At 64.1% G+C, this 56,388-nt stretch carries 53 protein-coding genes and 2 pseudogenes; 17 read left to right on the top strand and 38 right to left on the bottom strand.

Translation table 11 applies throughout. The features are described 5' to 3' along the window. Window positions 1-43: 43 nt before the first annotated feature. From GWE18_RS23420 to paoA, 9 genes are all read right to left on the bottom strand, one after another. Window positions 44-655, bottom strand: coding sequence for a hypothetical protein (locus GWE18_RS23420; protein WP_275188155.1), 612 nt, complete (start codon window positions 653-655; stop codon window positions 44-46). A 132-nt stretch (window positions 656-787) separates the two neighbouring features. After that, complete coding sequence (locus GWE18_RS23415; RefSeq protein WP_057850145.1) at window positions 788-1,375, bottom strand: GNAT family protein; 588 nt, start codon at window positions 1,373-1,375, stop codon at window positions 788-790. Between the two features lie 209 nt (window positions 1,376-1,584). Further along, entirely contained in the window at window positions 1,585-2,874 is a 1,290-nt protein-coding gene (locus GWE18_RS23410) for a pitrilysin family protein (protein ID WP_275188060.1), read from the bottom strand. Then, entirely contained in the window at window positions 2,871-4,289 is a 1,419-nt protein-coding gene (gene thrC, locus GWE18_RS23405) for a threonine synthase (RefSeq protein WP_275188059.1), read from the bottom strand. The genes GWE18_RS23410 and thrC overlap by 4 nt, the downstream gene beginning before the upstream one ends. 243 nt (window positions 4,290-4,532) lie before the next feature. Next, complete coding sequence (locus tag GWE18_RS23400) at window positions 4,533-5,804, bottom strand: lipoprotein-releasing ABC transporter permease subunit (protein WP_275188058.1); 1,272 nt, start codon at window positions 5,802-5,804, stop codon at window positions 4,533-4,535. 152 nt (window positions 5,805-5,956) lie between these two features. Continuing rightward, window positions 5,957-6,352 carry a cupin domain-containing protein gene (locus tag GWE18_RS23395; protein WP_275188154.1) on the bottom strand — a complete coding sequence of 132 codons (396 nt, stop codon included), beginning with the start codon at window positions 6,350-6,352 and terminating at the stop codon, window positions 5,957-5,959. A 161-nt stretch (window positions 6,353-6,513) separates the two neighbouring features. Next, window positions 6,514-8,718 (bottom strand): aldehyde oxidoreductase molybdenum-binding subunit PaoC, encoded by a 2,205-nt coding sequence (gene paoC, locus GWE18_RS23390; RefSeq protein WP_275188057.1) that lies wholly within the window; start codon window positions 8,716-8,718, stop codon window positions 6,514-6,516. 4 nt (window positions 8,719-8,722) lie between these two features. After that, entirely contained in the window at window positions 8,723-9,673 is a 951-nt protein-coding gene (locus GWE18_RS23385; protein WP_275188056.1) for a xanthine dehydrogenase family protein subunit M, read from the bottom strand. Beyond that, window positions 9,670-10,326 (bottom strand): aldehyde dehydrogenase iron-sulfur subunit PaoA, encoded by a 657-nt coding sequence (gene paoA / locus GWE18_RS23380; RefSeq protein WP_275188153.1) that lies wholly within the window; start codon window positions 10,324-10,326, stop codon window positions 9,670-9,672. Before paoA ends, GWE18_RS23385 begins: the two co-directional genes overlap by 4 nt. Before the next feature lie 224 nt (window positions 10,327-10,550). Between paoA and GWE18_RS23375 the strand changes: the two are divergent. Continuing rightward, window positions 10,551-11,444 (top strand): annotated as a pseudogene (locus GWE18_RS23375) (LysR family transcriptional regulator). Between the two features lie 209 nt (window positions 11,445-11,653). Here the strand turns inward: GWE18_RS23375 and GWE18_RS23370 are convergent. The 3 genes from GWE18_RS23370 to GWE18_RS23360 all read right to left on the bottom strand — a co-directional run bounded on the left by GWE18_RS23370 (window position 11,654) and on the right by GWE18_RS23360 (window position 13,060). Further along, window positions 11,654-11,866 (bottom strand): hypothetical protein, encoded by a 213-nt coding sequence (locus GWE18_RS23370; protein ID WP_275188055.1) that lies wholly within the window; start codon window positions 11,864-11,866, stop codon window positions 11,654-11,656. After that, window positions 11,859-12,305: a hypothetical protein gene (locus GWE18_RS23365; RefSeq protein ID WP_275188054.1), complete on the bottom strand. Its 447-nt coding sequence runs from the start codon at window positions 12,303-12,305 to the stop codon at window positions 11,859-11,861. Before GWE18_RS23365 ends, GWE18_RS23370 begins: the two co-directional genes overlap by 8 nt. A 110-nt stretch (window positions 12,306-12,415) precedes the next feature. After that, window positions 12,416-13,060, bottom strand: coding sequence for a response regulator transcription factor (locus GWE18_RS23360; protein WP_275188053.1), 645 nt, complete (start codon window positions 13,058-13,060; stop codon window positions 12,416-12,418). 82 nt (window positions 13,061-13,142) lie between these two features. Here GWE18_RS23360 and GWE18_RS23355 point away from each other — a divergent pair, with 82 nt between their 5' ends. Further along, the gene (locus GWE18_RS23355) at window positions 13,143-14,495 is read left to right on the top strand and encodes a histidine kinase (protein WP_275188052.1); all 1,353 of its coding nucleotides are present in this window, start codon (window positions 13,143-13,145) and stop codon (window positions 14,493-14,495) included. A gap of 12 nt (window positions 14,496-14,507) precedes the next feature. Here GWE18_RS23355 and GWE18_RS23350 read toward each other — a convergent pair whose 3' ends face one another. The 9 genes from GWE18_RS23350 to coxB all read right to left on the bottom strand — a co-directional run bounded on the left by GWE18_RS23350 (window position 14,508) and on the right by coxB (window position 21,839). After that, window positions 14,508-14,885 carry a nuclear transport factor 2 family protein gene (locus tag GWE18_RS23350; protein ID WP_275188051.1) on the bottom strand — a complete coding sequence of 126 codons (378 nt, stop codon included), beginning with the start codon at window positions 14,883-14,885 and terminating at the stop codon, window positions 14,508-14,510. Window positions 14,886-15,064: 179 nt separating this feature from the next. After that, the gene (locus GWE18_RS23345) at window positions 15,065-15,832 is read right to left on the bottom strand and encodes an SURF1 family cytochrome oxidase biogenesis protein (RefSeq protein WP_275188050.1); all 768 of its coding nucleotides are present in this window, start codon (window positions 15,830-15,832) and stop codon (window positions 15,065-15,067) included. Continuing rightward, the gene (locus GWE18_RS23340) at window positions 15,829-16,218 is read right to left on the bottom strand and encodes a DUF983 domain-containing protein (protein WP_275188049.1); all 390 of its coding nucleotides are present in this window, start codon (window positions 16,216-16,218) and stop codon (window positions 15,829-15,831) included. The genes GWE18_RS23345 and GWE18_RS23340 overlap by 4 nt, the downstream gene beginning before the upstream one ends. 198 nt (window positions 16,219-16,416) lie before the next feature. Further along, window positions 16,417-17,307 (bottom strand): cytochrome c oxidase subunit 3, encoded by an 891-nt coding sequence (locus GWE18_RS23335; protein WP_275188048.1) that lies wholly within the window; start codon window positions 17,305-17,307, stop codon window positions 16,417-16,419. Window positions 17,308-17,426: 119 nt separating this feature from the next. Next, window positions 17,427-18,053 carry a cytochrome c oxidase assembly protein gene (locus GWE18_RS23330; protein ID WP_275188047.1) on the bottom strand — a complete coding sequence of 209 codons (627 nt, stop codon included), beginning with the start codon at window positions 18,051-18,053 and terminating at the stop codon, window positions 17,427-17,429. Between the two features lie 53 nt (window positions 18,054-18,106). Further along, entirely contained in the window at window positions 18,107-18,271 is a 165-nt protein-coding gene (locus tag GWE18_RS23325; RefSeq protein WP_057849328.1) for a hypothetical protein, read from the bottom strand. An 18-nt stretch (window positions 18,272-18,289) separates the two neighbouring features. Continuing rightward, window positions 18,290-19,231, bottom strand: a complete 942-nt coding sequence (locus GWE18_RS23320) for a heme o synthase (RefSeq protein ID WP_275188046.1) — start codon at window positions 19,229-19,231, stop codon at window positions 18,290-18,292. Window positions 19,232-19,294: 63 nt separating this feature from the next. After that, the gene (gene ctaD, locus GWE18_RS23315) at window positions 19,295-20,926 is read right to left on the bottom strand and encodes a cytochrome c oxidase subunit I (protein WP_275188045.1); all 1,632 of its coding nucleotides are present in this window, start codon (window positions 20,924-20,926) and stop codon (window positions 19,295-19,297) included. 76 nt (window positions 20,927-21,002) lie between these two features. Continuing rightward, on the bottom strand, window positions 21,003-21,839 hold the full coding sequence (gene coxB, locus GWE18_RS23310; RefSeq protein WP_275188044.1) for a cytochrome c oxidase subunit II: 837 nt from the start codon (window positions 21,837-21,839) through the stop codon (window positions 21,003-21,005). A 536-nt stretch (window positions 21,840-22,375) separates the two neighbouring features. On the opposite strand from coxB, the gene GWE18_RS23305 reads away from it, so the two are divergent. Continuing rightward, window positions 22,376-22,927 carry an invasion associated locus B family protein gene (locus GWE18_RS23305; protein WP_275188152.1) on the top strand — a complete coding sequence of 184 codons (552 nt, stop codon included), beginning with the start codon at window positions 22,376-22,378 and terminating at the stop codon, window positions 22,925-22,927. A gap of 32 nt (window positions 22,928-22,959) precedes the next feature. Here the strand turns inward: GWE18_RS23305 and GWE18_RS23300 are convergent, their stop codons facing one another. The 3 genes from GWE18_RS23300 to GWE18_RS23290 all read right to left on the bottom strand — a co-directional run bounded on the left by GWE18_RS23300 (window position 22,960) and on the right by GWE18_RS23290 (window position 24,623). After that, window positions 22,960-23,574, bottom strand: a complete 615-nt coding sequence (locus tag GWE18_RS23300; protein ID WP_275188043.1) for a TlpA disulfide reductase family protein — start codon at window positions 23,572-23,574, stop codon at window positions 22,960-22,962. Window positions 23,575-23,688: 114 nt separating this feature from the next. Continuing rightward, window positions 23,689-24,192 (bottom strand): DsrE family protein, encoded by a 504-nt coding sequence (locus GWE18_RS23295; protein WP_275188042.1) that lies wholly within the window; start codon window positions 24,190-24,192, stop codon window positions 23,689-23,691. Window positions 24,193-24,200: 8 nt separating this feature from the next. Further along, window positions 24,201-24,623 carry a DoxX family protein gene (locus GWE18_RS23290; RefSeq protein WP_275188041.1) on the bottom strand — a complete coding sequence of 141 codons (423 nt, stop codon included), beginning with the start codon at window positions 24,621-24,623 and terminating at the stop codon, window positions 24,201-24,203. Window positions 24,624-24,758: 135 nt separating this feature from the next. On the opposite strand from GWE18_RS23290, the gene GWE18_RS23285 reads away from it, so the two are divergent. Next, window positions 24,759-25,157 (top strand): helix-turn-helix domain-containing protein, encoded by a 399-nt coding sequence (locus tag GWE18_RS23285; RefSeq protein ID WP_275188040.1) that lies wholly within the window; start codon window positions 24,759-24,761, stop codon window positions 25,155-25,157. A gap of 11 nt (window positions 25,158-25,168) precedes the next feature. Here GWE18_RS23285 and GWE18_RS23280 read toward each other — a convergent pair whose 3' ends face one another. Further along, the gene (locus GWE18_RS23280; RefSeq protein WP_275188039.1) at window positions 25,169-25,663 is read right to left on the bottom strand and encodes a GNAT family N-acetyltransferase; all 495 of its coding nucleotides are present in this window, start codon (window positions 25,661-25,663) and stop codon (window positions 25,169-25,171) included. 88 nt (window positions 25,664-25,751) lie between these two features. On the opposite strand from GWE18_RS23280, the gene tldD reads away from it, so the two are divergent. The 4 genes from tldD to GWE18_RS23260 all read left to right on the top strand — a co-directional run bounded on the left by tldD (window position 25,752) and on the right by GWE18_RS23260 (window position 29,095). After that, complete coding sequence (tldD, locus tag GWE18_RS23275) at window positions 25,752-27,176, top strand: metalloprotease TldD (protein ID WP_275188038.1); 1,425 nt, start codon at window positions 25,752-25,754, stop codon at window positions 27,174-27,176. 17 nt (window positions 27,177-27,193) lie between these two features. Then, entirely contained in the window at window positions 27,194-27,964 is a 771-nt protein-coding gene (gene lepB, locus GWE18_RS23270; RefSeq protein ID WP_275188151.1) for a signal peptidase I, read from the top strand. Between the two features lie 117 nt (window positions 27,965-28,081). Further along, the gene (locus GWE18_RS23265) at window positions 28,082-28,423 is read left to right on the top strand and encodes an MmcQ/YjbR family DNA-binding protein (protein WP_275188037.1); all 342 of its coding nucleotides are present in this window, start codon (window positions 28,082-28,084) and stop codon (window positions 28,421-28,423) included. Between the two features lie 96 nt (window positions 28,424-28,519). Then, window positions 28,520-29,095 carry a nucleotidyltransferase family protein gene (locus GWE18_RS23260; RefSeq protein ID WP_275188036.1) on the top strand — a complete coding sequence of 192 codons (576 nt, stop codon included), beginning with the start codon at window positions 28,520-28,522 and terminating at the stop codon, window positions 29,093-29,095. Between the two features lie 142 nt (window positions 29,096-29,237). Here GWE18_RS23260 and GWE18_RS23255 read toward each other — a convergent pair whose 3' ends face one another. From GWE18_RS23255 to GWE18_RS23245, 3 genes are all read right to left on the bottom strand, one after another. Further along, on the bottom strand, window positions 29,238-29,798 hold the full coding sequence (locus GWE18_RS23255) for a PAN domain-containing protein (RefSeq protein WP_057849346.1): 561 nt from the start codon (window positions 29,796-29,798) through the stop codon (window positions 29,238-29,240). Between the two features lie 234 nt (window positions 29,799-30,032). After that, window positions 30,033-31,403 carry a glutamate--cysteine ligase gene (locus GWE18_RS23250; RefSeq protein WP_275188035.1) on the bottom strand — a complete coding sequence of 457 codons (1,371 nt, stop codon included), beginning with the start codon at window positions 31,401-31,403 and terminating at the stop codon, window positions 30,033-30,035. Window positions 31,404-31,499: 96 nt separating this feature from the next. Continuing rightward, complete coding sequence (locus GWE18_RS23245) at window positions 31,500-31,988, bottom strand: MarR family winged helix-turn-helix transcriptional regulator (RefSeq protein WP_275188034.1); 489 nt, start codon at window positions 31,986-31,988, stop codon at window positions 31,500-31,502. A gap of 122 nt (window positions 31,989-32,110) precedes the next feature. Between GWE18_RS23245 and gstA the strand changes: the two genes are divergently transcribed. Beyond that, on the top strand, window positions 32,111-32,725 hold the full coding sequence (gstA, locus tag GWE18_RS23240) for a glutathione transferase GstA (RefSeq protein ID WP_275188033.1): 615 nt from the start codon (window positions 32,111-32,113) through the stop codon (window positions 32,723-32,725). 218 nt (window positions 32,726-32,943) lie between these two features. Here the strand turns inward: gstA and GWE18_RS23235 are convergent, their stop codons facing one another. From GWE18_RS23235 to GWE18_RS23220, 4 genes are all read right to left on the bottom strand, one after another. Then, entirely contained in the window at window positions 32,944-35,157 is a 2,214-nt protein-coding gene (locus tag GWE18_RS23235; RefSeq protein WP_275188032.1) for a 3-hydroxyacyl-CoA dehydrogenase NAD-binding domain-containing protein, read from the bottom strand. A gap of 148 nt (window positions 35,158-35,305) precedes the next feature. Beyond that, on the bottom strand, window positions 35,306-36,514 hold the full coding sequence (locus tag GWE18_RS23230) for an acetyl-CoA C-acetyltransferase (protein ID WP_275188031.1): 1,209 nt from the start codon (window positions 36,512-36,514) through the stop codon (window positions 35,306-35,308). A 64-nt stretch (window positions 36,515-36,578) separates the two neighbouring features. Further along, window positions 36,579-38,369, bottom strand: coding sequence for an acyl-CoA dehydrogenase C-terminal domain-containing protein (locus GWE18_RS23225; RefSeq protein ID WP_275188030.1), 1,791 nt, complete (start codon window positions 38,367-38,369; stop codon window positions 36,579-36,581). Between the two features lie 185 nt (window positions 38,370-38,554). Beyond that, window positions 38,555-38,941, bottom strand: coding sequence for a nuclear transport factor 2 family protein (locus GWE18_RS23220; RefSeq protein WP_275188029.1), 387 nt, complete (start codon window positions 38,939-38,941; stop codon window positions 38,555-38,557). A 128-nt stretch (window positions 38,942-39,069) separates the two neighbouring features. On the opposite strand from GWE18_RS23220, the gene GWE18_RS23215 reads away from it, so the two are divergent. From GWE18_RS23215 to GWE18_RS23195, 5 genes are all read left to right on the top strand, one after another. Then, on the top strand, window positions 39,070-39,666 hold the full coding sequence (locus GWE18_RS23215) for a PadR family transcriptional regulator (protein WP_275188028.1): 597 nt from the start codon (window positions 39,070-39,072) through the stop codon (window positions 39,664-39,666). A gap of 203 nt (window positions 39,667-39,869) precedes the next feature. Continuing rightward, the gene (locus GWE18_RS23210; RefSeq protein ID WP_275188027.1) at window positions 39,870-43,229 is read left to right on the top strand and encodes a hypothetical protein; all 3,360 of its coding nucleotides are present in this window, start codon (window positions 39,870-39,872) and stop codon (window positions 43,227-43,229) included. Between the two features lie 117 nt (window positions 43,230-43,346). Further along, window positions 43,347-44,150 carry a hypothetical protein gene (locus GWE18_RS23205; RefSeq protein WP_275188026.1) on the top strand — a complete coding sequence of 268 codons (804 nt, stop codon included), beginning with the start codon at window positions 43,347-43,349 and terminating at the stop codon, window positions 44,148-44,150. 285 nt (window positions 44,151-44,435) lie between these two features. After that, a complete protein-coding gene (locus GWE18_RS23200) occupies window positions 44,436-45,362 on the top strand; it encodes a sulfite exporter TauE/SafE family protein (RefSeq protein ID WP_275188025.1) in 927 nt (308 codons plus the stop codon). A gap of 17 nt (window positions 45,363-45,379) precedes the next feature. After that, complete coding sequence (locus tag GWE18_RS23195; protein ID WP_275188150.1) at window positions 45,380-46,141, top strand: TIGR02186 family protein; 762 nt, start codon at window positions 45,380-45,382, stop codon at window positions 46,139-46,141. 100 nt (window positions 46,142-46,241) lie between these two features. Here the strand turns inward: GWE18_RS23195 and GWE18_RS23190 are convergent, their stop codons facing one another. Beyond that, a complete protein-coding gene (locus GWE18_RS23190; RefSeq protein ID WP_275188024.1) occupies window positions 46,242-47,024 on the bottom strand; it encodes an MBL fold metallo-hydrolase in 783 nt (260 codons plus the stop codon). Window positions 47,025-47,039: 15 nt separating this feature from the next. Next, on the bottom strand, window positions 47,040-47,960 hold the full coding sequence (locus tag GWE18_RS23185; RefSeq protein ID WP_275188023.1) for a DMT family transporter: 921 nt from the start codon (window positions 47,958-47,960) through the stop codon (window positions 47,040-47,042). A gap of 96 nt (window positions 47,961-48,056) precedes the next feature. Between GWE18_RS23185 and GWE18_RS23180 the strand changes: the two genes are divergently transcribed. Further along, window positions 48,057-48,920: a LysR family transcriptional regulator gene (locus GWE18_RS23180; protein ID WP_275188022.1), complete on the top strand. Its 864-nt coding sequence runs from the start codon at window positions 48,057-48,059 to the stop codon at window positions 48,918-48,920. A 180-nt stretch (window positions 48,921-49,100) separates the two neighbouring features. On the opposite strand, the gene pdeM is transcribed toward GWE18_RS23180, so the two are convergent. The 4 genes from pdeM to GWE18_RS23160 form a co-directional block, all read right to left on the bottom strand. Beyond that, entirely contained in the window at window positions 49,101-49,772 is a 672-nt protein-coding gene (gene pdeM, locus GWE18_RS23175; RefSeq protein ID WP_275188021.1) for a ligase-associated DNA damage response endonuclease PdeM, read from the bottom strand. Between the two features lie 42 nt (window positions 49,773-49,814). After that, window positions 49,815-52,388 carry a ligase-associated DNA damage response DEXH box helicase gene (locus GWE18_RS23170; protein ID WP_275188020.1) on the bottom strand — a complete coding sequence of 858 codons (2,574 nt, stop codon included), beginning with the start codon at window positions 52,386-52,388 and terminating at the stop codon, window positions 49,815-49,817. A gap of 156 nt (window positions 52,389-52,544) precedes the next feature. Continuing rightward, a complete protein-coding gene (locus tag GWE18_RS23165; RefSeq protein WP_275188019.1) occupies window positions 52,545-53,774 on the bottom strand; it encodes an ABC transporter substrate-binding protein in 1,230 nt (409 codons plus the stop codon). A 105-nt stretch (window positions 53,775-53,879) separates the two neighbouring features. Beyond that, window positions 53,880-54,806 (bottom strand): methyltransferase domain-containing protein, encoded by a 927-nt coding sequence (locus tag GWE18_RS23160; protein WP_275188018.1) that lies wholly within the window; start codon window positions 54,804-54,806, stop codon window positions 53,880-53,882. A 173-nt stretch (window positions 54,807-54,979) separates the two neighbouring features. Between GWE18_RS23160 and GWE18_RS23155 the strand changes: the two genes are divergently transcribed. After that, the gene (locus GWE18_RS23155) at window positions 54,980-56,017 is read left to right on the top strand and encodes a ligase-associated DNA damage response exonuclease (RefSeq protein ID WP_275188149.1); all 1,038 of its coding nucleotides are present in this window, start codon (window positions 54,980-54,982) and stop codon (window positions 56,015-56,017) included. Continuing rightward, a pseudogene (locus GWE18_RS23150) lies at window positions 56,014-56,388 on the top strand (ATP-dependent DNA ligase); the annotation flags it as partial. The gene GWE18_RS23155 and the pseudogene GWE18_RS23150, both read left to right, overlap by 4 nt.

Below are 56,388 nucleotides of genomic sequence, written 5' to 3'. Positions count from 1 at the left end.
GCCGGCGCGAGACGATCGCGCCGGCTTTTTTGTTGCTTCTTCTTTATTGCTTTTTCTTGCGCGGCGCCGGGCGTTCGGGTTTCAGGGCCTGCGGGTCGAAACCGATATAGAAGATGTAGCTGTCGCCGACGGCGCCGGGGGGCGCCGGGTAGGTGAGATCTTCGGCCACCAGCGTGAACGGCTCGCTGCCGGTTTCGGTCATGTTGACGGTGGTCTGGTAGGCCTTGGTGGCGATGGTCTTTTCGGAAACGCCGCCCTGCACCACCGCGACCCGAATCGGGACCTGCACCGAGGGCGGCGCGCCGGCGGGACCCGCAATGACGCGGCCCTGAATGCCGATCCGCGCGGTGATCACCCCGCCATTGACGCTGCATTCGCGGGCCATCTTGGTGATCGTCGCCTGAAAGCGCAGGTCGTTGCCGACCGGCTGCTTGCCGGGCGGGGCCACCGCATAGGTCGCCGCGCCGGCCCGGACCGTGACCGGCGGGCAGGTCAGGTCGCCGGTGTCCTGGGCTTCCGGCGCCCCGGGCGCGGCCGCGGCCGGCTCCTCCGACTTGCCGCCGAACAGGCTCTTGAAACGATCGGTCAGTGATTGCGCCGATGCCGGTGCCGCCGTCAGGCAGGCCAGCCCGCCTGCGACCGCCGCCGCAACCATCACCTTGGCCAAACGATTGTCACCCATGCGACGTCCCAAAATCCCCTCGTCTCACGTCATTGTTCCCGGCGGCGTTATAGCAGCCCAATGGCGGCGAACCCAAGGCACCCAAAAGGCTTAGAAATCAATGGTTCAGCCGCGGAAATCCTCATGCAGCAGGCCGAACAGCAAATGGTCCTGCCAGACGCCGTTGATGCAGAGATAGCGCCGCGCCAGCCCCTCGCGGGTGAAGCCGCATTTCTCCAGCACCCGGATCGACGGTGAATTGGAGGGAATGCAGGCGGCCTCGATACGGTGCAGATTGAGCTCGCCGAACAGCGTCGGCAGCAGCACCCGCAACGCTGATGTCATGTAGCCGCGATGGGCGTAGGGCTCGCCGACCCAATAGCCGATGGTGCCGGCCTGCACGATGCCGCGGCGGACATTGGCCAGCGTGATGCCGCCGATCATGGCGCCGTCGGATTCCCGGAAAATGATGAACGGATAGGAGCGGTCGGCGGCGATATCCTCGGCGTAGCGGCGCAGCCTTCGGCGGAAGCCGGCGCGGGTCAGATCGTCAGATGGCCAGATCGGCTCCCATGGCGTGAGGTAGGCGCGGCTTTGTTCGCGCAACTGCGCCCATTGCACGAAGTCCGACATCTGGGGAGCGCGCAGCAACAGGCCGTGGCCGCGCGGTACGAGCGCGGCTTGTCCGCTGGTTGGCAAACGAAACAGGGCCATGCCCTTTACTCCCCGCCCTAACCACCTCTCCCTCGCCCCGCTCTTGCGGGGAGTGGGTCGGGGTGAGGGGCTGCTTCCGCGCATTCGATTTCGCGGAGAGTCCCCTCACCCGGCACTTCGCCGTAGCCGAGGCTGTCGCCTCGGCGTTTGCTTGGTACGGCCGCCGAAGGCGGCCTATGCTCTCCCCGCACGCGGGGAGAGGTGAAACGCTAATGTAGCAGCGTCTTCGCCTTCGACCTGGTCAATCCTTCCGCAAAAGACACCGCTGTGTCCAGACCTCTGCCGCTGCCAAGTGCGACAACCGCCGGCCGGCTGCGGGACAAAAGCGCGTGCGCGGCGTTGCGGGTCGATTCGATGCTGACCGCATCGATCCTGGTAACCAGCTCTTCCACCGTCAGCGGCCGTCCATAAGCCAGCACGTGCCGCGCCAGTTGTTCGGCCCGTGACGAGCAGCTTTCCAGCGCCATCAAAAGCCCCGCCTTCATCTGCGCCTTGGCGCGGGCGATCTCGGCCTCGGTGAGGGTCTCCACGGCGTCGTTGATGACGTCGACGATGACTTCCATCATCTCTGGCGCGTCGCCGGGGTCGGTGCCGGTATAGAGCCCGAAAAAGCCGGTGTCGGTATAGGGCGCGTGGAAGGTGTAGATCGAGTAGCACAGGCCGCGCTTTTCGCGCACTTCCTGGAACAGCCGCGACGACATTCCGCCGCCGAGCGTGTTGGTGAATACCTGCAGCGAGAACAGCGACAAGTCGGTCTGCGGCACGCCTTCGAGCGCCAGCGTCAGATGCGCCTGTTCGAGGTCGCGGTGCACCACGCGCGAGCCGCCCTTGCCGAACATCGCCGGTTGCGGCTTCGGCGCGGGCGCCGCGTCGAAGTTGGCGAATTTTTGCGCCACATCCTCCACCACGCGCCTGTGATCGATGGCGCCGGCAGCGGCCACCACCATGTCGGGCCCGCGGTAATGCGTCGAGAGATAGCCGCGCAGCATGTCGCGATCGAAATTCTTCAGCGTCTTCGCGGTGCCCAGCAGCGAACGGCCCATCGGCTGGTCCGGAAAGCAGAGTTCGTTGAGGTGCTCGAACACGACGTCGTCAGGCGTATCCTGCGCCGCGCCGATTTCCTGCACGATGACGCTCTTCTCGCGCTCAAGTTCATCCGGCACGAATGACGGATTGGCGAGGATGTCGGAGAGCACGTCGAGCGCGAGCGGCACGTCGGCCTTCATCACCCGCGCATAATAGGCCGTCGTCTCGGTGGAGGTCCCGGCATTGAGGTCACCACCGACGGCCTCGATCTCTTCGACGATCTCGCGCGAGGAGCGCCTGGTCGTGCCCTTGAAGGCCATGTGTTCCAGAAGATGCGAGATGCCGTGCTCGTTCGGCTTTTCGTCACGGCCGCCGACCCCGGCCCAGACGCCGAGCGCTGCGGTTTCCAGATGTGGCATGATGTCGGTGACGACGGTCAGGCCGGACGGCAGCTTGGTCACTTCAACGCTCATCCGGCAACTCCCTGCTTCGCGGCACGGCTCACCGAGCGCACGAATCGCTCCACTTCGGCTGAATCGTTTTTCATCACCGTGATGTGTTCGGATTTGGTCATCAGGCCGTCGAGCCAGGCCGGCAGTTGCGGACGCACGCCGCAGGCGGCTTCCACCGCATCGGGGAACTTGGCCGGATGCGCGGTCGACAGCACGATGTTGGGAATCTTCGAATCCGATGTATCGCGATCCGCCACTGCCAGCGCCACCGCGGTGTGGGGATCGACGAGGTCGCCGGCCTCGCGCCACGCGGCGCGGATCGCGGCCGACGTCTCGGTCTCGTCGGCGCGGCCGGCATCGAACTCCTCGCGGATCGCGGCCAGCATGGCGTCCGGCAGCACGAAACGTCCGGACTGTTTGAGCGAGGCCATCAGCCGGCGAACGCTTTCGGCGTCGCGGCGGCTCGCCTCGAACAGCAGCCGCTCGAAATTCGAGGAGATCTGGATATCCATCGAGGGCGAAGCCGAGGCGTGAACCTCGCGCACCTCGTAGATGCCGGTCTTGAGCGTGCGCGGCAGGATGTCGTTGACGTTGGAGGCGATGCGCATCCGGCGGATCGGCAGGCCCATTTTCTTGGCGACATAGCCTGCGAAGATGTCGCCGAAATTGCCCGTCGGCACGGTAAAATCCACCGTGCGCGCGGGCGCGCCGAGCGCTGTGGCGGAGGTGAAATAATACACCACCTGCGCCACGATCCGCGCCCAGTTGATCGAGTTGACGCCGGACAGCGAGACCGCGTCGCGAAAGCCATGGTGGTTGAACATCGCCTTCAGGATCGCCTGGCAATCGTCGAAGGTGCCTTCGATCGCCAGCGCATGTACGTTGGACGCGCCGGTCGTCGTCATCATCCGCCGCTGCACGTCGGAGATGCGGCCGTTCGGGAACAGCACGATCAGATCGACATTGTCGAGGCCGGCGAAGGCATCGACCGCGGCGCCGCCGGTATCGCCTGACGTGGCGACCACGATGGTGGTGCGCTGATTGCGCTTGGCCAGCACGTGATCCATCAGCCGCGAGATCAACTGCATCGCGACGTCCTTGAACGCCAGCGTCGGGCCGTGGAACAGCTCCAGCAGGAATTGATTGGGCCCGATCTGGTCGAGCGGCACGACGGCGGGATGGCGGAACGTCGCGTAGGCCTCATTCGCCATGCGGCCGAGGTCGGCATCGGAAATCTCACCCGCCGCAAACGGCTTGATCACGTCGACCGCGACTTCCCAATAGGGCCGGCCGAAGAAAGAGGCGATGGTCGCCTGCGAGAGCTCCGGCCAGACCTCCGGCACGTAGAGGCCGCCGTCGCGGGCGAGCCCGGTCAGCATCACATCGCAGAAACCCAGGACGGGGGCTTCCCCCCGCGTCGAAATATAGCGCGTCAAACTACCCTCCAAAGGCGCCAGCCCTATGCCAAGCCTTTGATATCAATCGTGTATTAGATTTCGCCAAGCGCGAAGCGAGCGGCACCATAAAGCGTTTTTGGGCGAAGGGGAAATGGCTCGAGGTGAAAAAAGATTGGGGTAGGGCTAGGTCTCGCCAAGCAACTGCTGTCGTCCCTGCGAAGCGAACGCAGGGACGACGATGGACCGTCAGTCCAGAGCAATGCGGAGCCCGCACGCGGCCCGCTACCCATATCGAAGAGCCTCGACCGGATCGAGCCGCGCAGCGCGCCACGATGGATAGAGCGTCGCGAGGAATGACAGCGTCAACGCCATGATCACAACGGCGGCGGTCTCGCCAACATCGATCTCCGCCGGCAGCTTCGACAGAAAGTAGAGCTTTGGCGGAAACAATTCGGTGTTGGTGAGCCAGGACAGGAATTGCCTGATAGCTTCGATGTTCAGGCAAACCAGCATGCCGACGAGAAGCCCGGTCAGCGTGCCGACCACGCCGATCGCAGCACCTGCGATCAGGAACACCCGCATGATCGCTCCTCGCGAGGCGCCCACGGTGCGCAGAATGGCGATATCGCTGCCCTTGTCCTTCACGAGCATGATCAGGCCTGAAACGATATTCAGCGCGGCGACCAGCACGATCAAGGTCAGAATCAGAAACATGACATTGCGCTCGACCTGAAGCGCGGCGAAAAAGGCCGAGGTGCGCCGGCGCCAGTCGACAAGAAACACCGGCCGCCCGGCGGCGTCTGTTACCGGCCTTCGGAATTCGTCGACCCTGTCAGGGCTGGCTTCGATGAAAATCTCGATTGCGCTCACGTCATCGGCGCGATTGAAATAGGCCTGCGCCTCGGCAAGCGGCAGAAAAACCATCACGGAATCATATTCCGACATGTCGAGGCTGAACACCGCCGCGACCTTGTAAGGCTTGATACGAGGCGCCGCACTCTTCGACGTCACCGCTCCGCTGGGCGCGACCAGCGTGATGTTGTCGCCGGCACGCAGCGACAATTGATCGGCAAGCCTGCGTCCGATGGCGACCCCTTGTCCCTGCTCAAATGCATCCAGCGAACCCTGCTGGATGTTGCTGACGATCGAGGCGAGTTTGTTGAGATCATCGGGGCGAATGCCGCGAACGAGTACCCCTGAGGCATTGTGCGCCGATGATGCCAGCGCCGGACCATCCACCACGGGAGCGGCAAGCCGTATGCCGGGAACCTGACTGATGCGCTCAGTGACGTCCTTCCAGTCCGTCAGCGGCTGTTCGAGTGGCTGCACCAGAAGATGGCCGTTCATGCCGACGATCTTGTCGATCAATTCCTTGCGAAAGCCGTTCATGACGGCCATCACGATAATCAGCGTCGCAACGCCGAGCATGATGCCGAGGAACGAGAAACCGGCAATGACCGAAATGAACCCTTCCCTGCGGCGCGCCCGCAAGTAGCGCCCGGACACCAGCCATTCGAATGATGAAAAAGGCAGCGGGCGCGGGGGATTTTCCATGGCCCCAACCATAGCGCGTTTTTGGCAGGATTCGAATGCTCACTCTAAGGAAGGAGGATCATCCACCGCCATATTCCACCGGTTCTTGAGACTTACGGGTCCCGAGTTTGCACGTCTGCATAACTTCGCCTGCGAAGAACGACGGCGGGCCATCAAGCCCGGTATTGCTCGTCGCTGACCTTTTCCATCCAGTCGACGGTCTTGCCGTCGAGCCGTTCCTGGATGGCGATGTGCGTCATCGCCGTGGTCGGCATCGCGCCATGCCAGTGCTTTTCGCCCGGCGGAAACCAGACGACGTCGCCCGGGTGAATTTCCTCGACACGGCCGCCCCAGACCTGGACCCAGCCGCGACCGGATGTGACGATCAAGGTCTGGCCTAAGGGATGGGTGTGCCATGCGGTCCGCGCGCCGGGCTCGAACGTGACGCTCGCGCCGGCGACGCGCGCGGGGTCGGCCGCCTGGAAGAGCGGATCGACGCGCACGCTGCCGGTGAAATATTCGAGAGGCCCTTTGCCGGAGGGCTGTGAACCGCTTCGCCTGATTTCCATCGTTCCGTTCCTTGGCTTGGCCGGGACAGCCGGCGTTGTTCCTGCCGCCAACACCGCAAGACCGGTGGTGGCGAGCAGGCATCTTCGCGTGATCATGGTGCTTCCCCTGGAGACGCTTGCGTCGGGCCTGGAAGATTCGCGGCAGCGCCGCGATCCCGCGCTCACCCCACGTCCGGCATCTGCTCCAGCAGCTTGTCGAGCGTGATCGGATAATCGCGGACGCGCACGCCAGTCGCGTTGTAGACCGCGTTAGCAACCGCTGACGCCACGCCGCAGATGCCGAGCTCGGCGACGCCCTTGGCCTTCATTGGCGACGACATCGGATCGGTCTCGTCGAGGAAGAACATTTCCTGGCGCGGGATGTCGGCATGAACAGGCACTTCGTAAGCAGCGAGATCGTGGTTGACGAAAAAGCCTTTCCGCTTGTCGACCACGAGTTCCTCCATCAGCGCCGCGCCGACGCCCATGGTCATCGCGCCGATCACCTGGCTGCGCGCCGTCTTCGGATTGAGGATGCGGCCGGCGGCACATACCGCGAGCATGCGGCGCACGCGGATTTCAGCGGTCGCGGCATCGACGCCGACTTCGACGAAGTGCGCGCCGAAGGTCGATTGCTGGTACTTCTTGTCGAGATCGCCGAATTCAACTCCGTCTTCGGCCGTGAGCCCAGCATCGGCCGCGGCTTCCGCCAGCGGCACGCGGCGATTGCCCGCGCGCACCTCGCCATCGGCGAACTCGGCCTCCGCTGAATTGAAGCCGAGTTTCTGGGCCACCGCCTCGCGCAGCTTGACGCATGCCGCATAGACGCCTGCCGTGGAACTGTTGCCGCCAAACTGCCCGCCGGAGCCTGACGACACAGGGAAGGTCGAATCGCCGAGACGTACGACCACCTTCTCCAGCGGGACGCCCATCATTTCGGCCGCGGTCTGCGCGATGATAGTGTAGCTGCCGGTGCCGATGTCGGTCATGTCGGTCTCGACCGTTACGATACCGCTGCGGTCGAGCCGCACGCGCGCGGCCGACTTCACCACCAAATTGTTGCGGAATGCGGCGGCCGTACCGATGCCGATCATCCAGCGTCCGTCACGGACCCTGCCCGGCCGCGGATCACGCTTGCTCCAGCCGAACCGCTCGGCGCCTGTGCGGAAGCATTCCGTAAGTTGACGCTGCGAGAATGGCCGCGTCGGCCTTTCCGGATCGATCTGGGTATCGTTGAGGATACGGAACTCGATCGGATCGAGCCCGAGCTTCTCGGCCATTTCGTCGATGGCGATCTCCAGCGCCATCATGCCCGAAGCCTCGCCCGGCGCGCGCATCGCGTTGCCTTCGGCGAGGTCGAGCGCCGCGAGGCGGGTTGCGGTCATGCGGTTGGCGCCAGCATAAAGCAGCCGCGTCTGGCTGACCGCGCCTTCGGCCCTGCCGTCGGGCAAATTGCCGGACCACTCCTCATGGCCGATCGCCGTGATCTTGCCGTCCCTGCTAGCGCCGATGCGAATGCGCTGGATGGTCGCCGGACGATGCGTTGTATTGTTGAACATCAGCGGGCGCTGCAGCGCCACCTTCACCGGCCGCCCGACGACGCGCGCGCCAAGCGCCGCGAGCAGCGCATCTGAACGCAGGAATAGTTTGCCGCCGAAGCCGCCACCGACAAAGGACGAGACCAGGCGAACATTCTCCTTGGGAATATCGAGTGTCTTCGCTACGTCGCCTACTCCCCAAGCGATCATCTGGTTCGAGGTCCAAAGCGTGAGCTTGTCACCGTTCCATGCTGCAATCGAGGCATGCGGCTCCATCATCGCATGCGCCTGATCGGGCGTGGTATAGGTGGCATCGAGTCGCACCGGCGCTGCCGCGAATGCGCGGTCAAAATCACCAACCGCAGTATCGGCAGGACCGCCGAACGGAGCCCGGGGCTTACCCGTGTCCTTGACCGCTTCAAGATCAAACGCGCCCTCCGCCTTGACATAATCGACGTGGACGAGTTCCGCACCGGCGCGTGCTTGCTCAAAGCTATCGGCAACCACAAGCGCGATCGCCTGATGATAGTGTTCGATCTCGGGGCCGCCGAGCAGTTTGGCCGTGTTGCGATCGCCTTTGCCGAGCTTGCCGGCGTTTTCGGCCGTGATAATGGCGAGCACGCCGGGCGCAGCCTTGGCCTTGCCGAGGTCGATGCTGGCGATCCGTCCCTTGGCGATTGCCGAACCGACCACGTAGCCATAGGCCGGGTTCGAAACAACGTCGTGGCGTTCATAGGCATAGGGAGCCATGCCCGTTGTCTTGAGTGGGCCATCGATGCGGCTCAATGGCTTACCGATCACCTTGAGCTGGTCGATCGGATTGGTCGTAGCGGCGGTTTCGAACTTCATGATGTCAGCCCTTCGCTTCGGCCAGCACTGCGCCGAGCGTGCGCTCGACCAGCGGCAGCTTGAATGCGTTCTCACGCGTCGGCTTGGCGCCGGACAGCAGTTGCGCAGTGACCGCCCTGGCGCCGCGCGGCAACTGCGTCTCGGCCGATTCGATACGCCATGGCTTATGGGCGACACCGCCGAGTGCCACGCGGCCGGTGCCGTCGCGCTGCACGATGGCGGCGACCGAGACCAGCGCGAAGGCATAAGAGGCACGGTCACGCACCTTGCGATAGATGTGCGCGCCTCCGACGGGTTTTGGCAGCGTCACCGCCGTGATCAATTCGCCTGGCGAAAGTGCCGTCTCGACATCGGGCGTGTTGCCCGGCAGATGGTGAAAATCGGCAATCGGGATCGTTCGCGCGGGACCGTCGGGTCGCACGGTTTCCACCGTTGCGTCGAGCACGCGCATCGCCACCGCCATGTCGCTCGGATGGGTGGCAATGCAGGCTTCGCTTGCGCCCACCACGGCGTGCTGGCGGCTGAATCCGCCGATCGCCGCGCAGCCGCTGCCGGGCCGGCGTTTGTTGCAGGGCTGGTTGGTGTCGTAGAAATAGGGACAGCGGGTCCGCTGCAGCAAATTTCCTGCGGTCGTCGCCTTGTTGCGCAACTGACCCGAGGCGCCGGCCACCAGCGCACGCGACAGCACGCCATAGTCGCGCCGCACGCGCGGATCAGCGGCAAGATCGGTGTTACGCACCAGCGCACCGATGCGCAGTCCCCCCTCGGGCGTCGATTCGATCTTGTCGAGCGAAAGACCGTTGACGTCGATCAGATGCGCAGGCGTCTCGATCTCGAGCTTCATCAGGTCGAGCAGGTTGGTGCCGCCCGCAATGAATCGGGCGCCCTCGGTCCGCGCGGCGGTCGCCGCTGCCTCGGCGGGGCTGCGGGCGCGTTCATACGTGAATGATTTCATGCTGGCCTCCCGGCGACTTCTGATATCGCCTCGGCGATGTTGGAATAGGCGCCGCAACGGCAGATATTGCCGCTCATGCGCTCGCGGAGTTCGGCATTGGTCAGTTGGGGCGGCGCGTTCAGGTCGGCGCTGACGTGGCTCGGAATGCCGGCCTTGACCTCGTCGAGCACGGCAACCGCCGAGCAGATCTGCCCGGGCGTGCAATAGCCGCATTGATAGCCGTCATGCTTCACGAACGCGGCCTGCATCGGGTGCAGGTTGTCAGGCGTGCCCAGCCCCTCGATCGTCGTGATGCTGTCGCCCTCATGCATGACCGCCAGGGTCAGGCACGAATTGATCCGCCGCCCACCAACGATGACCGTGCAGGCGCCGCACTGGCCGTGATCGCATCCCTTTTTGGAGCCGGTGAGATGCAGGTGCTCGCGCAGCGCATCGAGCAGCGTCGTCCGCGTGTCGAGCGCAAGTTCGCGCATTCTGCCATTCACATTGAAAGAGACCTTGGACATCGAGATGCCCGGGGCGGTGGCGGTCTGCACCGGAATCGCCGGTGTTTGCGCATCGGCCGACCACGGCGCCGCGCCAAACGCCACGGAGGCGGCGGTTCCCAGCAACATTTTCCGGCGCGATAGTTCGAAGTCGCTCGGACCTTGCATGTCGTGTTCCCATTCTGCTGTCGTTCGGATGAGTTTCGGCGCGACCATGTCGTGGTCCGCATCAAGCATCCGTAACTGCGCCACGTTTCGGCTGTTCCTGCCCGGCGTTCACGTTTCAAAGAGCGAGGCGGGAGACCGTGATGACCGGTCTGCAGAGGCTAATAGCTGCCCGGCGCTTCGATTAGATGTTATAATCAGCTTGCACTTATGAAATGGATTCATGAATGGCGCGCCAGAACATCAACGATCTCCTCGCGTTCCTGGTGGTCGCGCGTGAAAGGAGCTTCACCCGGGCGGCGGCGCAGCTCGATGTTTCACAATCCGCGCTCAGCCATACGATCCGCGGACTGGAGGAGCGGCTCGGCCTGCGGCTATTGACGCGCACCACCCGGAGCGTTGCGCCGACGGAGGCCGGCGAGCGCCTGCTGCGAACGGTGGCGCCGAAGCTTGCGGAGATCGATGCCGAGCTTTCCGCGCTGACCGAACTGCGCGACAAGCCGGCCGGCACCATTCGCATCACCGCGGCCGAACATTCGGCCACGACGATCCTCTGACCCGCGCTGTCGAAACTGCTGCCGCGATATCCTGATATCAAGGTGGAGGTGAACATCGACTATGGCTTCACTGACATCGTCGCGGAGCGTTACGACGCCGGCGTTCGCCTCGGCGAGGAGGTCGCAAAGGACATGATCGCAGTGCGCATCGGACCTGACTTCCGCATGGTGGTCGTCGGCACGCCGTCCTATTTCGCCGTTCATCCGAAGCCCGCCAAGCCGCAGGACCTGACGGCCCATCGCTGCATCAATATCCGCCTGCCGACCTATGGCGGAATCTACGCCTGGGAATTCGAAAAGCGCGGACGCGCCTTGAGGGTCCGCGTCGAGGGTCAGTTGGTGTTCAACAACATTGCGCTGCGGATGAACGCGGTGCTGGCGGGGCTCGGCCTCGCCTATCTGCCGGAAGACCAGGTGCAGCCGCACGTTGCCGATGGGCGGCTGGTCCGCGTGCTCACCGACTGGTGCCCGCCCTTTTCAGGCTATCATCTCTATTATCCGAGCCGCCGCCAGGTTGCCCCCGCCTTTGCCGTGCTGGTCGACGCGCTGCGTTACCGGGGCTGAGGAGCGTCGCTGCGCAACCGCGCTGGACGAATGAAAAATAAAAGGGCCGCAGCAGTGCTGCAGCCCTCTCTCCTGGAAGGGTCCGTCACTGAGTTGTGCAGACCTTCATGATTTTCATGGCCGGTTTCAGACTCGATCCAACAGGCAACTCCTGAGGAAACCGATTGTTCCATTTTTTCCCGGCCCGTAGTCCCGATGCCAGCGCCGCCCTAATCCCGCGTGGATTCTTCCAAACTCTTGAGGTATTTGAGGCCCTCGACCGCCAGAAACTCGGCCTCGCTGTTGCCGGCCTCCCAGCGCTTCCGAATGAAGCGCTTCAACAGCGCACGCCGTGCGTCGTTCTCGTCGAGCCCCCTGTTGATCAAGAGGTAGACACTCCACGCCCGGGTGCAGGCGGTCTCCACGATATCCGGGTCAGCCATTCGGTTCTCCAGCAAATCGGCCACGAAGCATATTGCCGCTTTTTCCCAGCTTCTGCCCTGAGAACGCAAGCCCTGGTATTGCTCGAATATCACACTGAGGGTTTAGTTTTACCCCCGGGGAACAAACCCATTCCTCGGGAACTTGTGCCTCGTCGCGATCACGCGATGGGGAGAGAACCAGATGCGACGTTTCGTTCTGATTGCTGCTGCGCTGCTTGCTTCGCTGGCCATGACCGTATCCGCTTCCGCCCGGCTGGGCATTGCCCCGATGGCCGCGCCGGATGGCGGAGTGATAGAGGTCAAGCATGGGCGCGGGCGCGGTCATGGACGTTGGCACCGCGGACGCGGTCATCATTACGGATGGTACAGAGGCCGCGGTCACCACAAATGGCGTCACCATCGCCGCTGGTAAGGCTTTCGCTGCGTTCGCTTTCGTCATTCCCATTGCCCGGACGAGATGCGAATGGCAGCGATACGAACGGTCGCGCCATCGAGGCGCGGCCGCTTCGGGGATTTAAAGAGCGGTGAAAGAGTATGTTCGGCCTGCGGTCAGCCGAGCCCCATCTCGACCGCGATCCGGATCAGATCTGAATGGTTCTTGGCGCCGAGCTTCTGCTTGAGCAGCGAGGTGGTGTTGGCCACCGTCTTGTAGGAAATCTCCAGTGCGTCGGCGACTTCGACAATCTTGTCGCCGCGGCCCAATAGGCGCAGAATTTCCAATTCGCGCGCCGTCATTTGCGATGCCGGATTGGCCTTGATCGAAGCGCCCGAGAAGGTCACCGCCTCCGCCAGTTGCGGAGAAATGAAATTGTCTCCCGCGGCCACCTTGCGGACGGCCTTCACCAGCATCCTTGGATCGTCGCCCTTCGAGACATAACCCTGCGCCCCCATCTCGATGGCACGAACCACGAACGCCGGATCGTCATTCATGCTGAACATGATGATCCTGGCGTCCGGATCATCCTTGCGGATGCGCCGCATCAGTTCGAAGCCGGAAACATCGGGAAGCTTGATATCGATGACTGTGACGTCGGGCCGCTTTGCCACGTAGGCGCGGTGGCCGGACTTGGCATCGGTGGCCTCATCGATCTTCACGGTATTGTCCGACGCAAACAGCGACCGGCAACCCGACAGGACCACCGGGTGGTCGTCGACGATCAGGACCTTCGTTGCCGACTTGGCAGTATTTTGCATCATCCATCCCCTTGGGAATAAATAAGCGGTTGGCAATATTTGAAAAGAGAAATCTTGGGTTGCGGGGGCTATAATACTTATAATGTGGGAAAGGCTTTCTCTTCGAACGCGGTTATGGCTGCCGCTCGGCCTGATGTTCGTGGCCGCTCTGCTGGTCGGCGGCATTTCGCTCCGGATCTTTGCTCCGACGCAACTTATGGAAGAAGTCGAACCGGCCGCTCGCTCGGCAAAGGCGGTGGCGGCTGCGCTCAACGGAGCGCTTCGGACCTCTACCAATCCACAAGCAACGCTCGATGCATTCGTGCAATCGCTGGGAAGCTCCGAGGCAATCCGGTTTCGCCGCCTCGGCACCGACCTCGATGTCCATCCTCCCGAGGTGCAGACCCCCTTGGGAACGGTGCCTGACTGGTTCGTCCGCCTCATCGCCATCCCCGAATTCAAAGCCGCCTTCCCCGTGATGATCGAGGGAAAGCAGGTCGGCGACATTGTATTTGCGCCCGACATGTCCGCCGACATCTACGAGAAGTGGATCGGATTTCTGGCGATCATCTGCTCCGGAATCACCCTGATGCTGTTGACGGGGATCATTGCCCATTTCACCGCGCGCTCCGCGTTGCGACCGCTGCAAACGCTGGGCGACGGCCTGACCAGAATGCGAACGGGCGACTACGAGCAGCAGATTCTCCCCGCCGGTCCGCCCGAGATCCGCAAGAGCTCGCAGGAAGCCAACGAACTTGCCCGTACCCTCAATCGTCTCAGCCAGGACAACCGCAGCCTGCTGCGCCGGATCGTGTCGCTGCAGGACGACGAGCGGCAGGACATGGCGCGCGAGCTTCATGACGAGCTCGGGCCGCTGCTGTTCGGGATCCGCGCCAACACGGTGGCGCTGCTGGAATCCGTCCCGTCCGGCGAGGCGGAGCTGAAGAACGCCGCCGAGGGCATTCTGCAATCGGTCGAAACATTGCAGCAGGCGAACCGCCGCATCCTCGACCGGCTGCGGCCGCTCTACATCCAGGAGCTCGGCCTGGAGAAGAGTATCCAGACGCTGCTGCAGAACGTGAAGGTGCAGGCGCCTGACCTCAAAGTGACGTCGCAGATCGACGCTGATCTGAACGAGGTCGATGGCCTGCTGTCGCAGACGGTCTATCGCGTGATCCAGGAGGCGGTGACAAATGTGCTTCGCCACGCCAAAGCGAGCTCGATGCACGTTGCGACAGCAATCAACGACAGCGAAGTGACCGTGGAAGTATCCGACGACGGCGTCGGCTTTCCGGCGGATCGGGTGTTCGGCCGGGGATTGACGGGAATGCTGGAGCGCGTTCGGGCGCTGAGCGGGACGCTTGAACTGCTGCGCGAGGCAGGGCGCACTTGCGTTCGTTGCCGGCTGCCCGCGGGAGATTCCGCCTCAGATGCGCGAGGCGCACAACAGAGCTAACGGTCAGCCGGCCTAGTCCGCAACGTCGGCAACCTCCTGACGCAACGCCGGCCCCGTCGGCGCGCAGGCGGTCCGCTGGATCTTGGCGTCGCGTGAAAAGGTGAACACGATGCGGACCGGTTTGCCTTCGTGGCTCAGATAATCCAGCACGACGCCCTCGGCGGTCGGCGTGATTTCCTCCAGCCCGAATGCGGCGGGCGCGAGCGCATCGAGGCGCGGCCGCCAGTAGGATTCGAGCTCGGCGCGGCCTTCGCTGACCTTGACCCCACCGCAGCGACATTCGAGCGTCGCGTCGTCGGCGTGGAGGTCGAGCAATGCCGCCAGGTCGCGATTCCGGCACGCGTCCAGCCAGTCGATCACCAACGCTACCTGATCGAAATCTTCTGCCAAGCCCGCGATCCTATCCATGTCGCTATACCTTGTCCTGAGCGCTGACGCTGGTGAGGGAGTATGGCGATCATCGTGAATGGACACTGAACGGCCTATTGTCTGGAACGCACCGTGGAACTCAAACGATTGTGCGGAACAAAGGTTCCGACAAGCTAGTCCGGGTGAATACGGGGGGAACTTTAGCCGCGCCGCTGCCCGCGCCACCACACACCGAACGCGATGACGACCGCAAACGCCAGCGTGAACCAGGTGATGGCGTATTGCAGGTGATCGTCTTTGAGATGCACGGAAAGCGGGCCGGGTTTTGGAATGCCGCTCTCGGGCACGGGCGTTTCCAGATCGACATAGAACGGCGCGACGGCCTTGCCGCGCTCACCCCAGCCCAGCGCGCGCGCCATCGCAAGATGATCGCGGGTGAACCAGAGCCGTTTTGCCGCGCTCTCCGGTGGCGTCAGCGCAGCAGCGCTTTCGGGAAAACGAATGTAGCCGGTGAGTTGCACCGGGTCACCGGTGATGAGCGGTCTCGCGGCGCGATCCTGCTGGGCGCGGTCCTGCATCGTGTTCTGCACGAAGCCGGTATTGACGACGATGGTGCTGCCGTCGGCGAGTTGCGCCGGCAGGAAGGCCCAGGTGCCGGGGCCGGTGACGTCGTCGCGAACCGCGGAGCCTGCGCTGTAGACCATCGCGTCCGGCAGCGGCGCGTAGGTGGCGGTAAAGCTGACACGGCGGAATTCGTCTTTAGCCGGCGTCAGCGCCTCCCATTGCGATTGCGGCGGCAGCGCGCCGGGCGCAGCCGCAAGCCGTTCGTTCAGCCTGGCGATCAGGGCGTGCTTCTCGACCCGGCGCTGCAATTGCCAGATGCCAAGGCCGGCGAAGACCGCCACCATAACCAGCGTGAAAATAGCAAAGCCGGTGACCGCCCGCCGCCGCGACTGCAGGCTGGTCATTTCGGCTCGCGGTCGATCAGCCGGCCTGGCGCCGCCTTGTGATGGAACTGCAGCGCGATCAAAAGCGACTTCATCGAGCGCAGCGGCAGAAGCGTGGTCGCGAGGATCAGCGGCAGCCACAGCGCCGCATGCAGCCAGAACGGCGGCTGATACTTGATTTCGACGATCAGCGCGGCGGTGACGACGATGGCGCCCGCCAGCATGATGATGAAGATCGCAGGCCCGTCGCCGGCATCGATGAAGGCGTAGTCGAGCCCGCAAGCTTCGCAATTCGGACGCAGGTCGAGGAAGCCCGCATAGAGCTTGCCCTTGCCGCAACGCGGGCAGCGGCAGGCGATGCCGCGTATCGCGCTCTGGGTGAGGGTGGGTGATTGATCAGGCGTCATACTCGTTCCTTCCCCTCTCCCATTGTGGGAGAGGGTGGATCGAATGAGCGGAAGCTCATTCGAGACGGGTGAGGGGTCTCTATCCGCGGAGACAGACCCCTCATCCGGCGCTGCGCGCCACCTTCTCCCACAAGGGGAGAAGGAAGAAGAAAAAGGGGCGGTCCTTCCGACCGCCCCTTGTAGCACGTTAGCCTCGCATCAGTGCCCGGCCACGGGCCCCGCGCCGCGGAACCATACATAGATGCAGATGAACAGGAACAGCCACACCACGTCGACGAAGTGCCAGTACCAGGCAGCGAATTCGAAGCCGAGGTGCTGCTTCGGGGTGAAGTGGCCCGCATAGGCGCGGATCAGGCAGACCAGCAGGAACACGGTGCCGACCAGCACGTGGAAGCCGTGGAAGCCGGTCGCCATGAAAAAGGTCGCGCCGTAGATGTTGCCGGAGAAGCCGAAGGTGGCGTGGGCGTATTCATAGGCCTGCACGCCGGTGAAGGCGGCCCCGAGCAGCACGGTGAGGATCAGGCCGTACTTCAGGCCCTGACGGTCGTTCTCAAGCAGCGCGTGATGCGCCCAGGTGACTGTCGTGCCCGAGGTCAGCAGAATCAGCGTGTTGAGCAGCGGCAGATGCCAGGGATCGAAGGTCTCGATGCCCTTCGGCGGCCAGGTGCCCGGCACGGGGCAGGCGCCCATCGCCGTGCCCGGACCGCAGCCGAACACCGCGTCGCGGGTGGCATGAACCGCATCGGCGGGGAACAGCGCGGAATTGAAGAAGGCCCAGAACCAGGCGACGAAGAACATCACCTCGGAGGCGATGAACAGGATCATGCCGTAGCGGTGGCTGATCTGCACCACGCGGGTGTGGTCGCCCTTGTACTGGGCTTCACGGATTACGTCGCCCCACCAGCTCGCCATGGTGTAGAGCACGCCGATGGTGCCGATGCCGAAAACGACCGGTGCACCGGCGAACATCTTGTGCATCCAGGCGATCGCGCCCACTGCCATGATGAAGGCCGAGATCGAGCCGACCACCGGCCACGGACTCGGATCGACAAGGTGGTAGTCATGGTGCTTCGCGTGCGCCGTCGCCATTGCGGTCTCTCCGTTAGATGTGCCGTTCCCTTCGGCACATATTCGTCTCAAATTTCAATCCCGAAATCCCGTTAGATACGGTATCCGGCATTCACAGGTTTCTCGTCACAAGTTTCGCGTTACAGGTTTCCCTTGCGCTTGTCGCCTTCGCCGGCCGCGAGCGGCTTCGGCGCCGGATCGCGCACCGGATAGAAAGTGTAGGACAGCGTGATCGTTTTCAGGGCGTCGTTCTCGCTGTCCTTGGCAAGCTGCGGATCGACATAGAACACCACGGGCATCTCGCGCTTCTCGCCCGGGCCCATGGTCTGTTCGGTGAAGCAGAAGCAGTTGATCTTCTGGAAATAGGCGCCGACCGTCAGCGGCGCGACGTTGTAGGCCGCAACGCCCGTGGTAGCGCGCGCGGCCTGGTTGGTCACGGTATAGAACACGGTGACGACTTCGCCGATCCGAACCTCGATCTCGTTCTGCTCGGGCTCGAATTTCCAGGGCAGGCCGGGGCCAACATTGGCGTCGAACCGCACGGCTATCTTGCGCGCCAGCGGCGCGTCGGATGGTGCCGAGGTCGCAACCTGAGTGGTGCCGTTGAAACCGGTGGCGCGGCAGAACCAGTTGTAGAAGGGCACGGCGGCATAGGACGCGCCGACCATGAAGACCACGACGAAGCCGCAGATCGAGGCGACGACCGCATCGCGCGTCAGGGTACGGCGCGAAGCGGTCTTGCCGCTCCCCTCCACTCCCTCGCGCATTTGCGGATTGTTTTCCATCTCAGCTACATCAAAGATCAAATTACATTTCAAGATCACATGGGCCGGACGAGAACGCCCGGTCCCTTGACCATGGTGACCGCGAAGAACAGTACGACGAGGACGCCGAGCGCGAGCGCAATGGCGATCGAGCGGTGACGGCGGCTTCTTTTCTGCGCCTCGGTGAGGACGATTCCATCTGGCTTGCGATTGTCGTCCATTCGCGTCCCATGCGCCCCCTACCCGATCATCAAAGGCATGACAGCGCCGGCCACGACCTCGAGCAGGAGCGTCGCAAACAGCGCGAACAGATAAAGGATCGAGAAGGCAAACAGCCGGCGCGTCGCACGCAGCGCCTGCTTGCCCTCGCGGTAGCGGTAGACCTCGATGGCAAGCCACATCATGCCGGCGCCGAGCATCAGCGAAGTGAGGCCGTAGACCGCGTCGAAATAGCCGAGCGGCCAGGGCGCAGCCGCAATCGCGACCAGCACGCTCGTGTAAAGCAGGATCTGCAGCCGCGTCGCATCGGGCCCGGCGACGACGGGAAGCATCGGCACGCCGGCGCGGGCATAGTCGTCGCTGCGGAACAGCGCCAGCGCCCAGAAATGCGGCGGGGTCCAGAAGAAGATGATGAGGAAGAGGAGCACCGGCTCCATCGACAGCGAGCCGGTGGCCGCGGCCCACGCCACGACGGGCGGCAGCGCGCCCGCGGCGCCGCCGATCACGATGTTCTGCGCGGTCCAGCGCTTCAGCCACATGGTGTAGATCACCACGTAGAAGAAGATCGTGAACGCCAGAAGTCCGCCGGCCAGCCAGTTGACCAGGACCCCGAGCGTCATCACCGAGAAAAACGCCAGCGTCAGGCCGAACGCCATAGCCTCCGGCGGGGTGATGCGTCCGCGCGGGATCGGCCGGTTGGCGGTTCGCGTCATCTTGGCGTCGATGTCGCCTTCCAGGGCCATGTTCAGCGCGCCCGAGGCACCGGCGCCGACTGCAATGCAGAGGATAGAGGTGAAGGCGATGACCGGATGGACATGGACCGGCGCAATGAAGAAGCCGACGAGCGCGGTGAAGATCACCAGCGACATCACCCGCGGCTTCAGCAGCGCGATGTAGTCGCCGACCTCGGCCTCGGAAATCCGAGGGCCAAGCTCGACGGCGTGGTGATCGACAACCGACACGATGGACTCGTTTTCCCTAAAGAGTGCGACGCGCCTTTCTTCAAGAGCGCGCCGCGGTTTGCCTTACTGCACGCGCGGTAGCACTTCGAACTGGTGGAACGGCGGCGGCGACGTCAGCGTCCATTCCAGCGTGGTGGCGCCGGCGCCCCACGGATTGTTTTCGGCCGCCTGCTTGCGCATGAAGGCGTCGACCACGCCGTAGATGAAGATCAGCACGCCGAAGCCCGAAACGTACGAGCCGAGCGAGGACACCAGGTTCCAGCCGGCGAACGCATCCGGATAGTCGACATAACGGCGCGGCATGCCCGACAGGCCGAGGAAGTGCTGCGGGAAGAACACCAGGTTGACGCCGATGAATGTGAACCAGAAGTGCAGCTTGCCGATGGTTTCCGAATACATGTAGCCGGACATCTTCGGGAACCAGTAGTACCAGCCCGCGAAGATCGCGAACACCGCGCCCAGCGACAGCACGTAGTGGAAGTGCGCGACCACGTAGTAGGTATCCTGCAGCACGCGGTCGACGCCGGCGTTCGCCAGCACGACGCCGGTGACGCCGCCGACCGTGAACAGGAAGATGAAGCCGATCGCCCACAGCATCGGCGTGCGGAACTCGATCGAGCCGCCCCACATCGTGGCGATCCAGGAGAAGATCTTCACGCCGGTCGGCACCGCGATCACCATGGTGGCAGCGACGAAATAGGCCTGCGTCGCCGACGACATGCCGACCGTGTACATGTGGTGCGCCCACACCACGAAGCCGATGCCGCCGATCGCGACCATGGCGTAGGCCATGCCGAGATAGCCGAACACCGGCTTGCGCGAGAAGGTGGAAACGATCTGGCTGATCATGCCGAAGCCGGGCAGAATCAGGATGTACACTTCGGGGTGGCCGAAGAACCAGAACAGATGCTGGAACAGCACCGGATCGCCGCCGCCGTCGGCGGAAAAGAAGGTGGTGCCGAAATTACGGTCGGTGAGCAGCATGGTGATGGCGCCGGCCAGCACCGGCAGCGACAGCAAGAGCAGGAACACCGTCACCAGGATCGACCAGACGAACAGCGGCATCTTGTGCAGGGTCATGCCCGGCGCGCGCATGTTGAAGATCGTGGTGATGAAGTTGATGGCGCCCAAAATCGAGGAAGCGCCGGCCAGATGCAGCGACAGGATCGCGAAATCGACCGCCGGCCCGGGATGGCCCGAAGTCGACAGCGGCGCGTAGATGGTCCAGCCCGCACCGACGCCGTTCGCGCCCGGCTCACCCTCGACGAAGGTCGACATCAAAAGCAGCGCGAAGGAGGCCGGCAGCAGCCAGAACGAGATGTTGTTCATGCGCGGGAACGCCATGTCGGGCGCGCCGATCATCAGCGGCACGAACCAGTTGCCGAAGCCGCCGATCATCGCAGGCATCACCATGAAGAAGATCATGATCAGGCCGTGCGAGGTCACGAACACATTGTAGGTGTGGGATTCGTGAAAGAACTGGACGCCGGGATACATCAGCTCGATGCGGATCGCGATCGACATCGCCGCCCCGATGATGCCCGCGAAGATCGCGAAGATAAGGTACATCGTGCCGATGTCCTTATGGTTCGTCGAATAGACCCAGCGCCGCCATCCGGTCGGATTGGCATGCGCATGGTCATCATGTCCGTGTCCTTGGGCGTGATCGTGGTGTGTCGCAGCGGTCGTTGCCATTTTGAAATCCTGCCTTGCAGTCCCTTTTCGGACCTTTTCAGGTCCCGTCGCCCTTGTCCCTTAGCTTGGCCGCGCCTTACTGCGCGGCCTGACCACCAGCCGAAGCGAACGTGTTCGCCGGGTTGGTCGCATATTTCTTCTTCGCCGCCTCAACCCAGGCCGCGAATTCCTGCTCGTCCACCACCCGCACCGCGATCGGCATGAAGGCGTGGTCCTTGCCGCACAGTTCGGAACACTGGCCGTAATACATGCCGACCTTGGTCGCCTTGAACCAGGTCTCGTTGAGACGGCCGGGGATCGAGTCGATCTTGATGCCAAACGCCGGCACCGCGAACGCGTGAATCACGTCCGCGCCGGTGGTCTGGACGCGGATCACCTTGTTGACCGGCACCACCATCTCGTTGTCGACGCCGAGCAGGCGCGGCTGCTTGTCCTGCGCCATCAGCGAATCGAATTCGAACTTGCCGTTATCCGGATAGGCGTAGCTCCAGTACCACTGCTTGCCGGTGACCTTGACGGTCAGGTCGGCCTTGGGAATGTCGAGCTGCTGGAACAGCAGGCGGAACGACGGCACCGCGATGGCAACCAGGATCAGCACCGGAATCAGCGTCCAGGCCACCTCGATCAGCGTGTGGTGGGTGGTCCTGGAGGGGACCGGATTGGCCTTGGCGTTGAACTTCACCACCACGATGACCAGAAGCGCCAGCACGAACAGGGTGATCAGCGTGATGATCACCAGCAGCAAATTATGAAAGCTGATGATGTTTTCCATCACCGGCGTGGCGGCTTCCTGCAGCGTCATTTCCCACGGCTTGGGCTGCGCCCCCAAAGCCGCCCCGCCGGCCGCGAGCGCCATGCCCGCCACCGCCAACCCCAGCAACCGCCGGCCCATCTGGCCACTCGACATCTTCATGCCGCTCGCGCTCCTTTGAATAAGTCCCCAAAGCACTCCCGCCGAATAGCCGGGAATGCCGCACGATCCGCCCTCACAAACGGCCTACCGGAGGTACTTTTGGAAGTACACCTACAAAAGTACCTGCAACGGTATTGCTACAGTACCCTGGGCCAGATCGTTAGAACGCGTCGAAATCCAGCTTCTCAAACCATAATTCTCAGGCTCTCGCAATGCAGTAGTGGGGCGCAAAGCCATGCGTCACCTGCTATTCGCCGGAGGTCGGATTTTCCTGGCAAATCAGGCAAAACCCGCCGTTTTGCGAGGCTGCGCCGCTTGACAGCCCGATTGCCGGATGTAGGCACATTCACGGCGCTCCCGAGCGACCTGATTCGCGCGTGGCCCAGACGAAGGTCCTCGACGGCGTGGATTGGCTCTCGGTTGCCTTCAAGGCGCCGTCATTGCGTATCAGTCCGGGCAAGTCCAGTTACAATGTGCTGCCGGCGTGGCCGGAAGTGTCGCCGGCGCTGCCGGAAATCGTGAGAGGATCGACCCGGATGGGGCGTTCGAAACATCAGGTGGGGAAGCAGCAAAAGGGACTTGGCTTGGAACCGGCCCGCTGGCTCGGCGGCCTGCTCGCCGCGGCATTCCTGCTTGGCCTGACCCAGGCTGCAAGCGCGCAAGGAGCGGTGCGGTCGGTCCATGGCGACTGGCAGATCCGCTGCGACACCCCGCCGGGCGCGCAAGCCGAGCAATGCGCCCTGATCCAGAGCGTGGTCGCCGAGGACCGCTCCAACGCCGGCCTCACCGTGATCGTGCTGAAAACCGCCGACCAGAAGAGCAAGCTGATGCGGGTGGTGGCGCCCTTGGGCGTGCTGCTGCCCTCAGGCCTTGGCCTGAAGCTCGACAATCAGGACGTCGGCCGCGCCGGTTTTGTCCGCTGCCTGCCCAATGGCTGCGTGGCCGAGGTGGTGATGGACGAGAAGCTGCTCGGGCAGCTTCGGACGGCCAAAACGGCGACTTTTATCATCTTCGAGACCCCGGAAGAGGGTATCGGGTTTCCGCTCAGCCTGAACGGGATTGGCGAGGGGTACGACAAGCTGCCGTGAGCCACCGGAGCGGCCTCAAAGCCGGCTTCGCCTTAGCCACCCGCGCCGGCGCTGGCGTAGTAATCGAACAATCGGCCGGCCTCAGTGGACAGCCAATCCGCTTCACCGGTGATGTAGCCTTCGACTTGCCCGGTGACACCGAGCAGGAAGGAAATCGGCATGCCGTAAAGCGCGAACGGGGTGTCGATAGCGTCGCGTGCGCCGGCACGCGCCACTAGTCCGCCGGGATCGAAACCGATCGCGAGATGGCGAAGCTTCAGTTTCTTGACGAAGGGCGCGACGAGCGATCGATCGCGGTCGGTCGTGACGGCGACGACCGCGAGGTCGGCGCGGCCGCTTCCTGCGAGCCGATCCAGTATCGGCAATTCAGTGCGACAGGCCGGGCACCAGGTCGCCCAGAAATTGACGAGCACCACCTTGCCGCGGAAGGACGGCAATTCGAGCGCGCCTCCGCCAAGGCGAGGAATTGGCACCGCTGGGACCGGGCGCGCGCCGCGAACCTCCGTGAACTGATGCCTGGCGGTTGCGAATGGCGGCGGTCCGCCGGTCCCTGCGCGACCCGGCAACGCCGGCATCGCGAGCGAGGCCGCCGCCCCCATCATCCCCGCGACCAAGGTGCGGCGATTCGGACTGCGATACGACGTCATGTCTGGTGCTCCGCTGTGCAGGTCTGATCCCAGAGCTTCGGTTCTGATTGAATCAGAACCGAAGCTCCAGGTTTTTTTGACGCGTTTTCTACCGCAGATAAGAAAACGCCACGGTCACGATCGGATGTAGGACCAACCGGCTTCCTGCAATTCGATGATGCGTCCAGGTCCGCTCGGCACGAGTTCTACATCGTCGATCAGCGTGATCGGACGCCCCTCCTGGCGCTCCATGCCGAGCTTGGTCGCCTCGCAGACCACGAAACGGATGTTCGCATTGACCGTCCTGAGTACGCGCAGCATGTCCTTCACCGGTGAGGTATCGGCGCGGAGCATGTGAACGCCGGCGTTGTAGGCGATGACTTCGATCGTGAACGCTTCGTTCCGCTCCTGGTAGTATTTCGGAAGGTTGAGCGAGGTCGAGATCAACGCCCTCATCGTGGTGGGGTCATCGGTGTTGATCGGCAGCACCAGCCGATGCATCCGAACCGTAGCCGGCTTCGTCTGCGGCTTCGAGGCAGCCGGCTCCGATCCTGTCAGGAACAGGGTCACGGTCAGCGGCACCGCGAAGGCCAGGATCAACCCCACGGCAGTCGTCAATTTACGGCGAGAAGGGCGCATCGGCAGCTTCACGAAGTCTTGGCAGGCAAAGTCTTGGCAGGCGAAGTCTTGGCAAGTGATGAGATCTGGCCACGCTCGGCATAGGCGACCACAGCGTTCAGCGCCAGCAGCACAATGGCCGGCATCGCCGAACCGCCGATGATGAACAAATGGGTGATCACTGCGCCGACCATGATGCAGATCAGTAGCAGCGCGCCGAGCACCGTCTTGTGCGGTAACAGCAGCAGGATCGCGCCTATGATTTCCAGCCCGCCGGTGACATAGCGAAACCATTGCCCAAGCCCAATGTGCTGGAAATTCTCGACCAGCATGGGGACGCCATAGAGCTTCGCACCGCCGGCCGCCACAAAGACGAGCGCAAGTAATCCCCTGACGAACCACAGGGCAGCAGACGTCCAGTACGGTCTGGCAGGCGCAACAATCGTCGACATCGAGAACTCCCGGATTGGTGAAAGCGGCGGCGGACAGCAGCGCCGTCCGCCGGCAAGGAAACCCCAAGGGGGTGTCAAAACCAAAATTCGGGACTAAGATGAAATTGACAAGAAGGATGATTTTTCTGGTCTAGTATGAAAAAGCAGACTAATGGGCCCGCACCGTCCGAATGCCCGGCCGCGCCGCAGCTTCAGCGCGCGTTGCGCGTGCTTTCGGGCAAGTGGAAGGGCGAAATCCTCTGGCAGTTGGTCGACGGCAAGCGACGGTTCGGCGAATTGCGGCGCGCAATCCCCGACGTGACGCAGCATATGCTGACCACGCAGCTGCGCGATCTCGAAAACGAAGGCCTGGTGAAGCGCACGGTATTTCCGGAAGTGCCGCCGCGCGTCGAATACGAAATGACGCCCGCGGCGAGGGACTTGAAGCCCGTGTTCGACGAACTGTCCCGATGGGCCAATACCCATGGCAGGCTGGAGCCCGGTCCAAACGCTGCTGGCAAAGGAGCTGGCAAAGGATATGACAAGCTGCCGTAAGGCAGAGGCCCCTAAAACAGCATCCCCATGAGGACCAGGTTTTCGTAGCCGCCGTCGACGAGAATGCGGTTGCGCTGCAGCCCTTCGATTTCAAACCCGAATTTCCTGTAGAGCCTGATCGCGACCGCGTTGCTTTCCCGAACCGTCAGTTCGACCCGGCGCAGTCCAAAGTCGCGCGCCGCGTCGAGCGTCTGCCGCATCAAACGCCCGCCTATTCCCTTCCGCCGGAATTCCGGCAGAAGCGCGATGCCGAGAACGCCGACATGGGCGTAAATCGGCCTTGGGTTGGGCACAATATCGCACCAGCCAATCACCTGGTCGGCTGACACCGCGACCAGTTGCGGATAACCTTGCTTGATATTGTTGAGAACGAAGGCCCGCGTCGACTCAAGCGAGGGAGCTTCCAGAAACGCGAGATAGTGTCGCTCCCGCGCGACAAAATCGAGAGCTCGATGAAAGCTTTCGATATGATTTTGCGTTATCGGAACAATTTCAACGACAGTCATCGTCTCGGCAACGTGTTGATCCCGCCCCTCGCGGAATGACCTGGAAACCACTATCTTGAATGTGCCCCTCCGACAACGGACTGATTTGATGACCAATCTTGCCACAACCTCCCTGCTCGATCGCGCCAACCTCGACCGCGATGCCGTCCGACGCGAGATCGCGCGGGGGCTGGCGGGAGCCGACGACGGCGAACTGTTCCTGGAATATGGCCAGACCGAAGCGCTCGGTTTTGACAATGGCCGGCTGAAGCAGGCGACCTACGACACCTCGCAGGGGTTCGGCCTGCGCGCGGTGAAGGATGACGCGGTTGGTTACGCGCATTCGTCCGACGTGTCCTTGCCGGCGCTGATCCGCGCGGCCGATGCGGTCGCCGCCGTACGCGGCGGCTACACCGGCAACTTTGCCGCAGCCCCGCCACATACCAATGTGCGGCTCTATGGCGACGAGAATCCGCTGGATGCGCCGGGGTTCGAGGCCAAGGTGAAGCTGCTGGCCGAGATCGACGCCTATGTGCGCGACAAGGATCCGCGGGTGCGGCAGGCCTCGATCAGCCTGGGCGCCACCTGGCAGGTGGTGGAAATCCTGCGGCCCGACGGCGAGAGCTACCGCGACATCCGCCCGCTGGTGCGGGTCAATATTTCGGTGGTCGCGGGCCAAGGCGACCGCCAGGAAAGCGGTAGCAAGGGATATGGCGGCCGCGAAGGTTACGCGCGCTTCATCGAGACCAAGGCGTGGCGCGAGGCCGCCGACGGCGCGATCCGCGAGGCGCTGGTCAATCTGGAATCGGTCCCCGCCCCTGCCGGCGAAATGGACGTGGTGCTGGGCGCCGGCTGGCCCGGCGTGATGCTGCATGAAGCTGTCGGTCACGGCCTCGAAGGCGACTTCAACCGCAAGCAGACCTCGGCCTTCGCGGGATTGATGGGCAAGCAGGTCGCGGCCAAGGGCGTCACCGTCGTCGACGACGGCACCATGGCCTCGCGGCGCGGCTCGCTGTCGATCGATGACGAGGGCACGCCGACCAACCGCACGGTGCTGATCGAGGACGGCATTCTCGTCGGCTACATGCAGGACCGGCAGAACGCGCGGCTGATGAACATGAAGCCGACCGGCAACGGCCGCCGCCAGAGCTACGCCCATGTGCCGATGCCGCGCATGACCAACACCTACATGCTGGCGGGCAGCCGCGATCCGGCGGAGATTCTGGCGTCGGTGAAGAACGGCATCTATGCCGCGAATTTCGGCGGCGGCCAGGTCGACATCACCTCCGGCAAATATGTGTTCCAGTGCACCGAGGCCTACAAGATCGAAAACGGCAAGCTCGGCGCGCCTCTCAAAGGCGCCATGCTGATCGGCAACGGGCCGACCGACCTGCATCGCATCACCATGGTCGGCAACGATCTGGCGCTCGATACCGGCATCGGCACCTGCGGCAAGAACGGCCAGGGCGTGCCGGTTGGCGTCGGCCAGCCGACGCTGCGGATGGAAAAGATCACGGTCGGAGGAACGGGCTAGTGAGCGACGAAAAGCTGGTGAGCGAGGAGAAACAACTGCCCGCGGCCAAACCGGTGAGCTGGCGCGGCCAAGCCGTCCAGCTCGTGGCCATCGTCGCCGTCGTTCTCGTCGCCAAGGGCGCGATTGCCGAGCCGTTTTACGTTCCGTCCGGTTCGATGGAGCCGACGCTCTTGATCGGCGACGCCTTGGTAGCCTCGAAATTTCCCTATGGCTACGGCGCGGCGTCGCTGCCGATCCAGATCACGCTGCCGGAAACCGGCCGCCTGTTCGGCGACACGCCCAAGCGCGGCGACGTCGTCGTGTTCCGCTGGCCGGGCGACCGCTCGCAGGCCTGGGTCAAGCGCGTGGTGGGATTGCCGGGCGACCGCATCCAGATGCGGCAGGGCCAGCTCTTCGTCAACGATCATGCGGCGGCGTTGAAGCCCGACGGGATGGGCGAAGCCGAAGACGATCGCGGCAACACCGAGCGGGCCTATCGATTCATCGAGACGCTGCCGAACGGCGTCAGCCACGCGATCTTCAAGATGCGCGACAACGGCCGGCTCGACAACACGCCCGAAGTGACGGTGCCGCCGGGCAACCTGTTCGTGCTCGGCGACAACAGGGACAATTCCGCCGACAGCCGCGTCGCGGTGCGTGACGGCGGCGTGGGCCTGCTACCGATCGACAATCTGATCGGCCGGGCTGATGCCGTGGTCGGCTCCTGGGATTTGGGCATGCGCAGCCAGCCGATATGGACCTGGCTGTCGGGCTTCCGGCTGGCACGGTTTTTCACCTCCGTGCATTGATGTCGACCCTCATGGTGAGGAGCGCTCTTCGCGCGTCTCGAACCATGAGGCCCGGAACGTCCGTGGCCCTTCGAGACGCGCGCGAGTGCGCGCTCCTCAGGGTGAGGGAGCAAACACGTGACCTTCGATGAGTTGCGAAAATTCGCGCTCGCCTGGCCTGAGGTCGAGGACGGCACCTCCTACGGCACGCCGGCCCTGAAGGTACGCAAGAAGATGCTGGCGCGGCTGAAGGAAGACGGCGACAGCCTGGTGATGCCGGGCGTGCCGCAGGACGAGCGCGCGATGCTGGTGGAAAGCCAGCCGAAGGTGTTTTACTTCACCGATCACTACCGCGATTATCCGATGGTGCTGATCCGCCTGTCGAAAGCCGAGCGCGCGACCGTCGAGCCGTTCCTGCGGCGGCATTGGCGCACGCTGGCGTCGAAGAAGGCGCTGAAGGAGTTCGACACGAATTTGTAGGGTGGGCAAAGGCGCGCTTGCGCCGTGCCCACCATCTTGCCTGCGATTCAGACTATGGTGGGCACGCTTCGCTTTGCCCACCCTACGGCGGCGCCTATGAATAAAGACCAATTCCTCACCGTCGCCTTGCGCAATCCCACCAACGAAATCATTACCGAAGAACTGTTTCGGCTCGCGCTGCCGGATGCGTGGCTGGTCTCCGGGTGCCTGGTGCAGACAGTGTGGAACGTGCTGACCAAGCGCGCGGTCGATTACGGCATCAACGATTACGATGTGTTCTATTTCGATCCCGATACGTCGTGGGAAGCGGAAGACGCCGTCATCCGCACGCTTGCGGAGCGCCTTGCCAAACGCGGCATCGCGGTCGAGGCGCGCAACCAGGCGCGGGTTCATCTCTGGTACCCGGACAAGCATGGCCTGCCCTACCCCGAGCTGCGTTGTTCGACGGAAGGTATCGACCGCTTCCTGACCAAGAATACGCAGATCGGAATCCGCCGCACGCGCGAGGCTTACGAAGTGTACGCGCCGAACGGCTATGACGATGTCGCCGCACTGGTCGTACGGCCCAATCCGGGCGCGAATTTTTCGGCGGCGAATTACGCAGCGAAGGCTGCGCGATGGAAGGCGCTGTGGCCGGAAATTACGGTGTTGCCGGCGGATGAGGAACCGTAACAAGCGCCGTCGTCCCTGCGAACGCAGGGACCCATAGCCACCGGCCGTTGTTGTTACGCAGGCAACTGCCCCAGTGCCAAAACGAGAAGCCACGGCGTATGGGTCCCTGCGTTCGCAGGGACGACAGCGGTGAATGTCGCGGCTACCGCACCACGCCCGACGTGAACCCGGCCTTCCGCCGCGGCGGCTTGATGTCTTTCTTCAGGAAGCAGTGCGCCTCCTTGCCGGCGTAGCCAGGCCGCGCATAGGTCCAGGCGCGGCATTTGTTGTCGGCGGCGCAGGCGGCCTTGCAGGCGTCGTCGCCGCCATCGCCGCTCTTGAGATCAAAGCTCTTGTAATCGCCGCCGAAGCGGTCGATCGAGGTTTCGATGGTGTCGTTGCGCCGTTCGACCACGCCGGCGCCGCGCACGCCGGAGACGCAGCAATCGCCGCTCTGCACCCGCGCCGGCACGTTGCTCTTGAGCCAGCACACCGCACCGTTGGCGAGGTCGGTCGGATAGTTGAAGCTCCAGGCGCGGCAGCGCCGGTCGCGCTCGCACACCAGCGCGCATTCCGCCGGATCGCCCGAGATCACGGGGGCGCTGAGATAGTCGCCGCCAGGGCGGTCGAATTTGGCCTGCGCCAGCGCCGGGCGCGCGCCGAGGGCCGCCGCCAAAAAGGCGAGCGTCACCATACACGCCCCGAGCAGGCGAACAGACCTCATTTGCAGTTGCTTTCGCATACGCGTTTTAAGCGCGGGATGACGCTTCTTCGAATCGCCGTCCCGCTCCAGCCCTTTTGATTTGAGCATGATCGTTTCGGAAAACCGCAAGCGATTTTCCCTCGCGACAAACGCGAAAACGCGTTTGCGCGGAGATCATGCTCCAGCCGGCCGTCATTTGAGCGCCATCAACCTGTACGGCGGATGAACGGCCCAAAACCGAAGCAACCCATTCAATTAAAATGCGTATTCCTGATAGACGGGCTCCACGGAACCGCCCCAGCCGCCGTTGAATTTGTCCAGCATTTCTTCCGCCGGCGTGCGGCCCGATTCGAGGATCCGTTCGAGCGGTTCGAGGTGGCGGCTCTCGTCGCGGCCGGAATGGTCGACGCGGTTGCGCCGCCGCAAGCCCGCATGCGACAGCTTCAGGCATTCCCTGGCGATTTCGAACAAATAACGATCCTTGATCCTGGCCTTGAAGCCGAGGCGCGGGACGTCGTCACGCAACGCCTGACGCTCCGCTGCGGTCCAGTGGCTGACCAGATCCCAGGCCGCGTTCAGGCTGTCGTCGTCGTACAACAGGCCGACCCAGAACGCCGGCAGCGCCGGCAGCCGGCCCCACGGCACGCCGTCGGCGCCGCGCATTTCCAGATAACGCTTGAGGCGGACTTCCGGGAAAATCGTCGACAGGTGGTTGGCCCAGTCCGACAACGTCGGACGCTCGCCGGGAAGCGAATTGTTGCGGCCCTCGAAGAAGGCGCGGAACGACGAGCCGGCGACGTCGATATAGGTCTCGCCGCGCTTGACGAAATACATGGGCACGTCGAGCGCGTAGTCGACCCAGCGCTCGAACCCCATGCCGTCCTCGAACACCCAGGGGAGCATGCCGGAGCGCGCATTATCCGTGTCGCGCCAGATCTCGGAGCGGAACGACAGGAAGCCGTTGGGCTTGCCTTCCGTGAACGGCGAATTGGCAAACAAGGCGGTCGCCACCGGCTGCAGCGCAATCGACACGCGCAGCTTCTTGACCATGTCGGCCTCCGAGGAGAAGTCGAGATTGGTCTGCACCGTACAGGTCCGGTACATCATGTCGATGCCGTAGTTCCCGACCTTCGGCATGTAGTTGGTCATGATCTTGTAGCGGCCCTTGGGCATCACCGGAATCTGCTCCCGCGACCAGGACGGCGTCATGCCGAGCCCGAGAAAGCCGATCCCGAGCGGCGTCGCGATCTCGCGGACCTGCGCCAGATGCGCCATCAGCTCGGACTGGGTCTGGTGCACGTTTTCGACCGGCGCACCGGACAGCTCAAACTGGCCGCCCGGCTCCAGCGAAATCGCGCCGCCGCCGGTGACGTCATAGAGCCCGATGATGTTGCCCTGCTCCATGATCGGCTCCCAGCCGAGCAGGAGCTGCATGCCTTCGAGCAGCGAGCCGATGCCGCGCGCGCCTTCGTAGGGCACCGGCTGACGGCCCTCCAGCGTGAACGGGGTCTTCTCGTGCTCGGTGCCGATGCGGAACTCGGACGGCGGCTTGATGCCGGCTTCGAGCCACGCGACGAGTTCGTCACGTGATTGCAGCGGCGTCATATCGATCTGGTCACGCGCCATAAAAAAATCCGGATATCTGGCGATTCGACCGAACGCGCCGTGTGGCCAAGGGAATGCAGACGGTGTCGTCCGCATCAACGAAACATGTCAGGGCTGTCATCGCGCCGGCACGCCGTCGCGGGCAGCGGCCGCCTTGACGTCGGAGCAGGAGCAGCCCAGCCGGTCGAGCAGACCGCAAAGCTTTATAGCGTCGGCATCGGACAGTTTCGAGCCGACGTGCTTTTCGATCGCTGCCGAATAGGCGCTCCACATCTTCTTCTGCAGTTCACGCCCGGCCTCGGTGATCTCCACGAACTGGCCGCGCTTGTCGATCTTGCATTCGCGCCGCGCCGCCAGACCCTCGTCCACCAGGCGGTCGATCAGTCGCGAGGTGGAATATTGCGGGATCAGCATCTGCTTTTCCAGCTCCACCGGGCGCATCTCGCCGGACGGCGCGCGCGACAGTTCCAGGAGCGCGTCGTACCAGGCCAGCGGCGGAAAGCCGGCTTTCTTCAAATCCTGCTCGACGGCATCGAGCACCCGGCTCTGCACCCGCATCAGGCGGATCCAGGCGGCGGTCGCCTCGGTCGATGGTTTGCGTTTCATCATCCAGTCCGTATCTGTCACAGATCAGTGTACCGCACTAAATGCAGGTGCATCAATCTTGACTATTCCATGCAAATGCATTTAGTCGGTCCGCCAATAATAATCGAGGGAAGGAAAAGCCGATGAAACTGTATTATTCCCCAGGCGCCTGCTCGCTGTCCCCCCATATCGCGCTTCTCGAGGCCGGTCTGCCCTTTGACCTGGTCAAGGTCGACCTGCGCGCCAAGAAGCTGGAAAACGGTGACGACTTTTTGAAGGTCAACCCCAAGGGCCAGGTGCCGGTGCTGGCGCTCGATTCGGGCGAGGTGGTCACCGAGGGGCCGGTTATCGTCCAGATGATCGCCGACAAGGTGGCGGCCAAGAACCTGGCGCCCGCCCGCGACAGCGCCGACCGCTACAAGCTCCTGGAGTGGCTCAACTTCATTACCACGGAACTGCACAAGAGTTTCGGTCCGATGTTCTCGCCGGTGCTGGCCGACGACGCCAAGGCGTTCTTCAAGGACCGGGTGATGGCCAAGTTCAAATATGTCGACAGCCAGCTTGCGGGGCGCGACTACCTGATGGGCAGCCAGTTCACCGTCGCCGACGGCTATATGTTCACGATGCTGTCCTGGGCGGACCGGATGAAGTTCGATCTTTCGGCCATGCCGAACCTCCTGGCCTACAAGGCCCGCATCGCCGCCCGCCCGAAGGTGCAGGAAGCGCTGACCAAGGAAGGGCTGCTGAAGGCGGCGTGAGACGCTCACGGATAGCGACAAGGAATGGGCCGGATCGAATGATCCGGCCCTTTCTAGTTGCGGGGAATGTCTCCACATCGTCGTCCCTGCGAACGCAGGGACCCATAACCACAGACGGTGATTGGTTCAGAAGGTAATTGCCATCAGCTCTCAATCGCCAGAGCACGCGGTATGGGTCCCTGCGTTCGCAGGGACGACGATAGAATTTACACTGCCGCTTACGCCGCCGCCTTCTTGGGCGGGAAGCGGCCGTAGAAGGTCTCATTGCTCGCCGCCATGTCTTCCAGCAGTTTCGGCGGGGTGAAGCGCGAGCCGTATTTGGCTTCCAGCCTGTGGCAGAGCTCGACGAACTTCCGTGTGCCCATGAAGTCGATATAGGACAGCGTGCCGCCGGTGAACGGCGCAAAGCCGAAGCCCAGGATCGAGCCGACATCGGCCTCGCGCGGATCGGTGATGACGTGATCCTCCACCGTGCGCGCGGCTTCCACTGCCTGCACCACCAAAAAGCGCTGCTTCAATTCCTCGACGTCGAGGGTGTCAGGATCAAGCTGCTTCGGTTGCAGCGCCGACAGGCCCGGCCACAGGCTCTTCTGGCCCTTGCCCTTCTCGGGGTAATCGTAAAAGCCCTTGCTGTTCTTGCGGCCGAGACGGCCCTGCTTCTCGACCAGTTCCACCATCAGCTTCTTCTGGTCGGGGTTGATGGCGTTGGGGCCGAGATCGGTTTCCGTTGCCTTGATGACCTTCAGGCCGAGGTCGAGGGCCACTTCATCCGACAGCGACAGCGGGCCGACCGGCATGCCCGCCATCTTGGCGCAATTCTCGATCATCGCCGGCGGCACGCCTTCCAGGAACATCTCGTTACCTTCGGCGATGTAACGGCCGACGCAGCGGTTGGCGTAGAAGCCGCGGGAGTCGTTCACGACGATCGGCGTCTTGCCGATCACCCGCACATAATCGAGCGCGGCGGCCAGCGCGACGTCGCCGGTGTTCTTGCCTAGGATGATTTCGACCAGCATCATTTTCTCGACCGGCGAGAAGAAATGGATACCGACGAACTTGCCCTGATCCTTGAAGCTTTCGGCAAGTGAGGTGATCGGCAGCGTCGAGGTGTTGGAGGCGAAGATCGCGTCCGCCTTGAGGTACTGTTGCGCCTTGGCAAAGGTCTCTGCCTTGACCTTGCGGTCCTCGAACACGGCCTCGATTACGAGGTCGCAATCCCCGAGCGCGGCGTAGTCCGCCGTCGGCGTGATGCGCGCCAGCAGCGCGTCGCGATCACCCGCCTTGGCGCGGCCCTTGGCGATCTGCTCGTCGATCACCTTCTGGGCATGCGCCTTGCCCTTGTCGGCGCTTTCCTGGTCGCGGTCGATCAGCACGACGTCGAGGCCGGCGCGCGCGGAGACGAAGCCGACGCTGGCGCCCATGAAGCCGGCGCCGATTACGGCGATCTTCTTCACCTTGGTCGGCGGCACGTTTTGCGGACGCCGCGCGCCCTTGTTCAGCTCCTGCATCGACAGGAACAGGCTGCGGATCATCGCCGCTGCTTCCTTGGAGCGGAGCACTTTCGTGAAGTAGCGCGATTCGACGCGCAGCGCGGCGTCGATCGGCAACTGCAGGCCCTCATAGACGCAGCTCATGATGGCGCGCGCCGCCGGATAATTGTCGTAGGTCTCGCGCCGATAAATGGCGTTGCCGGCCGGGAACATCATCATGCCGGCCTTGGAGAACACCGGACCGCCCGGCAGCTTGAAGCCCTTTTCGTCCCAGGGCGCGACCGCCTTGCCGCCGCCCTTGATCCAGTCCTTTGCCGCCTTGATCAGCTCGGAAGCCGGCACGATGGCGTGGATCAAATTCAGCGATTTGGCCTTGTCGACGGTGACCGGATCGCCCTTGAGCAGGATCGTCATCGCATCCTGCGGCGGCACCAGGCGCGGCACGCGCTGGGTGCCGCCGGCGCCGGGGAACAGGCCGACCTTGACCTCGGGCAGGCCGAGGCGAGTTTTGGGATTCTCGGCCGCAACGCGGTAGTGGCAGGACAGCGTCACCTCGAAACCGCCGCCGAGCGCCAGCCCGTTGATCGCCGCGGCCCACGGCTTGCCGCAGGTTTCGATGCCGCGCAGCACCAGCGAGAAGCGGCGGCTCTGGTCGAACAGCATCTGGTTGGCAGCTTCCTCGCCCTTCTCCTTCAGCATCTTGGCGTAAGCGATATTCATGCCTTCGAGCATCGAAAGGTCGGCGCCGGCGCAGAACGCTTCCTTAGCGGAGGTGATGACGATGCCCTTAACCGCGGCATCCGCCGTGGTCTGCTTCAATATCTCTTCGAGCTCAGTGGTCGAGGTCTCGTCCAGCACGTTCATCGAACGTCCGGGGATATCCCAGGTGACGAGCGCAATGCCGTCGGCGTCGGTCTCTACCTTGAAATTCTTGAAGGCCATGTTGGTTGCTCCCTCGGTGCCGCAGCCGATTTGGCGCGGCGAATGGATGTGATCCCGTAGGGTGGGCAAAGGCGCACTTGCGCCGTGCCCACCATTACTTGCGAAGAACTGTGTGGTGGGCACGCTTCGCTTTGCCCACCCTACGTTCTCAAACTCTTTCGATGATCGTCGCTGTCCCCATGCCGCCGCCGATGCAGAGCGTCACCAGCGCGGTCGACTTGTTGGTGCGCTCGAGTTCGTCGAGCACGGTGCCGAGGATCATGGCCCCGGTCGCGCCGAGCGGATGGCCGAGCGCGATCGCGCCGCCATTGACGTTGATCTTCGAATTGTCGATCTCAAACGCCTGCATGTAGCGCAGCACGACGGAAGCAAAGGCCTCGTTGAGCTCGAACAGGTCGATGTCCGACTTCTTCATGCCGGAGCGCTCAAACAGCTTTTCGGTGACGTCGACCGGGCCGGTCAGCATCATCGCCGGCTCCGAGCCGATATTGGCGAAGGCGCGGATCTTTGCACGCGGTTTCAGGCCGTGCTTGGCGCCCGCCTCCTTGCTGCCGAGCAGCACAGCGCTCGCGCCATCGACGATGCCGGAAGAGTTGCCGGCATGGTGGACGTAATTGACGCGCTCGATTTCCGGATGCGACTGGATCGCGACCGCATCGAAGCCGCCCATTTGCCCGACCACAGTGAACGCCGGCTGCAACTGCGCCAGCGACTGCATAGTCGTCGTGGGACGCATGTGCTCATCCTTGGCGAGGATGGTGAGGCCGTTGATGTCCTTGACCGGCACCACCGACTTGTTGAAGCGGCCCTCGTCCCAGGCTTTTGCGGCGCGCTGCTGGCTCTGCACCGCATAGGCATCGACGTCGTCGCGCGAGAAGCCGTATTTGGTCGCGATCAAATCGGCCGAGACGCCCTGCGGCATGAAATAGGCCGGCACCGCCATCGAGGGGTCCATCGGCCAGGCGCCGCCGGAAGCGCCGATGCCGACGCGGCTCATCGATTCGGCGCCCCCGCCGATCACGAGTTCATGCTGGCCGGCCATGATCTGGGCAGCGGCGAAGTTCACGGCATCGAGGCCGGAGGCGCAGAAACGGCTGATCTGTACGCCGGGGACGGATTCACCGAGGCCCGCCTTCAGCGCCGCGAAGCGCGCGATATCGCTTCCGGCCTCGCCGACCGGATCGACCACGCCGAGGATGACGTCATCGACCACGTCTTCAGCCAGGTTGTTGCGCTCCTTCAGCGCCTGCAGCGGCACGGTGGCGAGCGCCAGCGCGGTGACCTCATGGAGCGTGCCATCGGCCTTGCCGCGGCCGCGCGGGGTGCGAACGTGATCGTAGATATATGCCTCAGGCATGACGCCCTCCTGGTATGAGGATCATAATATTATAGGCGAAAGGGCAGAGAAACGGCGGAAAATCTCAGAACGCTTCCGCCGCTAATTCCATGGTGGTCGCGCATCCGGACTGGATTCGCGCGAGATGGACGTGGGTTTCCGGCAACATCCGCTCCATGAAGAAGCGGCCGGTCACCAGCTTGGTCGTCAGATAGGGCGTGGCACCATCAGCCGCAATCTTGTCCTGCGCCACCTTCGCCATCCGCGCCCACATGTAGCCGAAGGTGACGAGGCCGAACAATTGCATGTAGTCGGTAGCGGCAGCGCCGGCATTGTCGGGCTTGGTCAGCGCGTTCTGCATCAGCCAGCCAGAGGCCTGCTGCAGGTGGCCGAGCGCGGTCGAGAGCGGCGCAACGAACGGCTTCATCGCCTCGTCGCCGCCGTGCTCCTTGGCAAAGGCTGCCACCTCGGCAAAGAACGCCATCACGGCGCGGCCGCCGTCGCGCGGCAGCTTGCGGCCGACCAGATCAAGCGCCTGAATGCCGTTGGCGCCCTCATAGAGCATGGCAATGCGCGCATCGCGCACGAACTGCTCCATGCCGTGTTCGGCGATATAGCCATGGCCGCCATACATCTGCTGCGCCAGCACCGCATTGGAAAATCCGACGTCGGTCATCACGCCCTTCATGACCGGCGTCATCAGGCCCATGTGGTCGTCCGCCTCCTGGCGGTCCTTCGGATCCGAGGAGCGGTGGGCGACGTCGCTCTTCAGCGCCGTCCACACCACCATGGCGCGCGCCGCCTCGTTGAAGGCACGGATGGTGAGCAGCACGCGGCGCACGTCCGGATGCACGATGATCGGATCGGCCGGCTTGTCCGCCTCCTTTGCGCCGGTCAGGGAACGTCCCTGCAGGCGCTCGCGCGCGTAATTGACGGCGTTCTGATAGGCGACCTCGGACTGCGCGAGGCCCTGCACGGCGACGCCGAGGCGGGCCTCGTTCATCATCACGAACATGCCCTGCATGCCCTTGTTTTCTTCGCCGATCAGCCAGCCGGTGGCGTTGTCGTAATTCATCACGCAGGTGGAATTGCCGTGGATGCCCATCTTGTGCTCGATCGAGCCGCAGGACACGCCGTTGCGCGCGCCCAGCGAGCCGTCGGCATTGACCAGCACCTTCGGCACCACGAACAGCGACACGCCCTTGATGCCGGCCGGTGCGCCTTCGATGCGCGCCAGCACCAGGTGGATGATGTTCTCGGCCATGTCGTGCTCGCCGGCGGAGATGAAGATCTTGGTGCCTGATATCTTGTAGCTGCCGTCGGCCTGCTTGACCGCCTTGGTGCGCAACAGGCCGAGATCGGTGCCGCATTGCGGCTCGGTGAGGTTCATGGTGCCGGTCCACTCGCCCGCCACCATCTTCGGCACGAACATCTTCTTCTGCTCGGGCTTGCCGTGCACCAGCAGCGCCGCGGTCGCGCCCATGGTCAGGCCGCCATACATCGAGAACGCCATGTTGGCCGCGCTCTGGAATTCGGTGACCACCTGGCTCAGCGTCACCGGCAGCCCCTGCCCGCCATACTCCGCCGGCGCCGACAGACCGAGCCAGCCGCCTTCGGCCACCTGCTTGAAGGCTTCCTTGAAGCCCTTCGGTGTGGTGACGCTGCCGTCGTCATGCCGCTTGCAGCCTTCGAGATCGCCGACACGGTTGAGCGGCTGCAGCACCTCTTCCGAGAGTTTTGCGGCCTCGCCCAAGATCGCTTCGCGCACATCGGCGGAGGCATCGGTGAAGCCGGGCAGATTGTCGTAGCGGTCGATCTGGAACACGTCGTTGAGCAGGAAGGTGACGTCTTCCACGGGGGCTTTGTAGATCGGCATGATGTTCTCCCGGCAGCGGCAAAGATGGCGAAGGCGTTTGAATGAAATTCGTTGTGGCGTTCCGGAACACGACCTTATCCGGTTCCGGCAGTCCTAGGGAGTGAGCAGGTGAGCGAAATATCCGGACAGCCATCGCGACATAAACGGCACCGGACATCGTCGCGGTCTTTGCTCCCTCACCTTCATCACTGCTTGGCGAGTTGCTCCCCCATCAAGCGGTGCAGCAGATTGATCGCCTTCAGCGGACGTACCATCACCTTGAAGTGCGTGATCTTACCGTCATCGCTGAAGGTGATGATGTCGACGCCGTTGATCTTGATCCCCTCGATCTCGTTTTCGAATTCGAGGACCGCGCCGCTCGCGCTGCGCCATTCGCCGGTATATTTGAAGCCGGGGCCGCCCAGCACCTTCCCGGCGCTCGCCAGATATTTGAAGGTGATGTCGCGCCCGCGCTGCGGCGTGTGGACGACGGGGCTTTCGAATACCGCCTCGGGGTGCAAGAGGTCCCACAGCGCCGCCGTGTCATGGGACTTCATGTAGCCGTACCACTTGTCGAGGCCGCTCATGGTCATCATGTCTCCTGTGCGGGCGATGACGGGGTTGACGCCGGGGAAGAGACCTCTCCGGAGCTTATGCGCGTTGACGCATATGCAACTTTATGCATAATGTCAATCATTGTTGAATCCGGAGGGCCGGCGTCGTGGCGCTTGGTGACGCGATCCTTGCCTGCCTGACCGAACGTCCGATGACGGGCTATGAGCTCGCCAAGACGTTCGACAACTCCATTGGATTCTTCTGGAAGGCCGACCACCAGCAAATTTATCGGGAGCTCACCAAGCTTCGCGACCGCGGCCATATCCAGGGCCGCGAGGTCGTGCAGTCCGGCAAGCCCAACAAGCTGGTCTATACACTGACGCCGGAGGGACGGGCCGCGCTCCGGCATTGGGCCGCGCGACCGAGCGTGCCGGCCTCGATCAAGGACGACCTGCTGGTGCGGCTCTATGCGCTCGACAGCGTCGACATCGAACCGCTGCGCACCGACCTGATGGCGCGGCTGGAACATCACCGTGACCGGTTTGCCCGGTATGAGCGCCTGCTCAACAAACGCTTTCCGGACGGCACGGCGCCGCCGGCCGATGTAGGCAAATTGCTCGGGCTTCGCATCGGCCTCGCCCACGAGCGCGCCGTGGCGGAGTGGTGCGAAGAGGCGATCGAGGCGTTGTCTGCCCTGTCCTCCGGCGCCGAACGGAGCAACGTCGTGCCGATCGAGGACGGCCAGCGCGAAAAAAGCGGCTAGAGCCTTCTAGAGCCGGCCGATTTGGTCGCCCTGGTAACTTTTGGGGCCGTCCGTCGCATTCCTTAACCCGTTATTTACCGTGACGAACAAAAGTCAGTTCCGAGGCAGGCGACCTGCGCGGGAAAATACGATTGTCTCTTCGGTGGGACGCGCGGGGAGGCTGATGGCGCAGGTGGGGCGCCGAAGCGGAACCGGACGAAAGCATGAATTCGCGCGTATCGTGGAGTGTTGACGGCATCGATCCATCCGTCCGCGAAAGGGCCGAGGCGGCGGCGCGCCGCGCCGGCATGTCGTTGAGCGACTGGATCAATTCTACCGTCGGCGAACCAGCCCCGCCCAGCTTCGGCGCGCCTTCCGAGCAGCGGCCGGCGATGCCGCGGCAAATCCCCGACGTGGCGGACATTCACCAGCGGCTGGATTCGATCACAAAGCAGATCGAGCTGATTTCGCGGCCCGCTCCGCGCGGCGAAGCAGCCCGCGGCGAGCCGACGGTGGCCCGCCAGCTCAACGAAGCCATTTCGCGTCTCGACGCGCGACTGTCGCAGATTTCCAACCCCGTGCCGGCCCGTCAGGCCCAGATGCAGGAAAAGCAGCGCCAGACCGAGATGGTCGAGCGTGCCGCTGCCCAGGTCTATCACCCCGCGCCGCCGCTCAGTCCGGCCACGATGGATTTTGCAATCGCGGAAATCGCTGCGCGCCAGAACGAACTCGACAGTCCGCAGCCGCGGCAGATGCCGCTGCGCAATGGCGCGCCGACGGTCGCTGCCGCCAAGCCCAATTCGGCGCAGCCCAATTCCGCACAGCCCATGCAGGCAGCGCCGGCCGGACCGGATTTTTCATCGCTTGAACGGCACCTGCTCAAGATCACCAGCCAGATCGAGGCGCTGCAGCGTCCCGATCATGTCGAGCAGTCGATTGCGGCGTTCCGCAGCGAGCTCGCCGAAATCCGCCACGCTATCACCGAGGCGGTGCCGCGCCGGGAGATCGAATCGCTCGAGAACGAAATCCGCTCGCTGTCCCGCCGCATCGACGACAGCCGCCAGCACGGCAGCGACGGCCAGACGCTTGCCGGCATCGAGCGCGCGCTCGGCGAAATCCGCGAAGTGCTGCGCTCGCTGACGCCGGCCGAGCAGCTCGCCGGCTATGACGAGGCGATCCGCAACCTCGGCGCCAAGCTCGATCTGATCCTGCGCTCGAACGACGATCCGTCGACGGTGCAACAGCTCGAAAGCGCGATTGCGGCGCTGCGCGGTATCGTCTCCAACGTCGCCTCCAACGACGCGCTGGCCCGGCTAGCCGAGGACGTGCACACGCTGTCGGCCAAGGTCGACCAGCTTTCCCGCTTTGACGGCAACAGCGACGCCTTCGGCATGCTCGAGCAGCGCCTGGCGGCGCTGACCTCGACGCTGGAAAGCCGGCAGCCGCCGGCTGCGAGCGAGCATTCGGAATATCTCGACAACGCGCTGCGCTCGCTGTCGGAACGGCTCGACCGTATCCCGGCCGGCAACGACAATGCGTCGGCGTTTGCCCATCTCGAACAGCGCGTGTCCTATCTGCTGGAGCGCCTGGAAGCCTCCAACGACCGTTCCGCCGCTCCCACCGTCGACCTCGGACGGGTCGAGGAAGGCCTGCACGACATTCTGCGTTCTCTCGAACGCCAGCACGCCAGCCTGGTCGCCCTCGCCGAATCCAATCGCAATTCCGGCGACGCGGCACAGCCGATGGCCTCCGGCATCGTCGATCTGGTCAAGCGCGAGCTGTCCGACATCCGCTTCAGCCAGTCGGAAACCGACCGCCGCACGCAGGACTCGCTCGAGACCGTTCACAATACGCTCGGCCATGTCGTCGATCGCCTGTCGATGATCGAAGGCGATCTGCGCGGGGTTCGCGCCGCGCCGGCCGCGCCCGCCTCTCCGTCTGCAGCGGCCGAGATGCGCGAGGAAGCGCCCCGCATAACCACGCCGCTGCGGACCTATCCGCAGCAATCGAAGCCGGAGTTGCCGAACCCCGCCGCGCTGCAAGCGAGCCCGCAAGAACATTTCGCCGCCGCGCCGCGCGAATTCCACGCGGTCCAGCCGGCAGCGCCGGTGGCCCCGCCACTGCCGCCGCGGGCGATCAGCGAAATCCTCGAGCCGCATGCCGCAGCGCCGCGTACCGCGATTGCGCCGGAATTGCCGCCGGATCATCCGCTCGAGCCGGGCACGCGCCCGCCAGCGCGCGTCTCTTCGCCGTCGGAACGGATCGCGGCTTCCGAAAACGCGATCAGCGAGATCGCTTCGGCTCCGAAGGAGCCGGTCAGTTCGTCGAGCTTCATTGCCGCCGCGCGCCGCGCTGCGCAGGCCGCAGCCGCGGCGCCCCCGCCCGAGAAAGCCGGACGTTCGGCTGCGAAGGCCGCGCTCACGGACAAGTCCGGCGGCAAGGCCAAGGCCGACGACAAGATCCCCTCGAACATTTCCTCCAAGATCCGCTCGCTCCTGGTCGGCGCGAGCGTGGTCGTGATCGTGCTCGGCACCTTCAAGATGGCGATGACGCTGCTCGATACCGGCAGCGTGCTGCAACTGCCGATGATGGAACGGCCCAGCGAGCCAGCGGCACCAGTGCAGGCCCCCGCCGCGTCGGAGAGCAGCGCCAAACCCGCGATGCCCGCGGCACCGGGACCCCTGATGATCTCGCCGACCCCGGTCGAGAAGCAGTCGAACAATTCTTCCGCACCCAACACGCTGGATAGCGCGCGTATCGCGGTGCCGCCGCAGCCAGCGCCGCCCCCGGCAGCCAACGACATCACCGGCGCGATCCCGACGGTGCCGGCCACCGGCGGGAAGCTTGCCATGATCGCGGTGCCGCCGACCGAGCGGCTGCCCGACGGCATCGGCGGACCGGTATTGCGCGCCGCCGCGCTGAAGGGCGACCCGGCCGCGGCCTACGAGATCGGCACGCGCTTTGCGGAAGGCAAGGGCGTTGCCTCGAACCTCGAGGAAGCCGCCAAATGGTATGACCGCGCGGCGCAGGCCGGTGTGGTGCCCGCGATCTTCCGGCTCGGCACCTTCTACGAGAAGGGCCTGAGCGTGAAACGCGACGTCGATATTGCGCGGCGTTACTATCAGCAGGCGGCCGAACGCGGCAGCGCCAAGGCGATGCACAATCTGGCCGTGCTCGACGCCGACGGCGGCGGCAAGGGCGCCAATTACAAGAGCGCGTCGGTATGGTTCCGCAAGGCTGCCGATCGCGGCGTCGCCGACAGCCAGTTCAACCTCGGCATCCTCTATGCCCGCGGCATCGGCGTCGAACAGAACCTCGCCGAATCCTTCAAATGGTTCAGCCTCGCGGCGGCCCAGGGCGACGCAGATGCGGGGCGCAAGCGCGACGATATCGCCAAGCGCCTCGACGTCCAGTCGCTGGCGGCCGCCAGGCTCGCTATCCAGACCTTCACGCCGGAGCCGCAACCCGACGACGCCGTCAACGCGGCGTCACCGGCGGCGGGCTGGGATTCGGCACCGGCAACCACGGCCAAGCCCGCCGCCAAGTCGGCCGCGACCAAGCGCACCGCCGCCGCCGTTCATTAAAGTTCATTAAGACGAGTTGCGATGCCGGCGGCATCGCCGCCATATCCTCGGCCATAAATTCGTATAATGCTTCGGGCCAGCCCGACCCCGAGCGGGTCCGCCTGCAACGAGGACCGATTGCCTACCGACGACAGCCAGGATGGAGAAAATCGCTTCCGGAGGTCGCCGACAGGCCCTGCGGTGGCGCCGCCGCGCTTACCGCCCGGTCAGGCCCCGACACCGCCAGTCCAGTTGCCCTGGCATAAACGGCATTTCTGGACGGTCGCAATCTTCATCCTGCTGGTTGCCGGCGTCGTCATTCGCGCCTACCGGGACCTGTCGCAGCCGGAGGCCTGGGACTACTGGAAGGACCAGTACGTCTCCCCAAGCCTGACATCCCAGGTGATCGACACGCTCCATCTCGATGGTTCGAGCCCGGGCCGGCGTGCCCTGTTCGTCAGCGGGACGATCGGCCCCGCCGCCGCTAACTGGTTTCGCGGCAGGCTGGACCAGGCCGATCTGGCGGCGGGCGACATTGTCCTGTTGGCCTCTCCCGGCGGCGATCTGAACCAGGCCGCTATCATCGGCGAGATCATCCGGTCACGCTCGCTGGCGACCGCCGTCGGCAGCGCCGACGCCTCGGGCCGCGTCAAGCCTGGCTACTGCGCCAGCGCCTGCGTGCTCGTCTATGCCGGCGGCAAGGCCCGCTTCGGCGTATTGGGCTCGGCCCTGGGTGTTCATCGGTTTGTCACAACCCGGCCCGTCGATGATCCCGTCGCCGAGGCGCAACGGGTTTCCGGCGCGGTGCTGGGCTACATGACCAAAATGGGGGTGTCGTCCTCCATCGTGGAAGCCATGTCCGAGACCCGGGAGATTCGCTGGCTCAGCCCCAAACAGGCGCTGGCGATGAACCTCGTCACCGACCCGCTCGGAAAGCCCTGAGCACGCCGAGCACCGGGCCCCACGAACCGACCTGCCCCACGGATTTGTAACAGCGTTTCAAGATCCTGACGGACGCGCGGGCACGTACGGCAAAAATTTGCCTTTCCGGGCATTTTTAGTCCCTCATCTCTTCGAATTCAGTTATGCAAAGGCGCGGGAACCGGCCCTGCGCACGCAAACGTGCATGCGCGAACCGGATCCCCACTGCCGGCAAATAGAAGAGAAACCATGCCGTGAGCGGCCGTCGGCCGTCTGTTGCGGCAAAGCTACAAAAAGCAGACGCGCGTGCAGCTCTACCTCCCGATCGCCGACATTCCAGTCAATGTCTTCCTCATCCTGGCGATGGGCGCGGCGGTTGGGTTCGTCTCCGGCATGTTCGGGATCGGCGGCGGTTTCCTGATGACGCCGCTGTTGATCTTCGTCGGCATTGCGCCAGCGGTCGCGGTCGCCTCCGTCGCCAGCCACATCGCCGCCTCCTCGTTTTCCGGCGCGATATCCTATTGGCGACGGCGCGCCATCGATCCGCTCCTGGCGCTGGTGCTATTGACCGGCGGCACTCTAGGCACCGCGCTGGGGGTATGGACCTTCACGCTGCTGCGCTCGCTCGGTCAGCTCGATCTCATGATCGCGACGTCTTACGTGATCCTGCTGACCACCGTCGGCGCTCTGATGTTCTGGGAGGGCCTGCGCGCGCTGCTCAGGGCCCGCCGCGGCGGTCCGGTCACCACGCGCCGCCCGGGCAGCCATGTCTGGATCCATGGATTGCCGCTGAAGATGCGCTTCAAGCGCTCGAAAATCTATCTGTCGGTCATTCCCGTCGTCGTGATCGGCCTGATCATCGGCTTCATCGGCGCCGTGATGGGCATCGGCGGCGGCTTCATCCTGGTGCCGCTGCTGATCTACGTACTGCGGGTGCCGACCTCGACCGTGATCGGCACCTCGATGGTGCTCACGCTGGTCACGATGGTGTTCGCCACCATGCTGCATGCGGTCACCAACCATCTGGTCGATGCCGTGCTGGCGCTGATCCTGATGGTCGGCGGCGTCACCGGCGCGCAGTTCGGCGCGCGCGCCGGGCAGAAAATCCGCGGCGAGCATTTGCGGCTCCTGCTCGGGCTATTGGTGCTCGCCGTCGGTGTCCGTTTTGCCGTCGAACTGGTGATCCGGCCCGAGGATCTCTTCACCATCCGCGAAACGGGGGTGACGGGATGACCTTGCGCCTCATCCTCATGCTCGGATGGCTTGCGCTGGGCTTGGCGCTCGCGGCCTCGCCCGCGCGGGCCGAACGGCTGATCGTGTCGGTGTCGAACCACCGCGTCACCGTGACGCCGAACTACTCCGGCGAGGAACTGGTGCTGTTCGGCTCGGTGGAGAAGGACGCCAACACGCCGGCCAATCGCACTTACGATCTGGTGGTGACGGTTGCCGGCCCACGCGCCGACATGGTGACGCGGCGCAAGGAGCGTCGGTTTGGGATCTGGATCAACACCGACTCCCGGCAGTTTCTGGGTGTGCCGACCTATCTGGCGCTGTTTTCCAACCGCCCGTTCGACGCCATCGCCTCTCCCGAGGTGCAGCGGCGGCAGCAGCTCGGGCTGAACAACGTATTGCTGACCCAGCGCGTCGGCCCCGACTATGCCGACGTCGTGCCCGACGACGCGTTCCGCAGCGCCTTCGTGCGCCTGCGCAAACAGCACGGCCTCTATCGCGAGGAGACCTCGGCGGTGACGTTCCTGACGCCGACACTGTTTCGCACCGGCATTCCGCTGCCGGCCGAAGTGCCGATCGGTCTTTATAACGTCGAGATCAAGCTGTTCGCCGACGGCGCGCTGGTGGCCAAGACGGACACCGCGTTCGAAATCGTCAAGGTCGGCTTCGAGCAGTTCGTTGCCACCACCGCGCAGCAGCACGGCTTCGTCTACGGGCTGATCACCGCGTTCATGGCACTGATGACGGGATGGATGGCGTCGATCGTGTTCAGGAAGGATTGATTCCGACCCTCATGGTGAGGAGGCGCGAAGCGCCGTCTCGAACCATGAGGCCCGTGGCCCATCCTTCGAGACGCCGCTGCGCCGGACCCACAGGCGCCGGTTAGGCGGCGTGCAGCGGCTCGATGATCGTCGCAACACCCGGCTCCAGGATCCGCAAGCGCGATCCAAAGCCCAGCGTATCGAAGGTGGCGCGCAGATCGTCCGCGCTCTGGCGGAAGTGTTTCCATCCCTCGGTATGCACGGGGACGATCACCGCGTCCGGAAACGCGCGCGCGGTCTCGATGGTATCGTTGGTGTCCATGGTGATGTGGAAGGGCCCGCGGGTTTGCGCCGCGCCTGCAAACGGCAACACGACGCCTGCCCTGAAGCGCTTGGCTACTTCTGCCACGCCGTCGTACCAGACGGTGTCGCCGCTGATATAGATCGGACGACTGCCGGGCTTGCTTGACGAGACCACAAAGCCGATGACGTCGCCCGCCAGTGGCTCGATGCCGGCCGGGCCATGACGCGCGGGCGTCGCGGTAATCGTCAGTGAATGCCCGTTGTGGCCGGTCAGTTCGGTGACCTGCCATGGCGCAAAGCCTTCGGCATGGCCGCCGAGCCGATTCGCGCCGACTTCCGTCGTCAGCACGCGCTTCGCTGATTTGAGAAAATCGCGCCCCGCATGGTCGAGATTGTCCGAATGCTGGTCGTGGCTCAGCAGCACGGCATCGACCTCGCCGATATCATGCGCGCTGAGCGCAGGGCCAACCAGCTTTTCCAGCTTCACATGCGGCAGTTGGTAGGCGCCGGGCTCGTCGAAAGTCGGATCGGTGAGCAGACGGAAGCCGTCGACTTCAATCAGCGCAGTGGGTCCGCCGATCAGGGTGATGGTAACTGTCATGACTTGGTCCTTCTATTAAGATTGATCGGTAGCCGCGGCGGGGCGGGTCACCAGATAAATGCCGAAGGCTACGGGAACGATGCCGAGCAGATCGCGGAATTCGACGTGTTCGCCGAGTACGAGAAAGGCGAACAGCATGCCGAGCGGCGGCATCAGGAAGTGATAGGCGCTCGCGGCCGTCGCGCCGCAGACCTTCAACAGGTGAAACCAGAGCAGATAGGCCAGGATCGAGCCGCCCAGCACGAGGAAGGCGAACGCGCCGAGCAGCCGGGCGCTCGGAACGATGTCGCTCACATCAGCCAACGTGAACGCAAACGGCAGCAGCACGATGCCGGCGGCAATATTCTGCACGCCGTTGCCGACCCATAGGCTGCCCTTCGGCGCCAGCACCTTGAACAGGATGGTGCCGCCGACAATCGATGCCAATGATGCCAGCGTGAACAGGATGCCGTGCCAGTCGTCCGTACCGACCGACATGCGATGCCAGACGATAAAGCCGACGCCAGTGATGCCGAGCACGAGCCCGATCACCTTGCGCCAGGTCAGCGCCTCGCCGAGGAAGACCGCCGCGAGCACCGCGGTGAAAACCGGATTGGCGCTGACGATCAGGCCGCCGAGGCCGGCCGATACCGTCTGCAGGCCGGTATAGCCGAGGCCGAGATAGAGCGCATTGTTGGCAACGCCGAGGATCGCGAAGATGCCGGCGTCGCGCCAGGTGGGCGAGGACCAGGCTTCGCCGCGCAGCGCCGTGACGCCGAGGATCAGGACACCCGCCAGCGAGAAACGCGCGGCGAGCAGAATCAGCGGCGGACAATCGGTGACGCCGATCTTGCCGGCGACGAAGGCGAAGCTCCAGAGCAGGCAGAACAGGCCGATATAGAGCGGGAGCGGATTGAAGCCGGCGCGGGAAACCGCGACCGAGGGGGCGAGCGACATGGAAATCTCCTTCCCCCATGATCTAGGGCCGCGCCTTGATATTTGGAAATTAAATGATAAACTGACATTCAGTGGATTTGTAAATGGAGCATTCGCATGTTCGATCTCGAACTGCTGCGCAGCTTCGTCTCCGTGGTCGACGCCGGCGGATTCACCCGTGCCGGCGAGCGCGTCCACCGCACGCAATCGACCGTCAGCCAGCAGATCAAGCGGCTGGAGGACGATGTCGGCCAGCCGCTGCTCAACCGCAATGGCAAGGATGTGACGCCGACCGAAGCTGGCGAGCGGCTGTTGTCCTACGCGCGGCGCCTGCTGGCGCTGGCCGAAGAAGCGCGCGATGTGGTTGCGCGCCCGGAAAGCGAAGGCGCCATCAGACTCGGCATCCCCGAGGATTTCGCTGCCTACCGCCTTGCCAAGCTGCTGGCAACGTTTTCGCGCTCCCGCCCGGGATTGCGGCTCGACGTCCGCGCTGACCAGAGCACGAATCTGCGGCGCGACATCGAACGCGGCGATCTCGATCTCGCGCTGCTCAAGCGTGACGCCGGCGAGAAGGGCGGGATCGCGGTGTGGCCGGAGCAAGTGCACTGGGTCACCAGCAAGACCCATCCGATCGATATCGTCGCCGGCTCCGTGCCGCTGATCGGCTTTCCTGCCGGCTGTCTTTATCGGGCGCGCGCGATCCATGCGCTCGAAAGCGCCGGACGCTCGTGGCACATGGCCTATACGAGTTCAGGTCTCGCCGGCATCCAGGCGGCGGTCGCCGCAGGCCTGGGCCTGAGCATTCTGTCCGACATCGCGATCCAGCCTGGGCACCGCGTGCTCACGGCAAAGGATGGCTTTGCGCCGATCGACAAGACCGAAGTGGCGCTGATGGCTTCCCCTGATGCCAGCCCGGCGACGTTGCGGCTCGCCGATCGTCTTGCCGAGTTCTGCGACAGCGTGGAAGCGAAGGCGGCGTGAGCCGGGCGCAGGTGCGCTCCCTCGCCCCGCTCTTTGCGGGGAGAGGGTTGGGGTGAGGGGCTGCCTCCACGAGTTGAGAACGTGGTGGGTCCGGTACCCCCACACCCGGATTGCTTCGCAATCCGACCTCTCTCCGCAAGCGGGGCGAGGTTAAGAGAAGATTGCGGCGCCCGTTGATGCTCAATAACACCGCGACGCGGCGATGGCGTGCAGCCGGTTGTCACCGAGCACATGCGCCATAAAGCCCGGCGTCTGGAAAATTTTCGCAAAGGCCGGGTCGCGGATGCTCAAACCGCCGGTATAGGCGCCGAACGCCGGCATCACGGCGCGCTCGCCGTCGCTCGCAAAGCACCGCCGCTCCATCGATCGCCCGCGGGTGGCGACACGCGCCTTGGGATGCAGATGGCCGGCGATTTCGCCCGCCGCCCCTGTCGGCTCGTGGCGGAATGCAATCGGGCCGATCGCGACTTCGCTCGCCACCACGCCGCCGAGATCAGACGGCAGCGCCGGATCGTGATTGCCCGAAATCCAGATCCAGTCGCGCCGCGCCTGCACCGCCGAGAGTGCGGCACGGTCCGGCTCCGACAGCCGCTCATGCGCGGCTCGGTCATGAAAACTGTCGCCGAGCGCAATCACCATCCGCGGATCGTGCCGTGCGATCACGGCAGCAAGCCGGCTCAAGGTCGCCACGGTGTCGTAGGGTGGCAGCAGCACGCCGCGCGTCGCAAAACTGGAGCCCTTTTCCAGGTGCAGGTCGGAGACGACGAGCAGGCGCTGCTCCTGCCAGAAGAGCGCGCCGGAGAGGTCGGCAACGAACGTGACGTCGGCAACCATGACCTTCGAGGCGCGCATCTCTTGATCGTCTCCCGAAGATTGCGCCCCCGCCGTCACGTCCTACCCCATCGCCTCTTTGATGAGTTCGTCGGCGGCCTCCGCCAGCAACTCATCTCCCGCTTCGCCATAAACTGACTCGCGGCCGATTTCCAGCATCACGGGAACGGCGAGCGGCGAAACATGTTCGAGTTCCCGATGGGTGATTCGCCCCTGAATGCGCGAGAGCATATCACCCAGACGCTTGAGATCGAGCAGGCCGGCGGCGGCGTCCGCACGCGCCGCGCGGAGCAGCACGTGGTCGGCCTGGTGCTTGCGCAAGACGTCATAGACGAGGTCGGTCGAGAATAGTACCTGGCGGCGGCTCTTCTCCTCGCCGGTGAAGCGGCGCGGGATCAGGCCCGAGATCAGCGCGCAATTGCGGAAGGTGCGCTTCATCAGCGCGGATTCCGCCAGCCACGCCTCAAGATCGTCGCCAAGCATGTCGGGCGCGAACAGTGCAGCGAAATCGAGCTTGCCGTGGCGAACCATGAATGAAATGTCGCCAAGGCCCCAGATCGCCAGTGCATATTCATTGGCGACGAAGCCGAGCGGCCGGGCGCGGGCGCGCTCCAGCCGGCGCGTCAGCAGCATGCCGAGCGTCTGGTGCGCGAGACGGCCCTCGAACGGATAGCACACCATGTAATGCTTGCCGCCGCGCGGAAAGGTTTCGATCAGGAGCTCGCGCACGCCGGGCACGCGGGAAAAATCCCGCTGCAGCGACAGCCAGTCGCGCACCTGTTCCGGCAGCGCATTCCATTGCCGCCGGTCGTCCAGCAGTTTCCGCACGCGTTCGGCCAGATAGGTCGACAGCGGAAACTTGCCGCCCATATAGGACGGCACCTTGGCGTCTTTGTCGTTGGCGCGGGAGACATAAACCTGGTCCTCGACCAGCGCCTCGTACCGCACGATTTCGCCGCCGAACACAAAAGTGTCGCCGGCGACCAGCCCTTCGATAAAATATTCCTCGATCTCGCCCAGTATCCTGCCGCCGCGGCCGATCATGCCGGTGGAGCCGGCGCCGCCGCCGCGCCCGCGCACCAGCCTTACCTTCAGCATCGCCTCTTCGACGATGGTGCCGACATTGAGACGATAGCTCTGTCGCACTTTTGGGTTGGCGACGCGCCAACGTCCCTGCTTGTCCTGCTTGATGCGGGCGAAACGCTCATAGGTCTTCAGCGCATAGCCGCCGGTGGCGACAAAATCGACAACATCGTCGAAATCGCCGCGGGTCAGCGACGCATACGGCGCCGAGGTCAGCACTTCCGCAAAGAGTTCATCTGACAGGAACGGTTCGCCACAGGCGCAGCCGAGCACGTGCTGCGCCAGCACGTCGAGCGCGCCGGTGCGCAGTGGCGGGGTGTCCTGCGCATTCTCGGCGATCGCGTCGATCGCGACGCGGCACTCCAGCACCTCGAAACGGTTGGCTGGAATCAGGACAGCGCGCGAAGGTTCATCGAGGCGGTGGTTGGCGCGGCCGATGCGCTGCATCAGCCGCGACGCGCCTTTGGGCGCGCCGACATTGATGACGAGATCAATGTCGCCCCAGTCGATGCCGAGATCGAGCGAGGAGGTGCAGACCACGCCGCGCAATCGGCCCGCGGCCATGGCCTCCTCGACCTTGCGGCGCTGCGCAACGTCGAGCGAGCCGTGGTGCAGCGCGATGGCGAGGCCATCGTCGTTCATCCGCCAGAACTCCTGAAACAGCATTTCGGCCTGGCTGCGCGTGTTGACGAAGATCAGCGTGGTCTTGTTGCGCTTGATCAAATCGTACATCTCGCCGAGCGCATGCCGCGCGGTATGGCCGGCCCAGGGTAGGCGCTCCCTGGTATCGAGCATCTCGACGACGGGCGCCGCCGCGCCGCCTGCGACGACGATGTCGGCGGCGATTTCCCTGCCGCCCTGCTGCGGCACCAGAAACCGCGCCAGCGATTCTGGTTCGGCCACGGTCGCCGAAAGCCCGATCGCGCGCATCTCGGGCGCCAGCCGCCACAGCCGCGCCAGCCCGAGCGACAGCAGATCGCCCCGCTTGGAGGTGACCAGCGCATGCAGCTCGTCGAGCACGATACGCTTGAGCGAAGAGAACAGAAACGGCGCGTCGTCCGAAGACAGCAACAGCGCCAGTTGTTCGGGCGTGGTCAGCAGGACATCCGGCGGATAGCGCCGCTGTCGCTGCCGCCGCGACACCGGCGTATCGCCGGTGCGGGTCTCGACCTTGATCGGCAGGCCTATCTCGGCAATCGGCGTCTCCAGATTGCGCGCGATGTCGACCGCGAGCGCTTTCAGCGGCGAGATGTAGAGGGTGTGGAGGCCGCCGCTGCGTTTGACGGTGCGACCGGTGGAGATGAGGTTCTTCTCACCGCCGCCCTTCGGAACCGCGGAAAGCTCCACCAGTGTCGGCAGAAATCCGGCCAGCGTCTTGCCGGCCCCGGTCGGCGCGATCAGCAGCGCCGATCGGTCGTCCCCGGCTTTGGCCAGCAGCGCCAGTTGATGCTCGCGCGGCGACCAGCCGCGCGAGGAGAACCAGCGCCGGAAGCGGTCGGGCAGCAGCGCAGCCGTTTCAAGCGGCGTGAGGGGCAAGGGATCGGACGACGGCACGGAGAAGAGGTAAGCCGTCGGACGAGGTTCGTCGAGGTAGTTTTGCGCGTCATTCCGGGGCGATGCGCAGCATCGAACCCGGAATCTCGAGGTTCCCCGATGCGCAATTTGCGCATCTGAGGTTCGCGCTTTCGCGCGCCCCGGAACGACGGCCGCCTATTCCGTCACCGGCTTGTCGGAGATATCCCAATCCTTGCCGTTGAAGATCGAGATATAGAGCGTCTTCATCGGGGTGTAGTCGTCAGGCGTATAGCTGTAGGTCACGCCGTCCAGCATGTAGGGAGAATGGAAGCCCGCCAGCGTCGTGGCCTGCTTCAGAACGTTGGCGCGGGTGAGCTCGTCGCCGCAACGGCGCAGGATCTCCGCCATCGCCACCACCTGGCCGTAGCCGGCAAAGGCGATGGTGTTATCGGGGTCGACATTGGGCAGGTACTTCTTGCGCAGCTCCTCGAACGCCATCACATCCGGATCCTTCTCGAAGCGCGGCACGCCGACCTCCTTGGCGTAGCGGATCGCGACGATGCCCGTGCAGTTCTCAAGGCCGGCGGCGCTGAGAATCGAGCGCCCCGTCGATCCCGCAGACAGCAGGTGCAGCGGCTTCCAGCCGAGCTCCGCGACCTTACGGATCGACTGCGAGGACGCCTTGCCGGTCGAGATGTTGTAGAAAACATCGGCGCCCGATTTGGAGAGATTGATGAGTTGCGAATCCACCGTCGGTTCGGTCAGATCGTAGGTCTGCTCCATGATCACCTTGGCGGTGCCGCCGGCATCAGCCAGCACCTTCTTGAAGGGCGCGAGAAAATCGCGGCCGAAATCGTCGTTCTGGTAGAGGATGCCGACCTTCGCGTTCGGTTTCACCGCCACGACATGCCTGGCAAGAATGCGCGCTTCGGTCGGATAGAGCGGCAGCCCCGCCATGGTCCATTTGAAGTTCTTGGGATCGTTCCATTTCGACGCGCCGGTATTGAGCAGCAATTGCGGCACGCCCTTCGTGTTGAGGTATTTGTGCACGGCGGTCTGCGGCGCGGTGCCGAGCGAGCCGTACAGCGCCAGCACTTCCTCCTGCTCGACCAACCGCCGCGTCGCCTCGACGCATTTCGGCGCGCTGTAGGCGTCGTCCATGGAGAGGAATTTTACCTTGCGTCCGTTGATGCCGCCCTTCTCGTTCAGCATCTGGAAATAGGCCTCGCCGACCCGGCCCAACACGCCGTAAAGCGAGCCCGGGCCGGAATGCGGCACGGTCTGCCCGACCTTGATTTCAGTGTCGCTGGCACCTGGATCGTATTTCTTCTCCGCGGCCCAGACGAAGGGTGCAGGCATCGCTGACGCGAGGACAGTGGCTAGCGCCGTGGCGCCGAATTCGCGCCTGGTCTGTTTGTTCTTCATTATTGTTCTCCCTTATGGGAGTCTTGATCAGGCATTCCGGCGTCAGTGGCAATAGCTGACATGTCGCACGCAATGCCGCATTCGCGGCGCGCGTAGCGTCTAGACTCAAGTTTTGGTGGCGACGATGACCAGGCCGGGAACCGGCGCGTTGTCCTCGTTGCGGGCGGAGTTGTCCTCCAGCAGGGATAATTCGAGGCCGGCGGATTCGACCACGGTGCGCACGTGGCCTGCAGCATGCGCGTAGCGCAGCCCGTGACCGACGACGACGCCTTCGCCGTCATGGGTTTCGGCGGTGAAGGCGAGCAGCCCGCCGGAGACCAGCACACGGGCAGCCTCCTTCAGCACCGGCGCGAGTTCGGCGACGTACACCATGGCATCCGCGGCCAGAATGAGATCGCCGCTGGCGTCCGGCCTCGCACGCAGACCCTGCAACATGTCGGCGACATCAAGCTCGGCGTAGAGACCCCTAGCGCGTGCCCGCTCGATCATGCGCGGCGACAGATCGACGCCGATGAAATGATCGACCCCCTTGGCGAAGGGTGATGCGGCAAGCCCGGTGCCGCAGCCGAGATCGATCGCGCGCTTGAAGAACGCCGGCTTGCGCGCCGCAGCGCGCACCGCCAGCACCGCGCGGAACAACAACTTCGGACCGCGATAGCCGAGTTCGTCCACCAGCGAGGATTCAAACCGCGGCGCATATTGATCGAACAGGGTTTGCACATAGGCCTGCGGCATGTTCGACACGGGCTCTGCGCCAAGCCGCATCAGCCGCAACCCGGCGCCGTGACTGTCACCGGGATCGCTGGCCTGAGCCTTTCGAAACGCCGCAATCGCCGCATCCCGCTCGCCGAGTTCTTCGCGGATGCCGGCGAGCGCGAACCAGGCGGATGTGAAATTGGGCGCCAGCTCGATCGCCTGCAGCAGGAGATCGGCGGCGGCGGGCAGATCGCCCTTCAATTGCAGATCGCGGGCAAATTCGAACCGGCGGTCGGCCATCAGATCGCCGGAGGAGAGAAAAAGGCGGGCAGGCATGGGTTCCGAAACTTGTCATTGCCGGGCATGGTAGTCTGCCTTGCGCAGACTACGTAAACTTGTCTGCGCCCCGGCAATCCATCAATAAAGGGAGACTCTTCAGAAGATGGATGCGCGGGTCAAGCCCGCGCATGACGGGTAAAATCCGGCGCGAGACCTCCTATATGTCAGGCATGCGTCCGCAGGACATCCTGATTCCCCTTCCCGCCGGCCTCTGTTGCAAGCCGGGAGGTTTCCATATCGACCCAGTGCGCCCGGTCGAGCGCGCCGTGATTACCCACGGCCATTCCGATCATGCCCGGCCCGGCCATGGCGCGGTGCTAGCCACGCAGGAAACGCTCGACATGATGCGGCTGCGCTACGGCGACAATTTTGCGCGAACGACGCAGGCCATTCGCTATGGCGAGGAAATTCGGCTCGGCGACGTCACCATCAAATTCCATCCCGCGGGCCACGTGCTGGGCTCGGCGCAGGTTGCGGTGAGCTGCAAGGACACCTGCATCGTCGCCTCCGGCGACTACAAGGACGCCACTGATCCGACCTGCACACCGTTCGAAGTCGTGCCCTGCGACGTCTTCATCACCGAGGCGACATTCGGCCTGCCGGTGTTCCGCCATGGCGATGCGGCGGATGAGGTGAAGAAGTTGTTGGCGTCAGTGGCGTTGTTCCCGGAGCGCGCGCATCTGGTCGGCGCCTATTCGCTCGGCAAGGCGCAGCGTGTGATCGCGCTGCTGCGCGAGCAAGGCTATGACGCGCCGATTTACCTCCACGGCGCGATGGAGACGATCACGCACTACTATGAAAGCCGTGGCGTCGCGCTTGGCGAGCTGCGCCCGGTCAAGGGCGTGAAGAAGGCCGATCTCGCCGGCACCATCACGCTGGCGCCGCCCTCGGCCACCTCAGACATCTGGACGCGGCGTTTCCCCGATCCGGTCACGGCGTTCGCCTCGGGCTGGATGCGGGTGCGGGCGCGCGCCCGCCAGCGCGGCATCGAACTGCCGCTGGTGATATCAGACCACGCCGACTGGGACGGACTGACCGCAACCATCGCGGCCACCGGCGCCGGCGAGATCTGGGTCACGCATGGCCAGGAAGACGCGCTGGTGCATTGGTGCAAGGCGCGCGGGCTTGCCGCGCGGCCGCTCGACCTCGTCGGCTACGGCGACGAGGAGGAGCACGAGGTGGTCACGGCCGACGAGGCCGAGGCATGAACCGCTTCGCCGAACTTTTGGATCGCCTCGCCTATGAGCCCGGCCGCAACAACAAGCTGCGGCTGATCACGGGCTATTTCCGTGAAGTCGAAGATCCCGACCGCGGTTACGCGCTGGCGGCGCTGACCGGCGCGCTGTCGTTCAAGCACGCCAAGCCGGGGCTGATCCGCGATTTGATTATGGATCGCACCGATCCGGTGTTGTTCGGGCTGTCGTATGATTATGTCGGCGATTTATCCGAGACGGTTGCTCTGATGTGGCCGAGGGGTGGTGATCATTACGGCGAGTCCTTGCTGGGCCACCCCTCTCCCCCGCCCTCCCCCGCAAGGGGGGAGGGAGCCCAGTTGAGTGCTGCGCTGTCACCGCAAACA

Source organism: Bradyrhizobium sp. CSA112 (assembly GCF_029051645.1).
Taxonomy (GTDB): Bacteria; Pseudomonadota; Alphaproteobacteria; order Rhizobiales; family Xanthobacteraceae; genus Bradyrhizobium.
Note: the sequence above shows the minus strand (reverse complement) of the source record. Positions and strands in the feature narration are given on the sequence as shown.

Bases quoted from the DNA above. Each gene is read 5' to 3' on its own strand.
- GWE18_RS23420 (WP_275188155.1), bottom strand. From the start codon at position 655: ATGGTTGCGGCGGCGGTCGCAGGCGGGCTGGCCTGCCTGACGGCGGCA.
- GWE18_RS23415 (WP_057850145.1), bottom strand. From the start codon at position 1,375: ATGGCCCTGTTTCGTTTGCCAACCAGCGGACAAGCCGCGCTCGTACCG.
- GWE18_RS23410 (WP_275188060.1), bottom strand. From the start codon at position 2,874: ATGAGCGTTGAAGTGACCAAGCTGCCGTCCGGCCTGACCGTCGTCACC.
- GWE18_RS23400 (WP_275188058.1), bottom strand. From the start codon at position 5,804: ATGGAAAATCCCCCGCGCCCGCTGCCTTTTTCATCATTCGAATGGCTG.
- GWE18_RS23395 (WP_275188154.1), bottom strand. From the start codon at position 6,352: ATGGAAATCAGGCGAAGCGGTTCACAGCCCTCCGGCAAAGGGCCTCTC.
- paoC (WP_275188057.1), bottom strand. From the start codon at position 8,718: ATGAAGTTCGAAACCGCCGCTACGACCAATCCGATCGACCAGCTCAAG.
- GWE18_RS23385 (WP_275188056.1), bottom strand. From the start codon at position 9,673: ATGAAATCATTCACGTATGAACGCGCCCGCAGCCCCGCCGAGGCAGCG.
- paoA (WP_275188153.1), bottom strand. From the start codon at position 10,326: ATGCAAGGTCCGAGCGACTTCGAACTATCGCGCCGGAAAATGTTGCTG.
- GWE18_RS23370 (WP_275188055.1), bottom strand. From the start codon at position 11,866: ATGGCTGACCCGGATATCGTGGAGACCGCCTGCACCCGGGCGTGGAGT.
- GWE18_RS23365 (WP_275188054.1), bottom strand. From the start codon at position 12,305: ATGACGAAAGCGAACGCAGCGAAAGCCTTACCAGCGGCGATGGTGACG.
- GWE18_RS23360 (WP_275188053.1), bottom strand. From the start codon at position 13,060: ATGCAAAATACTGCCAAGTCGGCAACGAAGGTCCTGATCGTCGACGAC.
- GWE18_RS23355 (WP_275188052.1), top strand. From the start codon at position 13,143: ATGTGGGAAAGGCTTTCTCTTCGAACGCGGTTATGGCTGCCGCTCGGC.
- GWE18_RS23345 (WP_275188050.1), bottom strand. From the start codon at position 15,832: ATGACCAGCCTGCAGTCGCGGCGGCGGGCGGTCACCGGCTTTGCTATT.
- GWE18_RS23340 (WP_275188049.1), bottom strand. From the start codon at position 16,218: ATGACGCCTGATCAATCACCCACCCTCACCCAGAGCGCGATACGCGGC.
- GWE18_RS23335 (WP_275188048.1), bottom strand. From the start codon at position 17,307: ATGGCGACGGCGCACGCGAAGCACCATGACTACCACCTTGTCGATCCG.
- GWE18_RS23330 (WP_275188047.1), bottom strand. From the start codon at position 18,053: ATGCGCGAGGGAGTGGAGGGGAGCGGCAAGACCGCTTCGCGCCGTACC.
- GWE18_RS23325 (WP_057849328.1), bottom strand. From the start codon at position 18,271: ATGGACGACAATCGCAAGCCAGATGGAATCGTCCTCACCGAGGCGCAG.
- ctaD (WP_275188045.1), bottom strand. From the start codon at position 20,926: ATGGCAACGACCGCTGCGACACACCACGATCACGCCCAAGGACACGGA.
- coxB (WP_275188044.1), bottom strand. From the start codon at position 21,839: ATGAAGATGTCGAGTGGCCAGATGGGCCGGCGGTTGCTGGGGTTGGCG.
- GWE18_RS23305 (WP_275188152.1), top strand. From the start codon at position 22,376: ATGGGGCGTTCGAAACATCAGGTGGGGAAGCAGCAAAAGGGACTTGGC.
- GWE18_RS23300 (WP_275188043.1), bottom strand. From the start codon at position 23,574: ATGACGTCGTATCGCAGTCCGAATCGCCGCACCTTGGTCGCGGGGATG.
- GWE18_RS23295 (WP_275188042.1), bottom strand. From the start codon at position 24,192: ATGCGCCCTTCTCGCCGTAAATTGACGACTGCCGTGGGGTTGATCCTG.
- GWE18_RS23290 (WP_275188041.1), bottom strand. From the start codon at position 24,623: ATGTCGACGATTGTTGCGCCTGCCAGACCGTACTGGACGTCTGCTGCC.
- GWE18_RS23285 (WP_275188040.1), top strand. From the start codon at position 24,759: ATGAAAAAGCAGACTAATGGGCCCGCACCGTCCGAATGCCCGGCCGCG.
- GWE18_RS23280 (WP_275188039.1), bottom strand. From the start codon at position 25,663: ATGACTGTCGTTGAAATTGTTCCGATAACGCAAAATCATATCGAAAGC.
- tldD (WP_275188038.1), top strand. From the start codon at position 25,752: ATGACCAATCTTGCCACAACCTCCCTGCTCGATCGCGCCAACCTCGAC.
- GWE18_RS23260 (WP_275188036.1), top strand. From the start codon at position 28,520: ATGAATAAAGACCAATTCCTCACCGTCGCCTTGCGCAATCCCACCAAC.
- GWE18_RS23255 (WP_057849346.1), bottom strand. From the start codon at position 29,798: ATGAGGTCTGTTCGCCTGCTCGGGGCGTGTATGGTGACGCTCGCCTTT.
- GWE18_RS23250 (WP_275188035.1), bottom strand. From the start codon at position 31,403: ATGGCGCGTGACCAGATCGATATGACGCCGCTGCAATCACGTGACGAA.
- GWE18_RS23245 (WP_275188034.1), bottom strand. From the start codon at position 31,988: ATGAAACGCAAACCATCGACCGAGGCGACCGCCGCCTGGATCCGCCTG.
- gstA (WP_275188033.1), top strand. From the start codon at position 32,111: ATGAAACTGTATTATTCCCCAGGCGCCTGCTCGCTGTCCCCCCATATC.
- GWE18_RS23235 (WP_275188032.1), bottom strand. From the start codon at position 35,157: ATGGCCTTCAAGAATTTCAAGGTAGAGACCGACGCCGACGGCATTGCG.
- GWE18_RS23230 (WP_275188031.1), bottom strand. From the start codon at position 36,514: ATGCCTGAGGCATATATCTACGATCACGTTCGCACCCCGCGCGGCCGC.
- GWE18_RS23225 (WP_275188030.1), bottom strand. From the start codon at position 38,369: ATGCCGATCTACAAAGCCCCCGTGGAAGACGTCACCTTCCTGCTCAAC.
- GWE18_RS23220 (WP_275188029.1), bottom strand. From the start codon at position 38,941: ATGACCATGAGCGGCCTCGACAAGTGGTACGGCTACATGAAGTCCCAT.
- GWE18_RS23210 (WP_275188027.1), top strand. From the start codon at position 39,870: ATGAATTCGCGCGTATCGTGGAGTGTTGACGGCATCGATCCATCCGTC.
- GWE18_RS23195 (WP_275188150.1), top strand. From the start codon at position 45,380: ATGCTCGGATGGCTTGCGCTGGGCTTGGCGCTCGCGGCCTCGCCCGCG.
- GWE18_RS23190 (WP_275188024.1), bottom strand. From the start codon at position 47,024: ATGACAGTTACCATCACCCTGATCGGCGGACCCACTGCGCTGATTGAA.
- GWE18_RS23185 (WP_275188023.1), bottom strand. From the start codon at position 47,960: ATGTCGCTCGCCCCCTCGGTCGCGGTTTCCCGCGCCGGCTTCAATCCG.
- GWE18_RS23180 (WP_275188022.1), top strand. From the start codon at position 48,057: ATGTTCGATCTCGAACTGCTGCGCAGCTTCGTCTCCGTGGTCGACGCC.
- pdeM (WP_275188021.1), bottom strand. From the start codon at position 49,772: ATGCGCGCCTCGAAGGTCATGGTTGCCGACGTCACGTTCGTTGCCGAC.
- GWE18_RS23165 (WP_275188019.1), bottom strand. From the start codon at position 53,774: ATGAAGAACAAACAGACCAGGCGCGAATTCGGCGCCACGGCGCTAGCC.
- GWE18_RS23160 (WP_275188018.1), bottom strand. From the start codon at position 54,806: ATGCCTGCCCGCCTTTTTCTCTCCTCCGGCGATCTGATGGCCGACCGC.
- GWE18_RS23155 (WP_275188149.1), top strand. From the start codon at position 54,980: ATGCGTCCGCAGGACATCCTGATTCCCCTTCCCGCCGGCCTCTGTTGC.